The organism is Egicoccus sp. AB-alg2, from assembly GCF_041821065.1.
GTDB lineage: Bacteria > Actinomycetota > Nitriliruptoria > Nitriliruptorales > Nitriliruptoraceae > Egicoccus.
Window position 1 is genome coordinate 460,002 of the sequence record NZ_JBGUAX010000001.1, and the last position, 56,207, is coordinate 516,208.

Below are 56,207 nucleotides of genomic sequence, written 5' to 3' on the forward strand. Positions count from 1 at the left end.
TCGTCGCGGTCAGGGCGACGCCGCTCCCCCGCCGCTGGCTGGCGCTTCGGCCGACCGATGAACGCGGTCGAGAGCAGCTGCGGTTCCTCGTGCTCGAGTTCCTCGGCGCGCAAGGAAGTGACGATGGCGACGCCGAGGATCGCGGCGATGACCCCGAGGCTGACGTAGATCGGCACGTGGTAGACCTCCACGAGCAGCATCTTGACGCCGACGAACGTGAGGATCGCCGCGAGGCCGCGGTCGAGGTAGCGGAACCGCCCATGCATCCCGGCGAGCGCGAAGTAGAGCGCGCGAAGTCCCAGGATGGCGAAGGCGTTGGCCGAGAACACGATGAACGGCTCCCGGCTGACGGCCAGGATCGCCGGAACGGAATCGACCGCGAAGACGACGTCGGTGAACTCGATCAGCACCAGGACGGCGAAGAGTGGTGTCGCCATCAGAACGCCGTCGCGGCGTGTGAAGAGCTTCTGGCCGTCGAGTTCCTTCGAGACGGGCAGGAAGCGACGGACGGCACGAAGCGCCGGGTTGCGATCCGGATCGACCTCCTTGCCGGCGGCCCGCAGCATCCGGTAGGCGGTGTAGATCAGGAGCGCGCCGAAGACGTACAGCAGCCAGTCGAACCGGTCGAGCAGTGCGACGCCGGCGAAGATGAACACCGCCCGCAGCACCAGCGCCCCGAACACACCCCAGAACAGCACCCGGAACTGGTAGCGGTTGGGGACGGCGAAGAACGAGAAGATCACCGCCCACACGAAGACGTTGTCGATCGAGAGGCTCTTCTCGATCAGGTAGCCGCCGAAGTACTCGCCGGCGGCCTGCCAGCCGACCGCCCGGGCGACGACGAGCCCGAACACGAGGCCGATCGCGATCCACACCCCGCTCTCCACGAACGCCTCGCGCAGCGGGATCTCGTGCGGGACGCGGTGGACGAGCAGCAGATCGGCCAACAGCAGCGCGACGATGACGGCGACCAGCGCCAGCCAGGCCCAGACCGGCACGTCGATCGACACGAAGCGGCCGGGTCCGGCGGTCTCGGCCGCCGTCGAGACCAGCGCGTGCAGCGCCATGATCGGTCCACCGGTGGGGCCAGCCCCCGACGGGCCGGCGCAATCGGCAGCGTGACGCTCGCGGCCGGCCCCGAGGTCACGCCCGCCGTCGCCGAACGGTCATGCTCCTCACCCGGCCGGCCAGGACCGGCCCGACACCACGAAACCCCGCCGAGCTGCGTCGTCGCAGGTCAGGCGGGGGTTCGTCGGGGTGGGCACGAGAGGTATCGAACCTCTGACCTCTGCCGTGTGAAGGCAGCGCTCTCCCACTGAGCTACGTGCCCCTGGGCGGCGCGCACCGTACCGCCGCCGGGCCGCTCAGGCCAACCCGGCCGGCCCGGCGCGCACGGTCACCTCGAAGGCGCCGTCGCGCCACACCACGTCCCCGCCGTGGGCCCGGGCGACCCCACGGGCGATCGCGAGCCCGAGGCCGGAACCACCACGGTCGTCCAGCGACACGAAGCGGTCGAACACGGCCTCTTCGGTTCCGGGGGCCAGGCCCGGCCCGTCGTCGCGGATGCGGATCCGTGCGCCGTCGTCCAGTGCGGCGAGGTCCACCTCGATGGCCTCGTCGGCGTGCCGCCTGCCGTTGTCCAGCAGGTTGGCCACCGCCTCGCGCAGGCCGTCACCGTCGACGTCCACGACCAGGCGCGCCGGCGCCTGCAGCGTCATGCGCAGCGACGGGGCAAGGGCCTGCTGCCGCTCGATCTCCTCGCCGAGCAGCGGCACCAGGTCGGTCGGGTGCCGCGTCGGCTCGTCGCCGCGGTCGAGTTGCGCGACCCGCAGCAGCGAGTCCAGCAGCCGTCCCGTGCGCACCGACTCGCGGGCGAGGTTGCCGACCAGGCGATCCTGCTGCGCCGGGTCGGGGCTGCGCAGCAGCGCCTCGCTGGCCGCCCGCAGGCCGGCCACGGGCGTTCGCAGTTGATGGGCGGCGTCGGCGAGGAACCGTCTCGATCGCCGCTCGGCCTCGCGGGCGGCCTGCAGTGCCTGCTCCTGTGCGTCGAGCATCTCGTCGAACGCGGTCGCCAACCGCCCGATCTCCGTGCGGGTGTCGGCCGGTCCCAGCCGCGCGCCGGTGGAGCCCCGGGCGATGGCGCGCGCCGTCTCCACCATGTCGTCCAGCGGCCGCAGCACCCGGTGCGAGAAACTGCCCAGCAGGACGACGGCCACGAGGACGGCCACGAGCGAACCGGCCACGATGGCGACCCGGACCCGCTGCATCACCGCGTCGCCGCCGGTGCCACTCACCAGCACGAGCACGCGGGAGCCGTCGTCGCGCACGACCTCCTGTGCCAGCGAGCGGTCCGGGTCCACGTCGGCGCGGCTCACCAGTTCGTCGCCGTCCGGCGTGATCACGATCGCCGGGACGTCGCGGCGTTCCAGCACCTCGTACAGCGCCTCGGGCGGCAGGTCGCCGAGCTCCTCGACCAGCGCCACGCGGGCGGCCAGGGACCGTTCCCGCTGGCCTTCGATCTCCTCGCGCAGCGTCCACGTCGCGGCGAGGTCGCTGGCCAGCACGACCATCGCGACGACCGCGAGCGTGAACAGGACCAGGCGGTACCGCAGCGAGCGGAACAGCATCAGCCGCGCAGGACGTAGCCGACGCCGCGGACGGTGTGGATGAGGCGGTCGCCCTGCGCCTCGAGCTTGCGTCGCAGGGCACTGATGTGGACCTCGACCAGGTTCTCGTCGTAGCTCTCGAAGCCCCACACCAGCGCCAGCAGCCGGCTCTTCGACACCACGGTGCCGATGTTGCGCCCGAGGGTGATCAGCAGGTCGAACTCCGTGCGGGTGAGCTCGAGCGGCGTGCCGCCGCGGACGGCCGTCCGGGCGGCCTCGTCCACGACCAGGTCGTCGACCTGCCAGGCCTGCGACTCCAGCCGCCCGGCGCGGCGCAGCAGGGCCTGTACGCGCGCCAGCAGCTCGACCGTGGAGAAGGGTTTGGTCACGTAGTCGTCGCCACCCGCCTCGAAGCCCGCCAGGCGGTCGTCGAGGTCGCCGAGGGCGGTGACGAAGATGATCGGGACGTCGCCGCGCGCCCGGATGGTGCGGGCCAGGTCGAACCCGTCGGGTCCGTCGGGCAGGCGCACGTCCAGGATCGCCAGGTCCGGGCGGAAGGCATCGACCTGGTCGGTGCCGTCCGTGCCGTCGGCCGAGGTGACGACTTCGTAGCCCTCGCCACGGAGGGCCACCGCGACCGATTCGCGCAGGGTGGTGTCGTCTTCGACCAGGAGGATGCGGGGTGCTGAGCTCATGGTGCCGCATCGTAGGTGCCCGAGCCGCGTCCATCGCCTTTTCGGCGCGGATGCCGGCGGATCCTCGGGGTCGACCGGCCGGCGGCACCTACTTGACGGGTATGGCACAGTGGTGCCACCAGAGAAGGGAGGTGGTCCGTATTGGATAGCAGTCATCACGGGACCCTGGAGGTGCACGGCCGCTAGGCCGTCGCTGGTATGCCCGGCGGAATCCAACCGATGCACCGCCACTGCGCGCCGGTCGGGAATTCGTCCCGCCTGACGTTCCGGGGGTGGTCCGCCACCTGCGGAGCGGTGCCAGAGGTTCCACCAGCAGTCACAACGCGAGGGGCGCGGCCACCGGCCGCGCCCCTCGTCGTCGTCCTCCCCCGTCGACCGGTCGTCCACCGTCGCGTCACGGGACGTTCAACCCTCGCTAGGCTCCGCGCGCCCCCACGTCTTCGCGAGCGCGAGGCCCACCCGTCGTGGTCGAGTCGTCTGCCCGCGCCGCCGCCCGTCGCGAACTGCCGACGCCGCTGCGTGCGCTCCTCGTCCTGGTCCTGCTGTACGCCTTCCTCGTGGGCGTCGGGTTGCTGGAGACCGGGATCGCGGCCCTGGGCGAGGGGTTCGAGGAAGGACTGCTGACCAACGTCGCCAACCCGATCTCCGGGTTGTTCGCCGGCATCCTGTTCACCGTGCTGGTGCAGTCGTCGTCGGTGTCGACGTCGGCCATCGTGGGGCTGGTCGGGGCCGGCACGCTGTCGGTGCCGCTGGCCGTGCCGATGATCATGGGCGCCAACATCGGCACGACGGTCACCAACACGCTCGCCTCCCTGGGCAACATCCGTCGCTCCGACGAGTTCCGTCGCGGCTTCGCCGGCGCGACGATGCACGACTTCTTCAACGTGCTCGCGGTGGCCGTCCTGCTGCCGATCGAGTTGATGACCGGCTTCCTCGCCAACATCGCCGAGGCGCTGACCGAGCGCCTGCGCGGGGCCGAGGTCTCCGAGGTCGGCACCAGCCCGATCCGCACGGCGGTGAAGGCGCCGATCGGGTTGGTCGAAGCCTTCTTCGACGGTGATCCGTTCGGCGGCCGGTTCGCCGGCGTGGTCTTCCTCGCACTCGGCCTGGGGCTGATCTTCCTGGCGCTGGGGCTCATCACGCGCAACATGCGCGAGCTGGTGGCCGGCGGCGTGGAGCGCGCCATGAACAAGCTCGTCGGGCGCGGGGGTGGCGCCATGGGCATCCTGGTCGGCATCGCCGTGACGGTGTCCGTCCAGTCCTCGACCATCACCACCTCGATCCTGGTGCCGCTGGTGGCGGCGGGCATCCTGACGTTGCCCAACGCCTACCCCATCACCCTGGGCGCCAACGTCGGCACCACCATCACGGCACTGCTCGCGTCGCTGGCCGTTCTGCGGCCCGAGGGGCTGACCATCGCCCTCGTCCACACGCTGTTCAACGTGATCGCACTGGCGGTGCTCTATCCCGTGCCGCGCCTGCGGCTGCTGCCCGTCCGCCTCGCCGAGGGGTTGGCCGGACTCGCCGTGCGGCGGAGATCCGTCGTGTTCGGCTACGTCCTGGGACTCTTCCTGGTCGTACCGCTCCTGGGCGTCTTCCTCATCCCGTGACCAAAGGGGTCAACCATGCCGTTCGGGTTCCTGCGTGACGACGGCAGCGATCGGCTCGACCGGATCGAGGCGACGCTGCAGCGGATGTTCGCCGACGACCGCCACGCGTTCGATCTGGCGATGTCGACGCTGCTCGGCGGCGCCGCCCCCCACAGCGTCGGCGCCGAGCTGCGGGCCACGGACCACCGGGTCAACGAGGCCGAGCGCGAGATCCGCCGCGAGCTGGTGGTCCACGCCAGCGTGCACGGCGGCATCGACACCCCGGCGATCCTCATCTACATGTCGATCGTGAAGGACGTGGAGCGGATCGGCGACTACTCGAAGAACCTCTACGACCTCGCTGCCGACGGCGCCCGACTGGACGCGTCACCGGACGTCGAGCAGCTCAACGAGATCCGATTCGAGGTGTCGGGGCTGATCTCGGACGCCGGCGACGTGTTCGGCGCCCGCGACCCGGAGCGGGCGCGCGACGTGCTGATGCGTGGTGACCAGCTGCTCGACGACTTCGACGGGCGGGTGTCGGCGCTGGTGCGCGGCGACGACCAGAGTCCCAACGCCGTGGCCCGCGCGCTGCTGTTCCGCTACCTCAAGCGGATCGTCGCCCACCTCATGAACGTGCTGTCCGCCGTGGTCGTGCCGATCGACCGGCTCGACTACTTCGACGAGGACCCCGAGGACCGCAACTGACCTCAGGCGGGCGCGCCCAACTCAACCCGTACCAGTTCGGTGCCGCCCGGCTCGGGATTCAGCGGGCCACGCTCGCGGGTGATCACCAACAGGTCGGCGTCACGGTCGTCGACGTGCCCTGCCAGGGCACCGTCGGCGACCGACGCCGCCGCGACCGGGGGTCCCGCCCGGATGGCCCGCTCCTCGTCGAGGAGCCACACCTCCAGACGCTCGCCGGCAGCCAGCTCCGGCAGACCGCTGACCGTGAAGGCGACCTCGTCGCCGTCGATGACGACGAACGCGCTGACGCCCTCCGCAGCCTCGGCCACGACCGGGAGACCGCTGGACAGCTGCCGCAGCGTCTCGCCCCGGTAGCCGGCCGCCTGTGAGTAGCTCGCGGCGGCCGTGCGCAGGTGCAGGTTCCAGAACGCCATCGCGCTGGCCAGCAGGATCACGACGATGGACGCGATCGTCACGTGCCGTACGCCGATGCGGCCACCCGTCGGCGGTGGCTCGTGTGTGTCGTGGCGACGCGCCACCTCGGTCTGCACCTGGGAACGCGCGCGCTCGTCGCGCTCCGCGGCGGCGAGGTCCGCGGCCAGGTCGCGCAGTTCGGCGACACGGAGCCGACAGTCGCGGCAGCCGAGCAGGTGCGTGCGGAAGTCGGCGGCCTCGCCCGCGTCCAGACCGCCGAGGACGTGCCCGACGGCCAGCTGCTCGTATCGCTCGTGCTCACCCCGCATGAGCCGGAGCGTACGCCCTGCCGACGTCACGGGACAGCCGGATGGTCCCGGCCGCACGCATCGGGTTCAGCAGGGGCTGCCGGACAGGTACTGCCGGGGGTTGACGGCCGAGCCGTTGACGCGGGTCTCGAAGTGCAGGTGGGGTCCGGTGGAGTTGCCGGTGTTGCCGACGTAGCCGATGGTCTGGCCCTGCGAGACGGACTGGCCGCTGCCGACCGACATGGAGCTCTGGTGCGCGTAGGCGGTCACCACACCGTCGTGGTGGTCGATCAGGACGAGGTTGCCGTAGCCGCCCTGCCAGCCGGCGAAGATCACCGTGCCGGCCTTGCTGGCGCCGATGGGGGTGCCCGTCGGCGCCCCCTGGTCGATACCGCGGTGCATGCGTCCCCAGCGGGGGCCGTACTCGGAGGTGACCGGCGCGCACAGGGGCCAGGCGAAACCGGACGACGATGGCGCCGACACGTTGGCGCTGCCGCCACCGCCACCACCGCCGCCACCGCCGCCGCCGGAGCTGGCAGCGCGCTGCTGTTCGGCCTCGCGGGCGGCGGCCCGCTCCGCCGCCCGGCGGGCGGCCTGCTTCTCGCGGATGAGGTCCTCGAGCTGGGACGACTCGGCTTCCAGGTCGTCCTGCTCGGACTCCAGACGTTCGAGGTCGTCGCGGGCGGCCGCGGCGGCCAGGGCGCGCGTCTGGCGCAATTCCTCGACCTCGGCGAGCAGTTCCTCCTGCTCGGCGAGCATGGCCTCGAGCCGGTCCTGCTCGGCCCGGAGCCGTTCGCGCTCGGCCTCGACCGCCACCTCGGCGGCCTCCAGACTCTCGATCGTGACCCGGTCGGCCTGCGTGATCACCCGCAGGTACGACGTGCGCGTCATCGCGTCCTCGGCCCCGTCCGAGTCCAGGAGCAGCTGGAACGGGACGCTGGGGCCCTCCTTGAACATGCGGGCCGCGCGATCGGCGAAGGCCTCCGCCACCGCGGCCGCCTCGGCCTCGACCTCGGCGAGGCGCTGCTCGGCCTCACGCACGGCGCCGCGCTGGCGCTCGACCGCGGCAGCGACCTCGTTGACGACCGCCTCGACCTCGGCGAGCCGCTCGTCGGCGTCGGCGAGGGCCTCGTCGGCGTCTTCCGCGCGGGCCTCGGCCTGGCGGATCTCGCGCCCCAGCGCGTCCAGGCGCGACTGCGCCTCGGCGAGCTGGCGCTGCTCGGCCTGCTGGGCGCCCGCGACGGTCGGCAGCAGTCCTGCCGTCAGCACGATCGCCGCGGCCAGGGCCACGACGCGCACGATCCGAGAACGCAACATTTCCTCCGGAGCCGGCAACAGGCCGTCCATCGGGCCCGCGGTTGCGGGTGGTGCCGGCAACGGGGAGGACGGGAGCGATGACCCCGTCCGACCGGGCAGCGGCAAACGGCGCGAAAAGGTAGCCGACGAATCCGGGATGTGCACCTTCGAACACGTACCCCGGTGGACGACTGCCTCTATCGCCCGGTGTCCGAGCCGGTCCGGAACCGGCCGGTACGCTCCCCGACCGGTTGCCCGGGGCCGCGTCGGGAACCTCGTCCGACGTTGGGGGACGCGAAGTCGCGATGGGTGCACGCAAGCTTGCCATCTCCCTCGGCGCCGTCGTCGCCGTGGCCCTGGCCGTCGTCCTGCTGCTGGCCGCGCTGCTCTGGTTCGTCCAGCGCGGCGAGATCCTGCCCAACACCGTCGTCGCCGGTGTCGAGGTGGGTGGGCTCACGCCGCCCGAGGCCGCCGACGCCCTCCGCGGCGTCGCCGACGCCCGCCGCGAGGACGCCGTGATCTTCTCGTTCGAGGACGAGGAGTACGTCATCGCCCCCGAGGACGTCGGGTTCGAGGTGGCCCTGGACGAGACGGTGGCGACCGCGGCCGCCCGAGGCCGCGAGGGCCTGCCGGGGGACGTCGCCGAGCGGGTGCGCAGCCTCTGGACCGCACGCGAGTACGCGCTGCAGGAACGACACGACGACGCGCTGCTCGCCGCACGGGTCGACGAGATCGCCGGCGAGGTCGACCGTGAGCCCTTCGCCGGGACCGTCGAGGCCGACCCCGACTCGCTGGAGGTCCGTGTCGAGCGGCCGCGCGGCGGCGCGAGCGTCCAGCGCGACGAGCTCACCGAGGTGCTGACGCGCGCGATGCTCGATCCGGGGCCGGACGAGGTGGACCTGCCGGTGGAGACCACGCCGCAGCCGGTGTCCGACGAGGACGTCGACCGTGTGGCCGACCAGGTCGAGGGCGCGGTGGCCGCCCCGCTGACGCTGCAGGCCGCGGACACCAGCCTCACCCTCGAGCCCGCGACGATCGCCCGGCTCATCGACGTCGTCGAATCCGGCGACGGGGAGGACGCCACGCTGGCCATCGAGGTCACGCCCGAGCGGATCGAGGAGGTCCTCGGCGACGCGGTGCGCCGCTTCGACGTCGAGCCGGAGAACGCCCGCTTCGTCGTCGACCGCTCGCCACCGTCGCGCTTCGACGACGCCGGCTCGACGACGTTCACGCCGATCGAGGCACCGGCGACGGTCGAGGGTGGCAGCGACGGCACGCGCTTCGAGCCCGAGGCGGCGGCCGAGCAGCTGACGACGCTGTTCGCGGAGAACGTCCGTGAGGCCGACCTCGAGGTCGAGGTCGTGGAGCCAGAGCTGCCGGCGGAGCGCGCCGAGGACCTGCGCCCGACGCACGTGATCGGCACCTTCACGACCTATTACACCGCCGGTCAGCCGCGCACCCAGAACATCCAGCGACTGGCCGACGTCATCGACGACACGGTCGTGCTGCCCGGCGAGCAGTTCTCCATCAACGAGATCTCCGGGGAGCGCCGCTGCGACAAGGGGTACGTCGAGGCCGGCACGATCGTGCAGGGCGAGCTGGTCGACACCTGCGGTGGCGGGGTGTCGCAGTTCGGGACCACGACCTTCAACGCGGCCTTCTTCGCCGGCGTGCAGCTCGACCAGTGGAAGGCCCACTCCTGGTACATCTCCCGGTACCCGATGGGACGGGAGGCGACCCTCTCCTACCCGGTGCTGGACGTGGTCTTCACCAACACGACCGACGCCGCGATCGTCGTCCGGGCCTCGTACACGTCCGAGTCGGTGACGGTGACCCTCTACGGGCAGCCGATCGCCGACGCCGTGCGCGCCGAGCACGGCCAGCCCACGAACCGGACGACCCCGCAGACCCAGACCCGCACCACCAGCGAGCTGTCCTGCGGCCAGGAGCGCGAGGTCCAGGGGCAGACCGAGGGGTTCACCGTCGAGGTCGTGCGCACGGTCGAGCGCACCGGCGGCGACCGCGACCAGCAGACGATCCGAACGGTCTACTCGCCGCAGAACCGCATCGTCGAACGCGGGGCCTGCTGAGGGCCTGTCCCGCTCAGCGCACCGGTCGGACGCGAACGCCCGGCGGGCGGCCCCACAGACCCGGGCCGTCACCGCGGGGCGGCCGGACACGGGCAGGCGGCGCCGGTGCGGGCGCCAATGGCGGAGGCAGGTCCGCCGTGCCGGGGCGCAGCAGCACCACGGGGCGACGCCACCGGCCCTGTGGCTCCGCGATCCACCCGTCGATGCGGGCCTCGACCTGCATCCCCGCATCGAGCCGCGGTGCCAACCGGGCGGCCACCTGTCGGTCGAGGTAGCCGATGCGCCAGCTCGTCGCCGTGTCCGTCGCCCCGTCCGCCATCGCCCCGGACGGGGCCGTCGCTCCCCCGGTCGGGTCCGCCGCTAGCCCGGCCGGGTCCGACGTTCCCCCGGCCGCCGCCGTCCCCCCGGCCGGCACCGTCCACACGGCGACCGCGTACGGGTCGGCCGGGTTGGCCGGTTCCCGGCGCAGTTGCAACGGCTGGCCCGGATGCGGGGCCGGCGCACCGGCGGGACGGGCGGCGAACGCGTGGCCCCGCACCGGCGTCCGGAACGCGCGGAGCGCGGCACCGATGGGCGGGGCCGAGGGCGAGTGGTGGCGGAGGTCGGTCACGGCCCGAGCATCCCGGACGGCTGTGACAGGGCCTGTTGCCGGCGGGCCTCGGCCGCCGTCTCGCAGGTGTCCTCGCGGGCGCAGTAGTGGCACCAGGCGCCGCCGCGCAGGCGCAGGTCCTCCTCGGGCGCGTCGGCGAGACGCACGAGCTGCGCGACCCCGTCGAGCACTCGTCGCACGGTGACGAGCAGCGTCTCCGCACGCAGGGACTCCACCTCCGCCCGGCCCTCGGTGACGTAGAAGGTCGCCCAGCGAAACGGCAGACGACCGGCCGCCAGCGCGACCAGCAGCGCGTAGAACCGCAGCTCGTGGCGGTCGTGCTGGGCGCGCGGCCGACCCGTCTTGAGATCGACGACGAGCGTGCGGGCGCGATCGTCGCGGCGGGGGCTGACCAGCACCAGGTCCGGCACGCCCCGCAGCACCACGCGCCCGCCCGCCAGCCGCACTTCCACGGGACGTTCGACGTGGGCCTGCACGCTGCCCGGCGGCAGCGGTGGCCACACCTCGCGGAAGCCGACGAGGAGTCCGGTCACCTCGTCGCGCAGGCACTGCGCGTCCGCAGCGGGCAGGTCGTTGAGCCAGCGGGACAACGACGCCGGGTCGCCCGGCCGGCGCGACGCCTCGGCCTGCCAGACGCGCCCGACGACGGCCGCGGGCGTGTCGGCGCGGGCCTCGTGCCAGTCCTGCTCGACGGCGAGGTGGGTGAGCGTGCCCCGTGCGTTGGCCCAGGAGTGCGCATAGGGCTTCGGGTCGCGTTGCCAGCCGTCACAGGCCAGGCGCTCCAGCGCGCTCTTCGTCACGAGCAGCCGACCGCCGCGCGCCGCCGACGCGGCCTCGCTCAGCGCACCGTCCACCTCCGCGAGGCCCGCCTCCAGGCGCGCCCGCAGGTCACCTACCAGCGCCGGGTCGTCGGCCGGCCGCGGCAGGCCCCAGCCCAGCAGGTCCTCGGCCAGACGCCGGCGGGCCGGCAGGTCGAGGGCCAGTGCCCCCGTCGCCAGTGCCGCCGTCGCCACCGTGTCCTTCGACACCCCCGGCTCCTCCACGTTCCCCTTGCCCGCCTCGCGACCGGTTGCAGGCTAGGACCCCGGTGTGACGCCGCCGTGGAGGCGTCCACAGCGGCCCCCGTGACGGTGCCCGCCCACCGCGGACCCCGCCGCACCCGAGGCGACGACCGGCTCACAGCCGGGCGAGCGCCCGGAGGTCGTCGTCGGACAGCTCCGGCGACACCAGCGTGCCCCCGGCCACCTCCAGCACGGGCACCCCGCCGATCCCCCGGCCGCGCAACATCAGCATGCGCTGACGCAACTGCAGACGGGCGTCGCGGTCGTCGAGCGCCGCCCGTGCGGCGTCGAGGTCGAGACCGGCCCGGCCCGCCAGCGTCAGCAGCACCTCGGGGTCGCCGAGGTCGGCGTCGTCGTGCCAGTAGGCGCGCAGGCAGGTGGCCCGCCACGAGGCGCCCAGCCCGGCACGGCCCGCGACGCCGCCGATCACGTGGGCGCCCAGCGTCGGCGGTCGGCGGGTCGGGCGCCGCAGGTCGAGCCCCAGCTCCGCCGCGCGTGCCGCATGCCGCTCGAGCTCCTCGTACTGGTCGAGGGTGACGGGCAGCGCCGTGTCGAGCCCGAGCGGGTCGAAGCCCTCGAACGCCACCGCCACGCCGGCGTCGGCGAGCCGCTGCAGGCGCAGCAGTGCCACGACGCTGGCGGCGGAGGGGTAGTCGAAGTAGAGCGTGAGCATGCGTGGCCGTCGGGCGCGCGCGTCGGCGGAGCGCGGCCGCGGCGGCAGCCTACGCTCGCGCCCCATGGACGTCCGGACCCTGCTCGCCACCGTGCCGCGGCCCGGTCGCCTGGCCTGGATCGGTCTGCGCACCCGGCGCCGCGGACCGATGACCACGCCGGCGCTGGCCGAGGCCGTACCCGGCCTGGGCCTGCTCGGGGACCGCCGGGCCGAACGCGCACGCCCGGACCCGGCGGGCCGCCGTCAGGTCACCCTCGTGCAGGCCGAGCACCTGCCGGTCCTGGCGACGCTGCTCGCGCGCGACGAGCCCGTGGACCCGGTCGCCCTCCGTCGCAACCTCGTCGTCGGCGGCGTGAACCTGCACGCCCTGGGCAAGCGCCGGTTCACCATCGGCGACGTGACCTTCGAGGCCACCGGCCCCTGCCACCCCTGCTCGCGGATGGAGGAGGAGCTCGGTCCCGGTGGCTACCAGGCGATGCGCGGCCACGGCGGCATCACCGCCCGCGTCCTGACGCACGGCACGATCCACCTCGGCGACCCGGTCGCCCTGTGTCCGCCCGGTGACGGACCGCTGGGCACCGCCACGTGAGTCGGCTCAGCCGGGCGCGTCGCCCATGGCGGCCGGGCGGTCCGGGTCGGCCGCCCATCCCGACCAGGACCCGACGTAGAGCCGGCCCGGGCGGCCGAGCCGCTCCAGCACCAGCAGGTCGAGCGTGGCGCTGACGCCGGAGCCGCAGTAGGCGACCACGTCGTCGGCGTCGAACACGCCGGCCGCCTCCCACCGCGCCCGCAGTTCCTCGTCGCCACGCAGCCGCCCGTCGTCGCCGAGGTTCTCGCCGACCGGCACGTTGACGGCGCCGGGCACGTGTCCGGGTCGCGGGTCGACCGGTTCGAACTCCCCCCGGTAGCGGGCTGCGGCGCGGGCATCGACGACCACGCTCGCCGGGTCCTTCGCCAGGCGGGCCACGGCGACCGCGTCGGCGAAGCGCTCCACGGGCCACGGCACGACGCGGCGGGTCACGGGCGTGCGCCGGACCGGGCCGGTCTCCAGCGGCCCGTCCCAGGCCGCCAGCCCCCCGTCGAGCAGGGCCGCCGGCTGCCCGATCACCCGCAGCAGCCACACCAGCCGGGCGGCGCTCGCCCCGCCACCCTGGTCGTAGGCGACGACCAGGACGTCGTCGGCGATGCCGAGCGCGCCGAGACCGGCGGCGAACGCCTCGGCGCTCGGCAACGGGTGCCGCCCGTCGGTCGGCTCGCCCGGGCCCGACAGCACGCCGCCGAGGTCGACGTACACCGCCCCGGGCAGGTGTCCGCGCAGATAGGTGTCCTCGCCCTCGCTGCCGTCCAGCGCCCAGCGGACGTCCGCCAGCACCACCTCACGCTGGGCCTGCAGCCGTACCAGCGCCCGGGCAGCGATCACCGGCGGCACCTGCTCGCTCATGGCGTGTCCTCCCTACGACGCACGACGGTGGTCGACGCCGACCGCCGGAGCGACGCTAGTCGTCCGATCAGTAGCCTCACGTCGAACCTGTCCCCCGTCCCGTTCGGAGACCCATGGACCGCGAGGCCACCAGCGCGCAGGTACGGCTGCTGGGCGACCTGCTCGGCCGGACCATCGCGCACATCGAAGGCGACGACCGACTCGACCTCGTCGAGCAGGTCCGTGCCCTGTCGGTCGCGGGCCGGCGCGGCGACGACGCGGCCGGCCCGGAGCTGACGAAGCTGCTCACCAACATCAGCGTCGACGACGCGTTCGTCGTGGTCAGCGCCTTCGCCGCCTGGTTCCGGCTCATCAACCTCACCGAGGACCAGGCCATGGTCCGCCAACTGACGGCCGACCGGATCCGCGCCGGTGAGGCGGGCCGGCCGCACACCGAGACGCTGCTGGCCGCCGTACACACGCTGGCCGACTGGGGCCTGTCGGCGCAGCAGGCGGCCACCGCGATCGGCGAGGTGCAGGTCCGGCCCGTGCTGACCGCCCATCCGACGGAGTCGAAGCGCCGCACGACGCTGACGAAGCTGGCGCGGATCGCGGGCGCGTTGCGCGACCTGGACTCGCCGCTCGTGACCCCCGAGCACCGGGCCCACCTCGAGCGCTACCTCGCCGAGGAGATCGCCTCGCTGTGGCTGACCGACGAGACCCGGATCCGGCCGCCGTCGGTCATCGAGGAGGTCCGAAACGGGCTGTACTGGATCGAGTCGGTGCTGTTCGACCTCGTCCCCAAGCTGCATCGCGACCTGCGTGACGCGTTCGCGGCCGTCTACCCGGACGAGCCGGTGGACGTGGGCGGCTTCCTGCGGATCGGCTCGTGGATCGGCGGCGACCGCGACGGCAACCCCAACGTCACCCCCGACGTCACCGAGCAGACCCTGCGCGAGCACCAGTTGCTCTCGCTCCGCCTGCTGCGCCGCAGCATCGACCGCCTGCACGCCCACCTGTCGGTCAGCGAGCGACGCGGCACCAGCACCGCGCTGGCCAACCGCGTCGCCGAACTGCGCGAGTTGCTGCCCGAGGAGGCGGCCGAGGTCGAGCGCAAGTACCCCTCGCAGCCGCACCGGCAGTTCCTCGCGCTGGTCTACCAGGTGCTGCTGGCCACCGAACGGCTCGCGCGCCGCCCCTGGCGCCACCGCGAGAGCGATCCCCGGGCCTACGCGCACGCCACCGAGCTGATCGCCGACCTCGAGGTGCTGCGCGACAGCCTGCGCTCGGTGGGTGCGGGCCTCATCGCCGACGGCCGGCTGCGTTCGCTGCAGATCCAGGCCGAGGTGTTCGGGTTCCACCTCGTCACACTCGACGTCCGCCAGCACGCACGCCGCCACACGGCGGCACTGAAGACCGTGTTCGCCCGCTACGGCGAGTCGGATGCGTACGACGAACTGGCCGAGGACGACCGGGTCGCGCTGCTGACCCGCGAGCTTCGCTCGCCGCGGCCGCTGGCGCCGGCGGTACTCGACTTCGACGAGCAGACCAACGAGACCCTCGAGGTGTTCCGGGTCATCCGCCGTGCCCACCAACGGCTGGGCGACAACGCGATCGACACCTACATCATCTCCATGACCGAGCAGGTCTCGGACGTGCTGGGCGTGCTGGTCATGGCCCGGGACGCCCGCTGCGACCACGGCCTGGACGTCGTGCCGCTGTTCGAGACGGTCGACGACCTCGTCCGCGCACCCAAGGTGCTGGAGGCGCTGCTGACCTGCGAGCCCTACCGGCAGCACCTGCGCGACCGCGGCGACCACCAGCAGGTCATGATCGGCTACAGCGACTCCAACAAGGACGCGGGCTACCTCGCCGCGACCTGGCAGCTGCACCGGGCCCAGCGGGCGCTGGTCCGGGTCGCCGACGCGCACGGCGTGAAGCTGACCGTCTTCCACGGCCGCGGCGGCAGCATCGGCCGCGGCGGCGGGCCGGCAAACGCCGCGATCCGGGCCCAGCCGCCGGAGGCCGTCCGCGGACGGCTGAAGCTGACCGAGCAGGGCGAGGTCATCGCCGCCCGCTACCGCGACCCCGTCCTCGCGCACCGCCACCTCGAGCAGATCCTGCACGCCGTGCTGCTGACCGCCGCGCCGGACCGCCCGCCGACCACGACGCAACGTGCCGACGAGGTGCTCGACGAGATGGCCGCGCTGGCCCGGAAGGCCTACCGCGACCTGGTCCACGACACCCCGCAACTGGTCGACTACCTGCACGAGGCCACGCCGCTGGACGCGATCGGGGAACTCAACATCGCCTCCCGGCCGGCCCGCCGTCAGGCCGGCCGCGGCATCGAGGACCTGCGCGCGATCCCGTGGGTGTTCGCCTGGACGCAGTGCCGGGTGCACCTGCCGGCCTGGTACGGACTCGGCTCCGCGATCCAGCAGTGGGCGGGCGACGACGACGCGCGCTGGCAGGAACTGCGCGAACTGGTCGAGGCCAGTCCCCTGCTGCAGACGATCCTCGACAACGTGGAGATGGCCCTGGCCAAGGCGGACCTGCGCATCGCCAACGCGTACGCCGGCCTCGCGCGGGCGGAGGTCCGCGATGCCGTGTTCCCCCGCCTCCAGGAGGAGCACGAGCGCACCGTGGCCGCGCTGTTGCGCATGCGCGGCCACGACCGGCTGATCGAGGACCAGCCGGACCTCGTCGACGTGCTGCGGCTGCGCGACCCGTACCTCGATCCGTTGCACGGCGTCCAGGTGGCGCTGCTGCACCGGCTGCGCAACGAGGAGGATCCCGATCGTGTGCAGGCGCTGCGCGAGGCGGTGCTCGTGGCCACCAACGGCATCGCCTCGGGACAACGCAACACGGGCTGAGCCGGGCACCCGGCCGGGGTGGTGACCCGGCCGGAGGTCCCACATCTGAGGACCTTCCGCCCTGCTCCGCGTCGAGGAACCACTCGTACCGTGGGGCCCACGAGGAGGTGGTGCCCCGTGGAACGCACCGTTCGGGTCTTCCTGCCCATCCAGGGCGAGGCACGGTCACTGTTGGCCGTGTTCGTCGACGCGCCCGTCCGCTGGCTGCCCGAGGGGCACTACGGCGAGGGCAGCGGCATCGAGGCGACCGTGCGCGCCGGCGCGCTGTCGCGGACGGTGGTGGCCCGCGTGGGCGCCCCGTGGGTGGTGGGCTCGACGCACTGGCGCTCGCTGCAGTGGGACCCGCTGCACGACGACGGGCCGGCGCGGACCGACCGGTTCCTGCCCGCCTTCGACGGCGAGCTCGGGATGCACGTCGCCGGTGACGGGCGGATGACGCTGATCCTCGACGGTCGCTACGTGCCACCGGGCGGTGCCGTCGGTGCCGCCCTGGACGGTGTGGCGCTCGGACGGCTGGCCCAGCGCAGCCTCGAGCGCTTCCTCGAGGACGTCGCCGAGCGGCTGCAGGACGCCGCGCTGTCCGACGCCGCCCGCAGCGTCGCGACCTGAGCCCTCCGGAGGTCGGCGCGTCCTCGTGCGTGCCCGTCTACGGGCGGGGCACGAACGGCACGCGCCAGCGAAGGCGCGTGCCGGTGCCGTCGGCACGCGGCGCCCAGGAGACGTCGCCCCCCAGGCGGGCGGCGCGCTCGGCGAGGTTGCGGCGCCCGAAGCCGCTGCCCGGCGTCTTCGACACCCCGACGCCGTCATCGGTGACGATCAGCGCCAGGCCCGACGCGTCGACGCCCAACTCCACCTCCACGTCGGTGGCCCGTGCGTGCTTGGCGACGTTCGTGAGCGCCTCCCGCAGGACCGGCAACAGCTGCTCGGCGATGGCCGGCGGCACGGCGGTGTCGACGGGGCCGTCGAACCGTATCCGCGGCGCACGGGGCAGCAGCGGCGTGAGCTCGTCGACCAGCCGCAGGACGTCGTGGCGCAGGCCACCGTCGCCGCCGGCGCTGGACTGCAGGGCGAAGATCGTGGCGCGGATCTCCTTGACGGTGAGGTCGATCTCGTCGACCGCACGCTCGAGGCGGTCGACGACGTCCGGGCGGCCCTCGGCACGCTTGAGGGTCCCCTGCAGGGACAGGCCCGTGGCGAACAGGCGTTGGATGACCGTGTCGTGCAGGTCCCGGCCGATGCGTTCCCGTTCCTCGACGAGCGAGACGCGCTGCAGGTCGGCCCGGACCTGTTCGGTCGTCAGCACCAGACTCGCCTGGGCCGCGAACCCGGTCAGCAGAGCCTCGTCGCGGTCACCCAGGCCGCTGCCTCGTGCCACGCCCAGCGCTGCGACCAGGTCCTCGCCGGCGCGCAGGGGCACCCACAGCGACGGGCGGTCGCCGAAGACGGGTCCCGACGGGCTGCGCACCACGGCACCGTCGAGGAGCGTGCCCCACGCGGGCCCTTCCGGTGCCGGCAGGAAGCCGGGCAGCGGGGCGTCCTCACCGGCGGCGGCCAGCACCCACAGGCCCTCCTCGTGCGGGCCCACCACGCAGGCCGCGTCCGCGTCGATCAACACGGCCGCGAACGACGCGATCCGGTCCCGGACCTCCGCCAGCGGCGCGCCGGTCAGCGCCGAGGTCGTCACCTCCAGTACGGCGTCACGCCACCGTTCGCGCTGGCTGAGCTCGTCGTACAGGCGCGCGTGCTCGATGGCGGTGCCGGCCACCGCGGCGAGCCCGACGACCAGATCCTCGTCCTCCTGGGTGAACGGCCCGCCGCCGCGCTTCTCCGCGAGGTAGAGGTTGCCGAACGCTCGGCCCCGTACCCGCACGGGAGCGCCGAGGAAGCTGTGCATCGGCGGGTGGTTGGCCGGGAAGCCGTACGACATCGGATGGTCCGTGATGTCGTCGAGGCGGACGGGCTCGGGCTGTTCGATCAGCAGCCCGAGCACGCCGCGGCCCTCCGGCAGGTGCCCGATGGCCTGCGCCGTCGCCTCGTCGACCCCGCGGTGCACGAACGCGGACAACCCGTCGCCGTCGGCGGAGATCACGCCGAGCGCGCCGTAGCGCGCGCCGACCAGCTCGCACGCCGCCTCGACCACGCGGCCGAGCACGGCTTCGAGGTCGAGGTCGGCCGTGACCGCCAGGACCGCGTCGAGCAGCTGCCCGACCCGCCGGTCCAGCGACCGGGAGCATTCCTGGTGCGTCGAGGCGCCCACCCGTGTTCCCTCCGCTGCCGCTCGCGACGTGGCACCCTAGTGTTCCCTACGCCTGCCGATCCGAAAGTGCACGCCGTGGCCGACGCCGTCCGTGTCTTCCTCGTCGACGACCACGAGGTCGTCCGCCGAGGGCTCCGGGACATGATCGATGCCGAGGACGACCTCGAGGTCGTGGGTGACGCGGCCACGGCCGGCATGGCGCTGGCCGGCATCGCGCAGACCAAGCCCGACGTCGCGGTGCTCGACGTGCGCCTGCCCGACGGCAACGGCGTCGAGGTCTGCCGCGAGGTCCGCGCCCGCGACCCCCGCATCGCGTGCCTGATGCTGACCTCGTTCGGCGACGACGAGGCCCTGTTCGACGCCATCATGGCGGGCGCCGCCGGCTACCTGCTCAAGGACGTGCGCGGCAACGACCTGCTCGACGCCATCCGGCGGGTGGCGGCGGGCGACTCCCTGCTCGACCCGGCCGTGACCGGCAAGGTGCTCGAGCGCCTCCGCCGCGGCGACGAGGAGGACCCGCGGCTGACCTCGCTGTCGGAACAGGAGCGCCGCATCCTCGCGCTGATCGCCGAGGGGCTCACCAACCGGCAGATCGCCGAGCGGATGCACCTCGCCGAGAAGACGGTGAAGAACTACGTCTCCAACCTCCTGGCGAAGCTCGGCATGCAGCGCCGCACCGAGGCGGCCGTGTTCTACACGCAGGTCGAACGCGGCGAGGCCTGACGGCCACCCATCCACGCCCCACCCGCGGGCACGGGCGGACGCCGCCGGCGTCGGCGACGCATCGGGCGAGGGTCGACCGTCCCCGGTCGAGAGGGTCGGCGGTCCCTTGCCCCGGGCCGGCCGCCAGGGCACGTTGACCGTGGTGCCGACCCCCACCGCACCCGTCGGCACCGAGGGGGCCGCCATGGACACCGCGACCGACCGTCACGACCTCGAGGTCCTGTCACTGCAGGAGTGTCTCAGCCTGCTGGGCAGCCGGCCCCTCGGCCGGCTCGCGTACGTCGATCGGGGTTCGCCCAGCATCGTGCCCGTCAACCACATCGTCGACGGGCGCACGATCGTCTTCCGTGCCCTGCACGGCGCGAAGACCGACGCCCTGATCATGGGCCGGCCGGTCGCCTTCGAAGTCGACGACCACGACCCGGCCCGCGCGGTCGGCTGGAGCGTGCTCGTGCGTGGCCGCGCCGAACCGGTCGACGACGAGGAGGCCCGCCGCTTCGCCGCGGAGCTCGACAGTTGGGCCGCCACGACGGCGATGCGCCACGTCATCGTGCGCATCCATCCCGAGGAGATCACGGGTCGGCGCCTGCGCCGGTCCTGACGTCCCGGCCCGCGGGGGACCAAGGTCCCGCCGCACCGGTGACGCTCCGCCCTGCCACCTCGATCCTCGAACCGACACGCTCTCGACCGAGCGAGGACCGGCGGACGTACCGCCGGCCTTCCACGGGGTCGGGCTCGCACGCGTGGCCCCTACGTCGAGGAGAGTCGAGATGTCCGAGGAACGAACGGTCGGCGCCATCGCCGTCGCGGTGATCGCCCTGATCGCCCTGGTGCTCAGCGCCGGGGCCCTGATCACGTCCGCGTCACGTGGTGGTGACGCCCCCGCGGTCGCGGTCGCCGCCGCGAGCAGTGGCAGCGAGGCGCCGGCGGAGGTCGCCGTCGAGCTCAGTGAGTTCGCGATCAGCCCGAGCAGCATCGAGGTGGCTGCCGGTGGCGTGCTCGAGGTGAGCAACGTCGGCGTCGCCGACCACGACCTCGCGGTGATCGACACCGACCTGGCGACGCCGATGCTGAAGGGCGGCGAATCGGCCACGCTCGACCTCGCTGGGCTCGAGCCGGGCACCTACGAGATCCACTGCTCGGTTCCCGGCCACGAGTCGGGTGGCATGAAGGGCACGCTGACGATCGTCGGTGCGGATGACGCGGCTGCCGAGCCCGCCGCGGCCGCCGGCGAGGGCGGCGACGGTCACGGTGCCCACGGGGCCCACGGTGCCCACGGCGCCGACGCCGACTGGGCCGTGCTCGACGCCGCCATGCACGACACGATCCTCGAGTTCCCCGCGGAGACGCAGGGCCTCGGCAACCAGCCGCTGGAGCCGACCGTCCTCGAGGACGGCACCAAGCGCTTCGAGCTGACCGCCGAGATCATCGAGTGGGAGGTCGAGCCGGGCAAGGTCGTGGAAGGCTGGGCCTACAACGGTCAGATTCCCGGTCCGATGATCCACACGGAGATCGGTGACCGGGTGGAGATCGCCGTCACGAACGACCTGCCGATGGGCACGGACGTCCACTGGCACGGGATCATCCTGCCCAACGACCAGGACGGCGTCGCACCGCTCACCCAGGACCTGATCGAACCGGGCGAGACGTTCACGTACCGCTTCACCACCGAGGAAGCGGCCGTCAACATGTACCACCCCCACCACCACGGGCAGATGAAGGTGCCGAACGGCATGTGGGGCGTGTTCCTGGTCGGCGACCTCCCGCTGCCGGAGGGTGGCACCACGATCGGCGGCAAGACCCTGCCCGACGACATGACGGTCGACCAGATCGTCCCGATGGTCGTCAACGACGCCGGCAACATCGGCATGAGCATCAACGGCAAGTCGTTCCCTGCCACCTCGCCGATCGTCGCGAAGCAGGGCGACAACATCCTGATCCACTACTACAACGAGGGCCTGCAGATCCACCCGATGCACCTGCACGGCATGCCGCAGTTGGTGGTCGCGAAGGACGGCTACCCGCTCGACCAGCCCTACTGGGCCGACACCGTCAACGTGGCGCCGGGCGAGCGCTACTCGGTGCTGGTCCCGGCCGAGCACGCCGGCGTGTGGGCCTTCCACTGCCACATCCTGACCCACGCCGAGCGCGACGAGGGCATGTACGGGATGGTGACGGCGCTGATCGTCGAGGAGTGACCGGCCGGCCTTCGTGCCAGCACGGCGGGATCCTGCCCCAACGGGCAGGGTCCCGTTTGGTCACGCGACCTACGATCCGACGAAAACGGCGAGAACGGGGGGCGTCATGCTGGTCAGTGGCGCGGAGACACTGCAGGGCGTGGACGGCGAGCGGCACGTGGCCAGCTGGTCGGGCCCCGACGTCGATCGCGTCGTGCTGGTGTGCCACAGCCTGCGGGAGCACGTCGGGCTCTACGAGGAACTCGCCGAGGCCCTGGTCCGCAGCGGCGCCCACGTCTACGGCCTCGACCAGGCCGGCCACGGCCGCTCCGAGGGCAGCCCGGCCCTGCTGAGCGACCTGGAGAACGCCGTCGCGGAACAGCGACTGTTGCTGCAGTTGGCGCGTGCTCGCCACCCCGGGCTGCCGATCGTCCTGCTCGGGCACGGCACGGGCGCCACGCTGGCCGTCCGGCTGGGCCAGCAGCTCGGCGAGCTGGTCGCCGCGCTCGTGCTCGCGGCGCCCCTGCTCGGGGCCCGGCCCGGCAACCACCTCGAGGATCCGCGGCTGAGCGTCGAGCCGTACGCAGCCCGGGACCTGTCGCGCGACCCGGCGGTCGGCGGCCGGTTCGCCGCGGATCCCCTGGTCTGGCGGGGTCAGCTGCCGCTGGCCACGGCCGCGGCGCTGCACCGGGGCCTGCGGCTCGTCGACCGGGGACCGCGCCTGCGTCAGCCGGTGCTGTGGCTGCACGGCACCGCCGACCGCATCGTCCCGGTCGAGCCCACCCGTGATGCGCTGCGCCGGCTGGTGCCCGCCGACCGGCTCACGGAGCACCTCGTCGAAGGTGCCCGCCATCAGCTGTTCACCCCGGTGGACCGCGACGACACGGTCGCCGCCGTCACCGGCTTCCTCGCCGGCGCCCTGCGCCAGCCGCAGGCCGCCGGGGCCGCCGCCCCGCGCGCCGGATCGGTGGCCGCGGCCTCGCGTCAGCCGGCGTGAGCCGTCAGTAGACGGGGATGCTGGGGTCGACCTGGCGCGCGTAGGCGTTGATGCCACCGCGCATCGAGCGGGCCTTGAACCCGGCGCCGCGCAGCAGCTGGGTCGACTCCATCGACCGCACGCCCGACTTGCAGTGGACGACGTACTCCTTGGTCTCGTCCAGCTCGGCGAGCTTGCCGGGCAGCGAGTCCTTGGGAATCAGGACGGCGTCCGGGATGCGGTTGATCTCGTACTCGTGGGGTTCGCGCACGTCGAGCAGGACGACGTCGGGCTTCTCCGCGATCTCGGCGTACTCGGTCGGGAGGATCTCCAGCTCGGCGAGGGTCTCGAACTCCTCGACGCGGTCGTGTGCGGGGACGCCGCAGAACTCCTCGTAGTCGATGAGTTCGGTGACCGTCGGGTGCTCACCGCAGACGGGGCAGTCGGGGTCCTTGTTGACCTTGACGTACATCCAGTTCTGGTCGAGCGCGTCGTACAGGCCGAGCCGCCCGATCATCGGGTCGCCGATGCCGGTCAGCAGCTTGATGCCCTCGATGGCCTGCGACGAGCCGATGATGCCCGGGATGACGCCCAGCACGCCACCCTCGGCACAGTTGGGGACCATGCCCGGGGGCGGCGGCTCGGGGAACATGCAGCGGTAGCACGGGCCTTCCTCGGCCCAGAACACGCTGAGTTGGCCCTCGAACCGGAAGATCGAGCCGTAGACGTTCGGCTTGCCCAGCAGCACGCACGCGTCGTTGACGAGGTAGCGCGTCGGGAAGTTGTCGGTCCCGTCGATGACCAGGTCGTAGGGCGCGATGACGTCCAGCGCGTTCTCGCTGGTCAGGAACGTCTCGTGCACCTCGACGGTGACGTTGGGATTGATCTCCAGGATCGCGTGCTTGGCCGACTCGGTCTTCGGTCGGCCGATCATGGAGGTGGTGTGGATGATCTGACGCTGCAGGTTGGAGGCGTCGACGACGTCGTTGTCCACGATCCCGATGGTGCCGACGCCGGCTGCGGCGAGGTACAGCGCGAGCGGCGATCCGAGGCCCCCCGTACCGACGAGCAGGACCTTCGACGCCTTGAGCCGCTCCTGACCCTCGATCCCCACGTCGGGGATGATCAGGTGGCGGCTGTAGCGCGCGATCTCGTCATTGGTGAGGGGCTCACGCCGGTCGACGACAGGGCGGACCACGAACGGATCCTTCCGAAACGGGTGGCAGGGCGGTCTGGGAGTGTCAACGCGCCGCAGGCGGGCACGCTTCCCCGACGAGGAAAACCGTGCGAACCACCCACCGGCATGGACCCCCGGCCAGACATGGCAGGTGACGCAGGGTGGCCGTTCGGCCGCTGACGCTGATCACACCGCACCCGCTCCCCCGGCAGGCGCATCGCGCCGCCCGCGGCCGCCGGGCGCTACTTGGCTCGTGCGCACCCCGGGAGAGGGGTGCACGGCGCGGTGCCGGGCCCGACTGTGCGGGAGATCCCCGCGGCCGGCACCGCCGGGCCGTGCCGAACGGGAGCAGGGAACATGGAAGTCGCATCGGTCGACGCGCGGCGCACGCCGCGCCTGGCCGTGCTGGTGGCGGCGGTGGTCGCACTGGTGGCGGGGATGGCGCCACTGGCGACGCCACCCGCCGAGGCATGGCCTTTCGATTCGTTCTGCAGCAACCAACAGGGCGGACCGCCCTACGACGGGTTCCTCAGCCACGAGCAGGTGATCCAGCGGTTGCACCAGATCGCACGGAGCAGCCAGGGCACGGTCGCGGTCGAGGCGGCCGGTACCACGACGGGCGGCCGCGAGATCCACGTGGCCCGCGTCGGCCACGGGGACACCGTGATGCTGGTCCAGAGCGAGATCCACGGCAACGAGAAGCACGGCACGACGGCGCTGCTCAACCTGTTGGCCACTCTCGGGAACAACTCGAAGGCGTCGCGCGAGATCCGCGAGGCGATCACCTTCGTCGCGATTCCGATGCTCAACGCCGACGGCGGGGCGGTCCCGCGCCGACAGAACGTGATGTCGTGGGCGCAGATCCAGGCCCGGCATCCGCAGTTGGCCGGGGTGCCTGCCAACCCGGGCGCCTGGTACCACAACAACAACCTGGGCGGGATGGACCTCAACCGCGACTTCAACCCGGATCTGGACTACGAGCCGGTCGCCGCCGATCTGCCCGGCAACAGCGCCGGCGTCGGCTTCTACCTGAGTCCCGAGTCGCGCACGGTGCGCGACGTCTACCGGTCGCTGGAGCAGGAGTTCGGTCGCGTCGACATCTTCGTCGACCTGCACAACCAGGCCGCCTGCTACGGCAACGGGCTGCCGGACCTGGTGGAGATCGACGCGCCGTCGCCCGCGGCCGGCACCTACGACGCGGCCGGTGCGAACTTCGGTCCGGAGGCCGACGCGGTCGGTATCCGCGGTGACATCGTGCTGGTCGACGGCGGCGGCCCGAACCCCACGGAGGGTTGTGGGGCGCTGTCGGACTTCCCGGCGGGCGCGATCGCGTTGATCGACCGGGGCACGTGCCCGTTCACGCAGAAGGTCGCCAACGCCCAGGCCGCCGGTGCGGTCGCCGTGGTCATCGCCAACAACACGGCGGCCACGCCGACCACGATGGGCGGGACGGACGCGAGCATCACCATCCCGGCCGTGCAGATCACGCAGGCGGCGGGTCAGACGATCCGGGCCGGGTTGCCGGCGACGGGTCGCGTGGCGGACAACCCGGACAGCGACTTCTACACGCCGCTGTCGATCTCCGCCCGCTTCATCGACGATCCGGCCGCGCACGGTGACTGGCCGAACTTCGACTACGACGCGTCTCGACGCGTCAACGTGGCGGTGTTCGACGCCCTGCAGCGCGGCAACTCGCCGTTCGGCAAGGTGACGCTGTATCCGCAGAACACGAACCTGCCGGGCACCGCGCTGGGCTCGTTCGCGCTCCGTGGCAGCGCGGTGATCCTGTTCGAGACGAGCGGACAGACCCAGCAGCTTGGGCAGAAGCGGATGGGCATGCTGGTCAAGCAGGTCGAGGTCGGTGTCCGCGGCATCGTCGACGCGGCCGCCGACGGGTCGTTGCACGAGATCGATCCGGGTCGCTACGACCAGATCCCGTTGCGTGTGAGCGCGCCGATCGGCTGAGGGGAGGTCGACCGCGAGCCGTGGCCCCCGCCCGGTGCGGGGCCACGGCGTGTTCGGGACCGCGGTCCGGCCGATCTCGGCGGTCAGGCCGAGGCCCGGTCCTCACCGATCCGCGGGAAGGGCTCGAGGGAGAACACCACCTCGACGGGGACCTCGAAGAACGCGGCGATCTTGAGGGCGAGGTGCAGGCTCGGGCTGTACTCGCCGCGCTCGAGGTAGCCGACGGTCTGGTAGTGGACCCCCAACGCCTCGGCGAACTCGCGTCGTGAGACACGCCGCTCGGTGCGCAACATTGCGATCCGGTTGTGCACGGTCTCGGTGGGTCGCTCGGCCATGTCGTGTCTCCCCTCGCTACCGGTGTGGTGTCCGTCGTTCCCGCTCCGGCGGCGCGGTCGTGGCGCGTGTCAGTACGTGCGCTGCAGAGCCCGTTCCCGCCGCTCGGCGATCGCCGAGCCGGACTCGCGCGCCGCCATGCGCTTGAGGATCGGCACGGCGACGAGCACGCCGGCCACGGCCCAGGCGACGAGCACGGCGACGGTCCAGCCGGGCCGCCAGGACCCACCGATCTCCAGGGCGGCCGCCTCGTCGGGCAGCAGGACGGCCCGGGTACCGAGACCGAGCCAGTAGACCGGGAAGAGCTGGCCGACGACCCGCGCCCACTGCGGCAGCGCGATCGTGGGCACGAAGATGCCGGAGGCCCAGATGAGTGCGAACAGGGGGAGGGAACCCCAGGTGTTGACCTGCCGGACGGAGCGGACGACGGCCCCGATGACCACGCCGATCGGCAGCGTGGCCAGCAGACCGAGGACCAGGATCGCCGGCAGCCACACCAGCCCGCCGACGCCGTCCACCAGGATCCCGTCGATGAACAGCATCGCCGGCACGAGCGCCAGCGTCAGACCGGCGATGGTCTCCAGCGTGGTGCGCAGTACCTGTCCGACCACGTAGCCGGTCATGCCGTGCGGCAGCGACTTCGCCCGCAGCAGCGTGCCGTCCTCTCGCTCCATCGCCAGCGCGTAGGCCACGCCCAGAACGGACAGGAAGGCGATCAGCCCGCCGACGAAGCTCGGCAACGCATAGGTGGCCGAGGGGAGCTCGTAGCCGGGGACCTGCACGACCGTGTCACGGTTGAACCACAGGATCGCGAACACGACCACCGACATCACGACGTAGAACCCGAGGTCGGTGGCGTTCGTGAACCCCCGGCGGAACTCGATCCAGGCCCGTTCCGTTCCGGCGGTGACGGCGGTTCCCAGCGGTGTCATCGCTCTTCCTCCGCGTCGGGCACGCGCACCAGCGGCGGTCGGGCCTCGCTGCGGCGCACCATCTCCACGTAGGTGTCCTCCAGCGTGGCGCGACGGATGTCGAGGTCACCGATCCGCTCGCCGCCACGTGCGAACAACTCGCGCACGAACGCGGTCACGTCGGCCGTGGCGTGCACCTGCAGCGTGCCGTCCTCGCGCCAGCGGACCTCGGAGTTGCGTTCGACCTGGCGCGCCAACGCCTCGGCACTGCCGTCGGCGACGATCCGCCCCTGATTGAGGATGACGATGCGGTCGGCGAGCTTCTCCGCCTCCGCGAGGTCGTGGGTCGTCAGCAGCACGGTCGTGCCTTCGAGGTCGGTCAACTCGTGCACGAGGTCGTGGAACTCGCGCCGGGACTGCGGGTCGAAGCCGGCGGTGGGCTCGTCGAGGAACAGCACCTCGGGACGGCCGACGATCCCGATGGCGACGTCGAGGCGGCGGCGCTGCCCACCCGACAGCGACGAGAGCCGCTGATGGGCGTGGGCGGCGAGACCGACCCGCCCGAGCAGGTCGTCCACCGGAATCGGGCGCGGCCGTTGCGGGGTCGTGTACGGCGCGTAGTAACGGCCGAGGTGAGCCAACAGCTCGCGCACCCGCCACTTGCCGTGGTCGCGCCAGGACTGCAGCACGATGCCGACCCGGGCGCGCCACTCGTCGCCGGCGTTCCGGGGATCCTTTCCGAGCACGCGCACGTGACCGGCCGAGGGCCGACGGAATCCCTCCAGGATCTCGATCGTGGTGGTCTTGCCGGCCCCGTTGGGTCCGAGCAGGGCGACGACCTCCCCGACCGCGGCGGTGAAACCGACACCGTCGAGGACGTCCACGTCCCCGTAGCGCATGCGCAGGTCGCGGACCTCGATGGCCGCCGGTACGGCGGCGCCGGCACCGTCTGACACCGGGGCGCCGGCCGGGGTCGTGTGCATGCTGCCTCCATGGTCGGTCACGCGCCGGGGATCGCATGTAGTACTTCTACTACATCCAGAGCACGAGTACTACATAGTCTGCTGCCGCGTGCGCCGGAGGGCTTGGCGCGTGCGCTCGCGTGCGTTCCGGCTGTCGCCATGACGCCGTCCCGCGCCGGCTCGGCCCTTGATCGCCCCCTCGATCGGACGGTGCTGCGGCCGACCCGCCACAGCACGAACCAGCATGGTGGTCGCTCGCGATCCATGGGGGCGACGACCGCATGCGAACGGTGTTCGGACGGGTGTCCGCCGGTGCCGTGGCCACGATGCTGGGGCTCACGGCCTGCGACGGCGGGACGGAGGTGGAACGGCCGGACGTGGAGCAGCCCGCGCCGCCCGACGACGAGGCCGCGGAATCGGAGCCGTCGCCCGAGCCCGGTGAGGACCCGCCCGGTGAGGACCCGACCGGCGAGGACCCGGCCGGCGAGGGCGCGACCGACGAGCCCGTCGAGCAGCCGGCGGACGACGCCGAGGCCGGTCCGGAGCCGATGCCCGGGGAACCGGGTACCGAACTCGTGGAGGACGAGGGTGCACCGGGTGACGTCCTGGCCGTCACGGACGTGCGGGTCGGCGCCCACGACGGGTTCGACCGGGTCGTGATCGAACTCGACGGCGACGGCCAGGCCGGCTGGTTCGTGCAGTACGACGAGCCACGGTCGCAGGGCTCGGGCGAACCGGTGGCCGTGGCCGGCGGGGCCTCCCTCAGCGTCGCCCTGAGCCACCTGACGCTGCCGCCCGAGTTGCCCGACGACATGGACCACTGGTTCCAGCAGTCGGTCGACGGCCCTGCGGGCGGCGTCGTCCTGGAGGTCCGTGACGACACCATCTTCGAGGGCATGCACTTGTTCTTCGTCGGTGTGGACGAGGAGCGGCCCTTCGTCGTCGCCCGGCTGGACGAACCGCAACGCGTGGTCGTCGACCTGTTCCACGAGGGATGACCGCCGCGCCCGGCCGCCCGGCAGGATCGCGTGCGGTCGGTGCGCAGCGGCTCGTCGGCGCGTTGCACCTGACGTTACGTCAGGTCGTAGCGTCGGACGCGTCGCCAGAGCGGCGACCAACCACAGGACCCCCGAGAGGTGAGCTACTCGATCGGCGAGGTGGCCCGGTACGCCGGTGTGACCGTCCGGACCCTGCACCACTACGACGCGATCGGGTTGCTGCAGCCCAGCCACCGCTCGACGTCGGGCCGGCGCAGCTACGTGACGGCCGACCTCGAACGCCTGCAGCGCATCCTGTTCTATCGCGAGCTCGAGCTGCCGCTCGACGCGATCGGCCGGCTGCTCGACGGCGGGGACGACCCGCTCGTGCAGTTGGCACGACAGCGGGAACAGTTGCAGGCACGGATCGACCGGCTCACTCGACTGGTGGACGTCCTGGAGCGCACGATGGAGGCACGCAGGATGGGCATCGATCTGGACCCGGACGAGCTGTTCGAGGTCTTCGGCGAGGACGACCCGACCCAGTACGCCGAGGAGGCCGAGCAGCGCTGGGGCGACACGGACGCCTGGCGCGAGTCGCAGCGGCGCACCGCCCGCTACACCAAGGACGACTGGCTGCGCTTCAAGGCCGAGACCGAACGACTCAACGCGGACATGGTCGCGGCGATGGACGAAGGGATGGCGCCGACCGACGAGCCGGCCATGGACCTCGCCGAGCGCGCCCGCCGCCAGATCGACGAGTGGTTCTACGCCTGTCCCCACGAGATGCACCTGTACCTCGGGCAGATGTACGTCGACGATCCCCGGTTCATGGCGACCTACGAGCGACAGCGCGAAGGCCTGGCCCGTTGGCTCCGGGACGCGATCGTCGCGAACGCGCGGCGCCACGGCGTCGAGGTCGCGACCTGACCGCCGGACCGGACGTCGGGACCTGACGTCGGGACCTGACGTCAGGGCCTGCCGCGTGGCCGTCAGTCGGCCGGGCCGTCGAGGTGGAGCACCACGTCGGCCCGGTCGAGCACCGCCGGTCGGTGCGAGACGACCAGCATCGTGCGGTCCCGGTCAGCCAGCAGCCGGTCGAGCAGCGCCGCCTCCGTCCCCGCGTCCAGCGCGGCCGACAGGTCGTCGGCGATGATCAGCGCCGAGCCGGCGACCAGCGCTCGGGCCGCCGCAACGCGGTGCGCCTGCCCGCCGGACAACCGGATCCCTCGCGGCCCGAGGCGGGTGTCCAGGCCGTCTTCGAGCGTCGTCACGATCTCGCGTGCCGCGGCCGCCTCCAGCGCGTACTCGAGGTCGGCGTCGGCCACGTCCCAGCCCAGCCGCAGGTTGTCGTCCAGCGCCTCGCTGAACAGCGTGGGGACCTGCGCGACGTACGCGGCCCGTGGCGGCGTCATCCAGTGAGCCGGGTCGACGGCCCGTCCGTCCCACCGGATCTCGCCCGTCACCAGCGGCGCGAGCCCCAGGACCGCGCGGACCAACGTCGTCTTGCCGACGCCGACGCGACCGGTGACGACGGCGAACCCACCGGCCGGGATCGTCAGATCGACGGGACCGATGCGGCGGCCGTCCGGGGTCCGCGCGACGACACCGACGAGCTCCAGCCGTGGTGCGGGCGGCGCGGCCGGAAGCGGGTGGCGGCCGACCGGCGGTGGCGAGAACGGCACCGGGCCGACGGGCTCGATCAGCCGGGACACGTCGCCGTCGGCGACCGCGGCGCGCAGGCGTTCCACGGCGACGTCGGCGTGGCGTCGGATCGCCAGCCACGCGGCCCAGTTGCGTGGGACACCGGCCAGCAGTTGCGCGTAGTACGCCAGCAGCGCGACCTGCCCCGTGGTCAGGTCGTCCGCGACGAGCAGCGCGGCGGCCAACAACCCGCCGGCCAGGGCGAGGTCACCGGTCGTGGCACCCACCGCCGGCAGCAGCTGGGTCGCCACCCGGCTGCGCACCGCCGTCACCCGACGGCGGTCGCACAGGCGCGCGAGGTGGCGCACCAGCGCCGGCGCGGCACCGGCGGTCGTGACGGTCGTGACGGTGTTGAACACCTCGCCCATGAACCCGGTGACCTCGCCCGTCACCGCGCGGTCGGCCGCGCGCCGGTCCCGGACCATCGGGGCCAGCAGGTGACCGGCGGCGGAGGCCAGCAGCAGCGGCACGGCGACGGCGACGGCGACCAGCGGATCGATCCGGGCGATCACCGCGAGCGCGCCCAGTGCGATGGCACCGATGGCCACCAGCGTCAGCCACATGTCGGTGGCGCGTGCGAGATGCTCCGGGTCGTCGCGGAACAGCGGCATGGCGGCCGCGGCGTCGGTGATGGCCGGCCCGCGTCGCGCCGGATCGGGGTGCAACTGGGCGCGCAGGACGTTGGTGCGCAGCACCGTCTCCGCGTGGCCCCAGAACGGCTCGAACACCCAACCCACGAGTGGCAGCCCCAACGCTCGGCCGACCTCGATGCCGGCGATCACGGCCAGCAGCGCCAACGCCGGCCCGCCGTCGCGGAGTGCGTCGAAGAGCCGTTCCAGGAGCAGCCCGACGCCCAGAGGCGCGAGCATGAACAGCCACCACATGGCGCCGCCGCCCCAGTAGGCCGGCTTGCGCACGCCCATCAGGTGACGGACCACCCGCCAGGAGGCACGCCGGTCGGTCAGGTCCCGCCCCCGGCCGGTCACCTCGCCGCTCCCAGCTCAGCGGCGACCAGCCGCGCGAAGCGCGTGTCCCCGGCGGCGAGGTCCTCACGGGGTCCCTGCTCGACGACGCGTCCGTCGCGGATCACGGCGATGCGGTCCACACGCTCCAGCGTCGCGAGCCGGTGCGCCACCACGACGGCGGTCCGTCCCTGCAGGAGCGTCTCCAGCGCTCGGGTGACGGCCAGTGCACTGGCGGTGTCGAGGCGGGCGGTGGGCTCGTCGAGGATCACGAGGCCGGGGTCGCGCAGCAACACGCGGGCCAGTGCGAGCAGCTGCGCCTCTCCTGCCGAGGTGCCGGCGTCCTCCCCCAGCTGTGCGTCCAGCCCCTGCTCGAGGCGCTCGAACCACGGTCCGAGCCCGACGGCGTGCAACGCCGCGACCAGCTGTCCGTCGTCGGCGGCGACGCTGCCCAGGAGCGTGAGGTTGTCACGGATGGAGGCGGACAGCAGCTGCACCTCCTGCGTGACCACGGCGACGCGGCGGCGCAGCGACGTCTCGGCGACCTCCCGCAGGTCGACGCCGCCGAGCCGGACGTGCCCCGCACCCGGATCGAGGGCGCGGTGCAGTAGCCGCGTGAGCGTGGTTTTCCCGCCGCCGCTCGGCCCGACGACGCCCAGGTGATCCCCCGGCGCGAGCTGCAGGTTCACACCGGCCAGCGCGTCCGTGTCGCTGGCCGGGTAGGCGGCCCGGACCTCGGCGACGTCGACGCTGAGCGGTCCGTCGGGCAGCGGCCGGTCGCCGGTGAAGCGGATGAGCGGCCGCTCGGCGAGCAGGGTGGCGAGCCGCACCGCGCCGGCACCGGCCTGCTGGATCTGCTGGATGTTCTCCGCCAGCTGTTCGAGCGGTCGGCGGGTCAGCTGGGTCGCGGTGAAGGCGGCCAGGACCTGCCCGATCGTGAGCACGCCGGCACGCTGCAGCAGGATGCCGCCGAGCAACGCCACCGCACCTCCGCCGACCACGACCAGCATCGATGCCGACCAGATCGCCGTGGCGTAGGTCTCCTGGGTTCGCCACGGAGCGAGCGTGAGCGCCGAGCGGCGGTGGAGGTCCGCCACCGCGTAGCGCCCGCCACCGAGCGCCCGCAATTCCTCGGCGCCGCGCAGCCGTTCCTCGGCGGCCCCGAACACCTCGCCGGAGCGCTGCCGGGCGATCACGCCGGAGGGCACGGCCAGATCGCGCAGACGGACCAGCACCCAGCCACCACCGACCAGCAGCAGCGCCAGCGCGAGACCGAGGCGCCAGTCCTGGACGGCGAGCAGCGCCACGACCCCGGCGAGCGTGACGACGGCGGCGGCGAGTCGGACCACGACCTCGGCCAGCAACTCCCCCACCCGGGTGGCGTCGCCGTCGACGCGGTCGACGATCTCGCCCGGCGTGGTGCGCGCGTGCCAGGTGGGGCCGAGCGACAGCGCATGACGGGCCGCCTCGACCCGGAGTTCGTTGGCCGCGAGCCACGCCAACCGGGCACCCAGCCACGTCACGAGCACGTCCGCGCCATTGGCCAGCAGGCCCACCAACCCGAACGCGGCCGCCAACAGCGCGAGCCGCGTCGCGCCGGTGTCCGCGACGGCCCCGTCGGCGATCGCGCCCAGCAGCACCGGTCCGGCCAACGGCAACGTGCCGGCCACCAGCACCAGGGCGCTGAAGCCGAGCAGCGCGCGGCGGTGCGGCGCCAGGAACGACCCGATCAGGCGCCAGTGCGCGCCGTCGGCGGTCGCGTCTCGGGCCGCCGTGGCGGCGGTAGGCACGACGGTGGACACGGCGGGACCCCCACACCCGCCATCGTCGAGGCCACTGGCGAGCCGGCCATCAAAGCCCCCGCGGCCGGCCAGGTCAACCCCCGGTCAAGCGACCGGCGCACCGCACGCGGTCAGCGGCGCAGACGCTCCAGCCGCAGCTCGAGCGCGCGCCGCGAGCGGCCGTGCTCGCGGGCCAGCTCGTCGAGGCTGCGGCCCTCCTCGACCTCGCGGAGCAGCCGCTGCTCTTCCTCCCGGGTCCAGGCGGCGAAGGCGTTGCCCTGACCGCGCTGACGTGCGCGCGCGATGGCGGCCTCGCGGTCGTCGCCGTCGGCACCACCCGGCGGAGGCGGCGTCGGCTGCTCGCGCCCGCGGCCGCCGGCGGGCCCGGCGCCCACGGCCGGCGGTGCGGGCGCGGCGCCACCGCTCTCCTCGCGGCGGGCGTCCAGGACCCGTCCGCCGTCGTCCACGCCCAGCGCGCGGCGCATGCCGTCGAGGAAGCCGCGCAGCTCCTCGCGGTCGGCGATCGTCAGCGCGCAGACCTCGCTGCGCTCCTCGCCGCGTTCCTCGTGGATGACCAGACGCCCGTCGTCGGGCTCGGCGACGAAGACGAACGTCGCCTCGTCACCGCGCACGCGCACCTCGCGCCGCTCGCTGATCTCGACCAAACGACGAACCCTCCTCACCGCCGGTGCGATGAGGAGGGTTGCGGACTTCGCCGTCCGGCGCGCGCCGGACGGATGGTCACACGTTCATGCCCATGGCGCGCAGTTCCTCGCGGACGTAGTCGGCCATGGCGTGCGGACCCCACGGCGGCGTGAAGGTGAACTCCACCTCGACCCGCTCGACGCCCGGCATCGCGCCGAGGATCACCGAGCACTGCTGGTGGATCACCTCGGTGAGCGGGCAGCCCATCGTGGTGAGCGTCATCAGGACGTGGGCGTAGCCGGGCTCGGGCTTCGTGACGTCGTAGACCAGGCCGAGGTCGACGATGTTGTAGCCGATCTCCGGGTCGACGACGGCGCGCAGACCGTTGGTGAGATCCTGCGTGGACGGCATGCCGTCCGCTTCCAGCGGCAGGTCCTCGAACGGGTGCCTGGGCTTGTCTCGAGCCGGGTCCCCCGTCTCTTGGCTGGAGGCCGGGTCCCCCGTCTCGCTCGCTGCGCTCGCTCGTCGCCCCCCGGCCCCACTCGCGGGTTCGGGCTCGGCGAAGCCGCTGGGCGTGTCGGCCTCCGGGATGAAGTCGTCGTCGTCCGCAGTCGGGATGGCGGTGTTGACGTCGTGTTGCGTCATGGGTCCCCCGTTACTCATCGTGGGTGACGGTGTGGGCGGTGGCGCCGCGCTGGTAGGTCTCGATCGCGTCGCGGACGGCCATCCATCCCAGCAGGGCGCACTTCACCCGAACCGGGAACTTCGCCACGCCTTGGAAGGCGATGCCGTCGAGCAGGTCGTCGGCGCGCGCGGGCTCGTCGCCGTGCATCATGCGCCGGAAGTCCTCGGTCAGGTCGAGGGCGTCCTTGAGGTCGCGTCCCAGCACGGCCTGGGTCATGGCCGACGCGGACGCCTGGCTGATCGAGCAGCCCTCGCCGTCGAAGACCAGCCCGTCGACACGGTCGTCGGCCACGCGCAACCGCAGGTCCATCTCGTCGCCGCACAGCGGGTTGGAGTGGTGGACGTGCACGTCCTCGTTCTCCAGCGACGCGTTGCGGTTCTTCGGGCTGCGGTAGTGGTCCAGGATGATCTCCTGGTACAGGTCGTCCATGCTCACGGCGCGCCTCCTTGCAGGTGTCGCATCGAAGATGCGCTCATCGGCGGAAGAACGAGCGGGCCGCCTCGATGCCCTCGACGAGCGGATCGAGGTCGTCCACGTCGTTGTAGAGGTACAGGCTCGCACGCGCGGTCGCCACGACCCCCAGCTGCTTCATCAGCGGCTTGGCGCAGTGGTGGCCGACGCGGACGCACACGCCCTTGGAGTCGAGCATCGCCCCGACGTCGTGCGGGTGCACGCCCTCGATGGCGAAGGAGATCGCGCCGCCGCGCAGCGTCGCGTCGGCAGGCCCGTGCACGGTCACACCGTCGAGCTGCCGGAGGCGGTCGATGAACGCCTGTGCGACCACGGCCTCGTGGGCCCGGATGCGTTCCATCCCGATGCCGCTGAGGTAGTCGACGGCCGCGCCGAGGCCCGCCGCCTCGGCGATCATCGGGGTGCCGGCCTCGAACTTGGCGGGCACGTCGTTCCAGGTGACCGCCTCGATGGAGACGTCGCGGATCATCTCGCCACCCGTGAGGAACGGGTCCATCGCCTCCAGCCGCTCGGGCTTGGCGAGCAGCGCGCCGATGCCGGTCGGGCCGCACATCTTGTGACCCGTCAGCGCGTAGAAGTCGACGTCGAGGTCGCGGAAGCTGACCGGCATCTGCGGCACGGCCTGCGTGCCGTCGACGAGTACGACGCAGTCCTCGTTGGCGTCACGCACCAGCGCCGTCATCGCCGCGACGTCGTTGCGCGTCCCCAGAACGTTGGACACGTGCACCATCGCCAGGAAGCGCACCCGGCCGTCGGCGACCAGTTCGCGGGCGGCGTCGAGGTCGAGGCGGCCGTCCTCGGTCAGCGGCACGTGGCGCACCTCGAAGCCGACGTCCTTGGCCGCGTACAGCAGCGGGACGTGGTTGGCGTGGTGCTCCATCATGGTGGTCAGGACGACGTCGCCCGGGCCGAGGTTGCGCCGCACCCAGGAGTAGGCCACGAGGTTCATGGCCTCGGTGGCGTTCTTCGTGAACACCACGCCGCGCGGGTCGGCGTCCACGAACGTGGCGAGCTTGGTCCGCGCGCCCTCGTAGAGGTCGGTGGCCTCCTCGGCGAGGCGGTAGACCCCGCGGTGGACGTTGGAGCGCGACCAGCGGTAGTAGCGGTCCATCGCCTCGAGCACGGGCGTGGGCGTCTGCGAGGACGCGGCCGAGTCGAGGTACACCAGCCGCCGGGTCTCCTCCTCACCCCCGAGCAGATGACGACCGTGAACCTCCCGGGACAGGACCGGGAAGTCCTTGCGGAGGGTCTGGACGTCGAGGGTCATGGTCGTCCTCGCTGGTTCGTGGAGTGGACCGACAGGGTGCCGCGGTCCCAGTCTGGACACCCGGGCCGACCGTGACAACGGTGGCTCGCGTGTCCGGGCATCACGTGGTGGGGGCGCCCGGCCGGAGCCGGGCCCGGGCGAGGGCTCAGGCGCTGGCCTTGAGGTGGTCGTACCCGCGCTCCTCGAGCTCGTCGGCGAGCTCGGGGCCGCCGCTGGCGACGATGCGGCCCTCGAACATCACGTGGACCTCGTCGGGGCGGATGTAGCGCAGGATGCGGGTGTAGTGGGTGATGATCAGCACGCCGAGGTCGGGTCCGGTGAGGCGGTTGACGCCTTCGGACACGATCTTGAGCGCGTCGACGTCCAAGCCGGAGTCGGTCTCGTCGAGCACCGCCAGCTGCGGGCGCAGCAGGGCCATCTGCAGGATCTCGAAGCGCTTCTTCTCGCCGCCGGAGAAGCCCTCGTTGACCGAGCGCTGCAGGAACGACTCGTCGATCGCCAGCTCGGCCATCTCGGTGCGCAGCCGCTGCATGAACTCGCGGACCGGGACGTCCTCCTCGTTCACGGCGTTGAGGGCCGTGCGCAGGAAGTTGGTCAGCGAGACGCCGGGCACCTCGACCGGGTACTGCATGGCGAGGAAGACGCCCAGGCGGGCGCGCTCGTCGGGCGTGAGCTCGACGAGGTCGGTGCCCTGCCAGCGGATCGAGCCGCCCGTGATGTCGTAGGCCGGGTGGCCGGCGATCGCGTAGGCGAGGGTCGACTTGCCGGAGCCGTTGGGACCCATCAGCGCGAGGGTCTTGCCCTTCTCGAGGTCGAGGTTGACACCGCGGAGGATGTCGGAACCGTCCACCTCGACCGTCAGGTCGCGGATCTCGAGGTCAGCCATCGTGAAGGAGCTTTCGGTTCGGGGCCGGCCGCGGCGGGGAGCCTTCCGGGCCGGACGGGTGCGTCTAGTGGTCGGGGAACGGAGCGTCGTTCGTGGGGTTCGCCACGTCGAGCAGGACGGCGTCGCCATCCAACTCGACCGCGAAGGTCGGGATCGGCTTGATCGCCGGCAGCGAGGACGGCCGGCCGTCGTCGAGGTCGAACGAACTGCCGTGCAGGCTGCACTCCACCTCGTTGTCGTAGATGGTCCCGCCGTCGGCGAGCGACCACTCCTGGTGCGAGCAGGTGTCGTGGACGGCCTTGACGGTGTCCCCGAACCGCACGAGGCAGACGGGCACGCCGTCGACCTCGACGCGGTACGGGACCGCGTCCTGGAGCTCGTCCAGGGCGGCGACCTGCTTGGAAACCATCAGTCGTCGCCCTTGAGCTCGTCGCGCAGGGCGGCGTCGTTGATGCCGAGGTGGTCGAGGTCGGTGGCCTCGAGCTCGGCCTCGATGTGGGCCAGGGCCCGCGCCTCGATGCCGGGCAGGTCGACCTCGGTCAGGATCTCGCGGAAGAAGCCGTGGACCAGCATCCGCAGCGCCTGCGGGCGCGGGATGCCGCGCGACTCCAGGTAGAACAGGTGCCGGGCGTCGAGCTGGCCGGTCGCCGAGCCGTGGCCGGCGGTGATGTCGGCGCACTCGATCTCCAGGAACGGCGTCGCGTCGGCGCGGGCGCCCTCCGTGAGGATCAGGCTGCGGTTGTTCTCGTCCGTGGAGGTGCCGACCGCGTCCTTGTGCACGAAGACGTTGCCGCGGAACACGGTCCGGGACCGGCCCTGCAGCGCGCCCTTGTAGAACACGTCCGAGGTCGCCCGCGGCGCGAGGTGCCGGATGTAGGGCTGCAGGTCGAACCACTGGCGCTCGTCGGCGTAGTAGACGCCCAGCGGCCGTACGTCGGCACCGGGGCCGAGCAGGTCGCACTCGGGACGCAGGCGCACGGTGGCGCCGCCGACCACGACGGCGACGTGACGCACCTGCGCGTCGCGGTGGGCGCCGACCTTCTGGAGGGCCAGGTGGCTGACGCCGCTGCCCCACTCGTGGAGGCTGACCAGGTCGACCTGCGAGGCGTCCTGCGCCACCACCTCGACGACCTCGTCGACCAGGGCCGTGGCGCCCTCGTCGGAGGTGTGCTCGAGGTAGATCGTGGCCTTGGCGTGGTGGCCGAGGACGGCCAGGACCCGGGGCAGGTGTGCGCCGTCGCGTGTCACGTGGACGTGGACGCCGATCGGCGCGTCGACCTCGACCTCCGCCGGGACGTGGACGAACACGCCGGCGGTCCAGGCCGCGTCGTTGACGCTGACCGTGCGGTCCTCGTCGGCGCCGGAGCCGTCACCCGAGGTGGTCAGCGCGCCGAGGTGCGTGCGCACCAGGTCCGGGTGCTCGTGCGCCGCGGTGCGCAGGTCGGTGACGACCACGCCCTGCTCGGCGAGCTCGGCCGGGACCACGGCCTCGACGACCTCGCCGTCGACGACGCGGGCCTGGGCGGTCGGCGTCTGGAGGGAGCCCACCAGCGAGTCGGGCGTGCCGGCCTCGACCGGGGCCTCCGCGACCACGGGGTGGCTGACGTCGAACCGCTTCGCGAACGGCGTCGAGCGCCAGAACTCGTCCTTGCGGCTGTCCGGCCAGGCCTGGTCGAGGTAGCGCTTGGTGGCCGCCAGCCGGCGATCGACGAGCCAGTCGGGCTCGCCGGCCGCCAGGCTGCGCACGGCGTCCTCGGTCAACGCGTCGAGGGGGGTCGCCCCAGACGTGGGGCGCTGCTGATCTGCGACGCGGTCCACGGCAGAGACGGTCGCCTCGTGCTCGGGGCGCGTGGTGGAAGGACTCGTCATCCGATGGCGCCTTCCATCTCCAGCGCGATGAGGCGGTTGAGTTCGACGGCGTACTCCATCGGCAGCTCCCGGGCGATCGGCTCGATGAAGCCGCGCACGATCATGGCCGTGGCCTCGTCCTCGTCGATCCCGCGCGACTGCATGTAGAACAGCTGGTCGTCGGAGACCTTCGAGACCGTGGCCTCGTGCTCGATCGTGGCGTCCTCCTGCTCGATCTCCATGTACGGGTAGGTGTCCGTACGCGAGGTGTCGTCGAGCATCAGCGCGTCGCACTTCACCGCGCTGCGGGCGTGGTGGGCGCCCTCCTCGATGCGGACCAGGCCGCGGTAGGAGGTACGGCCGTTGCCCTTCGAGATCGACTTCGACAGGATGTTGGACGTCGTGTACGGCGCGGCGTGGACCATCTTGGCGCCGGCGTCCTGGTGCTGGCCGTCGTTGGCGTACGCGACCGACAGGACCTCGCCCTTGGCACCCTCGCCCGTCAGCCACACGGCCGGGTACTTCATCGTGACCTTGGAGCCGATGTTGCCGTCGATCCACTCCATGGTGGCGTTCTTCTGGGCGACGGCCCGCTTGGTGACCAGGTTGTAGACGTTGGTCGACCAGTTCTGGATCGTCGTGTAGCGGACGCGGGCACGCTCCTTGACGATGATCTCCACGACCGCGGAGTGCAGCGAGTCGGAGCTGTAGATCGGTGCCGTGCAGCCCTCGACGTAGTGCACGTAGCTGCCGGGCTCGGCGATGATCAGCGTCCGCTCGAACTGGCCCATGTTCTGCTTGTTGATGCGGAAGTAGGCCTGCAGCGGGATGTCGACCTCGACACCCTCGGGGATCCAGATGAACGACCCACCCGACCACACGGCGGTGTTGAGCGCGGCGAACTTGTTGTCGTTGGCCGGGATCACCGTCGCGAAGTGCTCGCGGAAGATGTCCTCGTGCTCGTGCAGGGCCGTGTCGGTGTCGAGGAAGATCACGCCCTGCGCCTCGAGGTCCTCGCGGACCTTGTGGTACAGCACGGTCGACTCGTACTGGGCGGCGACGCCGGCGATGAGCCGCTCGCGCTCGGCCTGCGGGATGCCGAGCTTCTCGTAGGTCTCCAGGATCTCCGGCGGCAGCTCGTCCCACGAGTTGGCCTGCTTCTCGCTGGCCTCGACGTAGTAGAAGATGTCGTCGAACTTGATCCCGGACAGGTCCGAGCCCCAGTTGGGCATCGGACGACGCTGGAAGGCGTCGAAGGCGCGCAGGCGCAGGTCGCGCATCCACGAGGGCTCGTTCTTGCGCTCGCTGATGGCGGCGACGGTCTCGCGCGTCAGGCCGGTGCCCGACGTGAAGGCGTAGCCCTCGTCGCTGTCGGACCAGCCGAACTTGTAGTCCGACAGGTCCTGGGCGACGCGGGCCTGCTCTGCGCGGGCCTCGCTGACCGGGAGCTGGATCTCGGTCTGGCTCACAGCTCGTCTCCTCGTCCGGACGGCCCGGACGGCTGGGTTCCTCGGGCTCGGGAGCCCGAGGCGGGGGTGGTCGTGGCGGACGCCGTACGTGGCTGCACGCAGCAGACGCAGGCGCTGCCACCCTCCGCGAGCGTCTCGCGGCGGGAGATCTTCACGTCGCTGCCGAGCACCCGGGCGAAGCCGGCGGCCTCGTAGGCGCACAGCTCCGGGTGTTCCTCGGCGGCGTCCTGGATGGCGCAGTGGTGCTGCTTCAGCGTGAATCCGTCACCGTCGGGGGTGACGGATGCCGCGTAGCCGGCCTCGGAGAGGCGGCTGGCGAGTTGTTGCAGGCGCTCGTGCAGGTCCTCGGCGGTGACGGCGTCGCGCAGGCCCTCGACCTGACGCTGCAGCCGCCAGCGCAGGAACTGGCGCAGCCCGTCGCCGTCCGCCTGGTCGGCCAGGAAGTCGAGCAGTTCGCCGGCGAGCTGGTCGTGGCCCTGCGGGAACAGCCGGCGCGCGTCGGCGGTCAGCGAGTAGCGCGCCGCGGGGCGGCCACGTCCCTGCTTGACCGTCTGGGCGGCGACCAGGCCGTCCTCCTCGAGGACGGTCAGGTGCCGGCGTGTGGCGACCTCAGAGATGTCCAGCGCCCTGGCCAGCTCGGACACCGACGCGTCGCCGTCGCGGCGCAGCACCTGGACGATCGTGGCGCGCTGCTCGCCCAGCAACGACACCAGCGAACGCCCCGCGAGCGGGGTCGTCGTCGTGGCGTCGGTGGACATGGTGGCAGGTCCTCGTCGAGGCGCGGGAGGCGGCAAGGACGTCGCGCGCGGTCTCCCGGCCCGAGCGTCCCGGTGGGAGCGGAGTCATTTACGCAACATCCGTGTTGTGAATAGTAGGGACGAGGTCCGGTCCACGCAAGGTGGCGGGGCGTCCAGCGGCCTCGGCGACCACCGCCCCGCCCGACACGTGAGATGCGTGCATCCCGACCCGCGCTCCGTGCGCGTCGGGATGCACGCATCGAGGCCGCCGGACGCCGCCGTGACCCGCGACGACCGGCGGCCGGGGACGTCAGAAGGCGGGCAGGACGGCGCCCTCGTAGGTCTGGTCGATGAAGTCACGGACCTCCTCGCTGTGGAGGAGGCGCTCGAGTTCCTCGACCCGCGGGTCGGCCTGGTCCCCGTCGCGCACGACGACGAGGTTGGCGTTGGGGTTGCCCTCGGCCGCCTCCAGCGCCAGCGCGTCGTCGGCGGGCACCAGCCCCGCCTCGATCGCGTAGTTGCCGTTGACGACTGCCGCGTCGACGTCCTGCAGCGTGCGGGGCAGCTGGGCGGCCTCGATCTCCGTGATGTCGAGCTCGCGGGGGTTGTCCTGGATGTCCAGCACGGTCGGTGCGGCCTCGCCGGTGTCGGCGAGGTCGATCAGCCCGTTGGCCTCCAGCAGGCGCAGGCCGCGGGCGGCGTTGGCGGGGTCGTTGGCGATGGCGACGGTCGCGCCCGCGGGCAGCTCGTCCAGGCTGGCGTGGCGGTCGGAGTAGATGCCGAGCGGCTCGAGGTGGACGGGCTCGAGCGCGACGAACTCGTAGCCGGCCGTCGCGACCTGTTCCTCGAGGTAGGGCACGGTCTGGAAGTAGTTGGCGTCCAGTTCGCCCTCGGCGAGGGCGACGTTGGGCTGGACGTAGTCGGTGAACTCGACGATCTCCACGTCGAGGCCGGCGTCGGCCGCGAGTTCGTCGGCGACGAATCCGAGGATCTCGGCGTGCGGCACGGGCGAGACGCCGACGCGCAGCGGCGCGTCGGGGTCACCGGCCGCCGACCCGGTCTGGCCGGCGCCGCCGCAGGCGGTCAGTGCGACGGCCGCGGCCAGCGCGGCCGTGAGGGTGCGGAGCGGGGTACGCAAGAGTCGTTCCTTCCGGGGGCGGGAGGGGTCGTGACCGAAGCGGGGTCGGTCAGGAAGAGAGGGTCAGTGGCGCCGCAGGCGGCGCACGAGCAGGTCGCCGACGACCTGCAGGAGTTGGACGACGACGACCAGGAGCACGATCGTGGCGAGCATCACGTCGCCGCGGAAACGCTGGTAGCCGAAGCGGATGGCCACGTCGCCGAGGCCACCGCCGCCGACGACGCCGGCCATGGCCGAGTACCCGACCAGGGCGATGAGCGTCACGGTGAGGCCGGCGACCAGCGACGGCAGTGCCTCGGGCAGCAGGACCTTGGCGATCACCTGGCGGTCCGAGGCGCCCATGGCCAGCGCGGCCTCGAGCTTGCCGGGATGCACCTCGGCCAGCGCGGTCTCGACCAGCCGGGCGTAGAACGGGATGGCGCCGACCGCCAACGGCACGATGGCGGCGGTGGAGCCCAGGGAGGTGCCGACGACCAGCCGCGTGAACGGGATCAGCGCGATCAGCAGGATGATGAAGGGCAGCGACCGCCCGATGTTGACGAACGTGCCGAGCACGCGGTTCGCCAGCGGCTGCGGTCGCAGCCCGCCCGGGCCCGAGGCGACCAGCGCCACCCCCAGCGGCACGCCGAGCAGCAGGCTCACCACCCCGGCCACGCCGACCATGTAGAGCGTCTCGACCGTGGCATCCAGCAGCAGCGGTACGAGCTGACTCATCCCACGACCTCCACCTCGGCGCCGCGGTCGCGCAGGTGGGCGATCGCGGCGGTGGGGTCACCCTCGGGCAGCTGGAGGTGCAGACGCCCGATGCGCAGGCCGGCGATGACGTCGACGCCGCCTCCGACGACGGAGACGTCCAGGTCGAAGCGCCGCACGAGGTCGGCGATGACCGGCTCGCCGACCAGGTCACCGACGAAGCGGACGTCGAGCAGCGTGCCGGGGACCGCATCGACCACCCCGGGGTCGGGTGCGGGCAGCTTCGGCCCCAGGCCGGCGGCCAGCAGCGAGCGCGGCTGGGCCAGCAGGTCGGCGACCCGGCCGGACTCGACCACGCGGCCGCCGGCGAGGAGCACGGCCCGGTCGCAGATGCGCTCCACGACGTGCATCTCGTGGGTGATCAGCAGGACGGTCAGGTCCAGACGGCGGTTGAGGTCGCGCAGCAGGTCCAGGACCTGGTCGGTGGTGTCGGGGTCCAGGGCGGAAGTCGCCTCGTCGCACAACAGCACGTCGGGTTCGGTCGCCAACGCCCGGGCGATCCCGACGCGCTGCTGCTGCCCGCCCGACAGCTGCGACGGGTAGGCGTCGGCACGGTCGGCCAGACCGACGAGGTCGAGCAGTTCGTGCACCCGCTCGCGACGGCGGGCGCGCGGCACACCGGCGACCTCCAGCGGCAGCGCCACGTTGTCGGCGGCGGTTCGCGACGCGAGCAGCGCGAACTGCTGGAAGACGGTGCCGACACGGCGCCGGGCCGCGCGCAGGTCCGCATGCGGCAGGGCGGTCAGGTCGACGCCGCCGATCTCCACCGTTCCCGAAGTGGGGCGCTCGAGCAGGTTGACGCAGCGCAGCAGGGTCGACTTGCCGGCGCCGCTCTGTCCGATGACCCCGCAGACCTCGCCGCGCGCCACCTCGAGGTCGACGTCGGCGAGCGCGACGACGTCCCCGCCCCGAGCGGGGAAGGTCTTGGACACGCGCGAGAGTCGGATCATGCGGTGAACACCTCGAAGGAGGAGCGCGAAGGACGCCGGAGCGACGTCGTTCTGAGGGCGCCGCCGTCGGGCCGGCAGACGTGCGCGACCGGCAGCGTCCGAAGTGACGCGGATCGCCGGTCGCGCGGGGTCGGCAGCGTGTCGCGCCCGGCTGCTTGCCGCCAGCACCTTGGTGCAAACCGTGAGAAGCGGACGGTGGACGTCCGATCGGAGACGTCCACCCTGCGTGCGCACCGCCTCGCCGGCCGCGCCGGCCATCGACGCCCTGTCACCCGCCCGTTAGGGTCGGATCGTCCGCGAATTGGTCGGGAGTCGCCCCCCCGCCGCGCGCCGATGGGCGTCGAGGATGGACCAGGGCGACGACACCGGTCAGCAGCCCACCCATTCCGGGTGGCCCGCGGACGAGGCAGTCATCGGTAGTGAGCGCGAACGGCTCCGCTCCCCAGGAGAGCGTCGAGCCGACCGATGACCGCCGAGGGTCCCGAGAAGACGCGAGGATCGGCCCGGGCGGCCCGGGTCGGCACCACGACCACGACTCGACGCGTCGCTCGGGGCCCTCCTTCGTCGTCTTACGAACGGCCGCCGGTTCCTCGACGACCTGGGCCCCGGGGCTCGTACGGCCGGCGCGGCCAAACCGTCACCTGCAGCCGCCCCGGGCATCGACATCTCGGCAGGCGCCGGAGCGAGGCAGTCTCCGTAGGCTGCTATGGAGGGCGGGCGGGTGAGGCAGCCGGAGGAGACTGGCTCGCGGAGGCGCCGGTCGCGCTGGGGGGACGCCGGGGGACGCCGGGGGCCGCCGACCGTTGGCGGGCTACCGCACGCCCTGGGCGCGGCGGGCGAGCTGCTCCTCGAAGACGTACTGACGCAGTCGCTCGACGACGGTCTTTTCCAGGTCCTCGAACGCGACACCCAGCTCGAGGCCGTCGGGCACCATCGGCACCGCGCGCACGACCCGGCCTGCCGCATCCACCTCGCCGTCGGGCAGTTCCAGGCACAGCGACACTCGCGCGCCGGCTTCCAGGTCCGGGCGCCCCGACACCTCGCAGGCCAGCCCACCCTCGGAGAGGTTGCGCGTCGTGGCCGACAGTTCGTCGGGCCGCTCGACACCGAGGTGCAGCGACAGGCGGGTCTCCAGCCGGAAGGCCGACCGCCGCTGCGAGAGGGCACTGCGCCGCACCGTCAGGTCCCAGGTCGCGATGTCCTGGTCGGTGGTGGCGGTCAACTCCGCCTGGGCCTCGAGGTAGCCGAGCTCGGTCGGCCAGCCGAGGGTCACCCCGCGACCGGGGTCGGGCAGGATCGGCGGACCCATCGGGCGCGTGGGTGCGACGACCACGAGGTCCGGACCGTTCTGGGCCTCCACCCGGCTGCGCCACGCCCGGTCGACGCCGTCGAGCTCGAGGGCGACGACGGTGCCGGCCGTCGGGACGCGCAACGTGCCGTCCGCCGGTGCCGGGGCGGTCGGCGCCGGCCGCGTCGGGCGTCTGCGCAGCATCGGTGTCCCTCCCCATGCCGTTCCCGAGCCGTTCGCGCGACGACTCGAACGCGGGTACTGCGCCGTGTCGGCCGCGGCGTGACGGGCTGAAGCACCCGCTTCCGCGAAACCGCAGCCGCAGCGGCGCGGCATCCGCCCGACCGGGGCGTCACCGCCTCGACACCGGGGGTATCGACGGCGGTCGCTCGGCGAGGCAGAGGGCATCGCACGGTGACGAGCGCCGCTCGCGCGTTTCGTCGCGAGCGCTGGGGATCCCGCCCCGTCCCGCCGACCGGTCCACGACCGAGCGACCGCCGAACTTTCGGGACCTCTTGCCCGGCCGCGCACGCGGATGGCGCTACCGTTTTCCCTAGGCCTGAGAGTGGTTCCCGGCGCTCACGGAACCGCGCTGATGAGGGGCGAAGCACTGATGGGTGTATCGCGAGTCCGGCTAGATGCCGACGTGTTCACGTCGGATGGACAATTGGCCCGCTCCGACGAGCAGGACCTCAGCGAGGCCCTGCAGCACCTCGACGGGCTGCTGCGCGCCGCGAACGCGTTGCTGGCCGCCAGCGGGCACGCGCCCGGCGTCGTCGACTGCCGTGCGGCGGGCTGCCTGCTGGCCGGGGTCGCCGACGGGCCGGCCCTCTGCCGCCTCGCGCACCGGCTGATCGGCGATCGACCGGACCCCGCCACCACCTCCCCCGTCCTGGGTGCCGCCGTGGCGCACTTCCGTGCCGCGTTGCCGCTGGCGATGGACGCGGTGCGCGCGTGCCGGCAGACCGCCCACCCGAACGGCGCGTGCTGGTTCTCGCCGAACCACCGTGCCGACGCTTGTGGCGCCGTCCTCCGGTTGGCTCACGAGCTCTGCTGAGCCACGAGCTCCCTCGAGGTCCCGAGCGGAGCAGCGAGCGCGGCGCCCATGGGCGGTGGGCGGACGAAGCGGACCGAACGGACGGGGCGTGACCGTCCCGGACCGGGCAGGCTGTGACGATGCCGGCGCGACCGGCCGAATGGGGCGTCAAGGTGAGGGGCATGCGGGAGTCGTTCGAGGGGCAGCAACGACGGGTACGGCAGCGGCCGGACGAGCGACGAGCCGTCGAGGCCCACCGTGAGCACGTGGTCTCCCGTCTGCTGCAGCACGGGCTGTCGCCCCGCGCCCTGCGTCTGCTGCTGCCCGAGTGGCACCCGCTGATCGAACGCGTGGCGTCCCAGCGACCCGCGGCACTCGTCGCCGCGGACGCGGCCCGCTGACCTGCCGGAGCGCCCGGGGCGACCCCGGGCCGACGGCGGCGGCGTGCCATCCTGCGCGGGTGGGCCTTCGTGGCTCGCACGTACCCCGCGACGGACGAGGCAGGCATGCGCGACACGCCCTTGCAGGGCCGCACGGTCCTGATCACCGGTGGCTCCCGTGGCCTGGGCGCCGCCACCGCCCGGCGGGTGGCCGCCCTGGGGGCGCGTGTCGTGATCACCTACCGCGAGCGGGCGCAGGACGCCGCCGCCGTGGTCGCTGCCTGCGAGGCCCGGACCCGCGGTGCCCGGGCCGAGCAGCTCGACCTGCGCGAGGAGGACAGCGTCCGGGACCTGTTCTCGCGGCTGGAGGCGCGCGGCGACGATCTGGACGTGGTGATCGCCAACGCGGCCGCGACCGCGTTCAAACCGCTGCTGGAGGTCAAGCCCCACCAGCTCGACAAGACCTTCGCCATCTCCGTGCGCCACTTCCTGCTCACGGTGCAGCTGGCGTTCCCCTTCCTGCAGCGTCGCGGCGGACGCGTCGTGGCCGTCTCGGGCGCCGACACCGTCGGCTACCTCCCCGGGCACGGGCTGCTCGCCGCCGCGAAGGCCAGCATGGAGACGATGGTGCGCTACCTCGGCTGCGAACTCGGCCCCCACGGCGTGACGGCCGTCGGCGTCCTGCCCGGCTACGTCGACACGGCCTCGATCCGCATGATGGCCGGGCCGTACCACGACAAGCTCGTCGCCGCCGAGGAACGGACGCATCCGCTGCGCACGGCTGCCAGCCCGGACGACGCCGCCGAGGTGATCGCGATGCTGTGCCGCGACGAGGCCCGCTGGCTCAACGGCCAGATCGTGCAGAACGACGGGGGCGGCCTGTTCGCGGCGCTCGGCCGGTTCGGACAGGCCTGGGCGATGGTGCCGGACGACGCCGCGCCCCCGGATGCCAGCGACGCGCCGATGCTGCGGGAGTGAGCGCCCTCAGCCCCGCACGGCCTGCTCCAGACGCCACGCGAGGCCCGTCCGGCGGTCGCTGGGCCGGTCGTGCCGCGCCGCCACGCGCAGCGCCTCCGCCTGCCCGACCACGATGAGCGCCCGCTGGGCCCGGGTGATGGCGGTGTAGACGAGGTTGCGCCACAGCATCGTGCGGTGCGAGCCGTCACAGACCAGCACCACGACCGGCCACTCCCCGCCCTGCGACTTGTGCACGGTCACGGCCCAGGCCGCCACCAGGTCGCGTGCCTGGTCGCTGTCGTAGGTGACCTCGCCTCGAGGGAACGCGACGCGCAGTGTCTTGCCCCGCCGGCTGAGGTCCACGACCCGACCGACGTCCCCGTTCGCGACATCGAGTTCGGGATCGTTCCGGGTCTGCATCACGCGGTCGCCGACGTGGAACCCGGCGACGCTCGGCCGGCCCTCGGCAGGATTCAGCCGCTCCTTCAGCGCCGCGTTGAGCGCGTCGACGCCGGCCGGGCCGCGGTACATGGGCGCGAGCACCTGCACGTCGTCGACCTCGACGTCGAAGTACGACGGGACGCGCTCGGCGACCGCCTGCACGACCCGGGGAACGATCGCCTGGCGGCGCGGTTCCTCCGCGAGGAAGACGTCGCCGTCCACGCCGCGCAGTACGCCGACCTCACCTGCGAGCACCTCGCGCGCCAGCCCGACGATGCGGCTGCCCGCGGCCTGCCGGTGGATCTCGGTGAGCTCGGTCGACGGCACGACGCTGCTGCGCAGCACGTCGCGCAACACGTCGCCGGGTCCCACCGACGGCAGCTGGTCCGGATCGCCGACCAGCAGCAGGTGCGACCCCTCGTCGACGGCGCGGACCAGTCGACCGGCGAGCCAGGTGTCGCACATCGACACCTCGTCGACCACGAGCAGGTCCTGGGGCAGCCGCTCGTGCTCGCCGTAGCGGAACGCGAAGCCGCCCCCGTTGACGGGGCGCGCCTCCAGGAGGCGGTGCACGGTCGTGGCGGAGCGCCCGACCAGCTCCTCCAGACGCTTGGCCGCCCGCCCGGTCGGGGCGCACAGCGCCACCTCGAGGTCCGCGGCCTCCGCCGCGCGCACCACCTCCTGCACCGTCCGGGTCTTGCCGGTCCCGGGCCCGCCGGTCAGCACCGACACGGGGCTCGCGAACACGGCCCGCACGGCCGCCGCCTGTCCGGCGGTGAGCTCGTCGGAGGGCTCGACCGCGTCCAGGTGCCCGCGCAGCCGCGAGCGGGCGGTCGTGAGCAGCCGCGTGAGCCCTTCGGCCAGGTCGCGTTCGGCCTCGAAGCCCGCCGGCGTGGACACCACCGGTGTGCCCGCGACCTCCTCGACCTCGAGGGTGCCGTCGGCCACGGCGGCGTCGATGCCCGAGCCGGCCAGGATGGCGTCGACACGCAGCAACTGCATCGCCGCCCGGACGCAGTCCTCACGGGGCAGGTGCTGGTGCCCGTCGCTGCGGCGTGCGGCGGCGACCGCGGCCCTGGCACCCGCCGCCAGGCGCCGCGGGTCGCTGGGCGCGATGCCACGTGCGCGGCCGAGCGCGTCGGCATGAGCGAAGCGGACCCGCTCGGCGTCCAGCAGCCGGTAGGGATCCTCGCGGGCGAGCCGGGCGCTGTCGGACCCGAAGCGCGCGTGGGCGGAGCGCACCGCGTCCATCGGCCAGCCGGCGGGCTCGACGAGCCGCACCAGCTCACCGAGGACCTGGCCGGTCATCCAGGCGTCGTGCAACGCCGCGGCGTCGTCGGGGTCGAGGCCGGCCTCGCCGACGAGGCGGGCGACCTCGTGCTCGATGACCCGGCCCGCGCCCGCACCGAAGGTGGTCAGCACCCGCATCCGGGCCTTCTCCGGCACGTGCTCGAACCGGTCGGAGGCGAGGAAGCTGCGCAGCCCGGCCACCGAGGACGGCGCGACCTGCTCGTAGTAGACGCTCTCGAACGTGCGTCCGTACCGGGGATGGTCGCGCCACCGGCCGACGAGGGTCAGGGTCTGCCCCTCGACGACGTCCGACAGCGGCCCGGTGCAGCGTGCCCCGCCCTCGCCCTCCAGGGCGAACTCGACCACGCCGAACCCCGTGTCGGCATCGGCGTAGACGACGCCGAGCACCTCGCCGGTGATGCGTTCGTCGGCCAGCAGGTTCCCGCTAGCGGCCATCGGGTCGCTCCGGCTCGGTGCTGGCAGCGGCGTCCGACTCGGTCGTGGCCGGGCGGGCCACGGACCACCGCAGGCGCCCCCGGGCACTCAACTGGTCCAACAAGGTCGCCGGCACCTCGATGCGTGCCGGTGGCGTCGCCCCGGCGTCGGCGTGGCCGGCCAGGATCGCCTCGGACAGGGCGACCACGGCGTCCACGCCCAGCCCGACGACGTCGCGTCCGTAGGCCCAGGCCCGCGCCACCTCGCCGGCCGTCCCGCGGCTCTCCACCACGCATGCCCAGCGGGGTGCGGCCGCCCCCTCGACGGGCTCGTCCCCGCGCTCCCACCGGCGCTGGACGACCGCGCGCAGCCATGGGGCCCGCACGGCGTTGGCGGTGCCCTGCAACAGTTCGGCCCGCCACGCGCTGACGGCGAGATAGGTCCGAGCCACGCGCAGGCCGGGCGCGTAGCGCTGGACGGCGAGCGGGTCCGGCCCCGGCACGGCGGCGGCGTGCGCCGGTCCGATGGGCCGGGGGAACCACGCCAACCGCCTGGCCTCGCCGGCAAGCTCCTCGGTGTGTCGACCGTCGAGCAGCACCGGCATCGGCCGCGCCAGCACACCCGCGGCCCGGCCACGCAACCCCGGCGCGACGGCCTTCCGCCATCCGCCGCGGTCGGGGAACGCCCACGTGACGTGCACCTCGACCGGGCCGCGGACGGCCGCGAGCGCCGTCGCCGCGAGGAGGTCGCCCACGGCGCTGCCAGCGGCCGGCACCACGACCACCCCGGCCTGCCGCGCCAGCCCGTCGAGTCCGTCGTAGGCCACCTCCGCGACCACCGCGTCGGTGCCGGCGTCGACCGCGTGCAGGCCGCGGCGGGCGGCTTCGCCCAGGAGCTCGGCCCGCCGGTCGGGATCGCGCACGGCCACGACGGCGAGGTCGGCGTCGGCCGCCGCCGCGAGGTCCGCGGCTCCGGTCACGAGGTGGCCACGCTCCCCCAACGCACGCACCAGCCGGCGGCCGGTGAGCCCACCGGCGCCCAGCACGGTGATCGTGCCCACCCTGACACTCCTGCCCGCTCCGACACGGCGCGCCGCCCGGCGCACCACCCGTCGCACGACGGTCGGGCGAGGAGGCTACGGCGGGACGGCGGCGCGCGCCGCACCGGGGTGCCACGTGTCGTGGATGCGTGACTCGGACGACCCCGGGTGCGAGGATGCACGTCCGCGCTTGCCACCCTCCAAGAGGCCGACGGTGCTGCCACCGACCCCTGTTCCCGTGCCGACCGACGGGTCGGTGCTGGTGCGTGTGACGGCCCACGACCATTCCTGGGCCCGTCGCCTGCCGCCGGTTCCGGACGGGCGCGTCCTGACCGTCACGGTGGGGCACCCCGACCTGCTGCCCGTCGCCGTGGACGACCTCGTCAGCGGCGGCTACCGCATCGCCGGCGTGGCCGCGGCCCACCGACCGGTCGGGCGCAACGTGGACGTGCTCGTCCCGGGTGAGCTGCGGCGGGCGCACCTGGGCTGGTGGGAGCAGCTGCTGGTTGGCGCCGAACGCGTCTTCGACCTGCGGCTCGGACCGGTCGCCCGGGTGCTGGCGGCCGAGCTGGACCTCCACCTGCGGGCCATGGCCGCCGGCTGATCCGGACGGTGGCCGCGTGGCAGCGCGTGGCCACGTGCACGCCTCGTACCGTGCGGGCAGACGTTCACCGGCAGGAGGGCGACACATGGCACGCGGGTCGAGACGCCAACTCGACGACTGGCGCAACCGCGCCGCTCGCGCGCTGGCGACCGACGCGTCGCCCGTCGCGGTGACCTGGCCGCGGCGGCTGGCCTGGGTCGGCGTCGGCGTGGGCGTGGGTGCGGCCGCGTCGAAGACGCGGCTGCTGCGGCGCCTGCCGCTGCGCACGATCGGCCGGGTCGCGACCACGCCGGTGACCACGACGGTGCGCGAGGTCGGCCGGGCCGCCGCCTCCCCGCGGCAGGAGTCCGACGAACTGGTCGACCGGGCCGGCGCCGCCGTCGACGCGGTGACCGGGCTCGTCGACGCCTTCCGCGACCGCCGTCGCGACCAGCACTGATCTCGGCCGCGCCACCGGCCGGAGACGGCGGCGTCCCGGCGCCCTGAACCGACGCCGCTTCGGGGCCGGCACTGGCAGGCCCGACCCTGCTGCGCGCGCGATCGAGCAGAGTGCTTGCACTTGTTAGCGATGATGCGTACGCTTGCAAGCAAGCAGGCAACCGCCGCGAACGCTCGAACGAGGAAGTCCCGCCATGGCCACGACCGCCAAGAAGACGGCGAAGAAGACCGCCCGCAAGAAGACCGCTGCCAAGCGTACGACCGCCGCGGCCACGCAGCCCGTGCAGCCCGCCGAGCGCGAGCCCAAGGCGCTGCTCGAGGACGCCGGCTACGCCGCTGCCGGCCTGGCCCACGACGTCGTCGAACTCGCACGCGCCCTGCCGACGCGCCTGGAGGCCGTCCGCGCCGAGGACCTGCGCGGGCGCGTCGCCAAGGACGTCGAGGCACGTCTCGCGCAACTCACCACGCTGATCGACAAGAAGGCCGCCGAGGGCCGCAAGGTCACCGCCGACGTCCGCAGGGACGCCCGCGTCGCCCGCCTCCTCGAGCAGACCGGCACCACCCGCTCGCAGGTCAAGGCCGCCGTCACCTCCGTGCGCAAGACCGCGGACGTGACCGTCGCCGCCGGACGCAACGCCGGACGCCGTCAGGCCGAGCTCGCCGCCAGCCAGCTCAAGGCCGCCGCGACCTCGCTGCGCCGCTCGGGCGAGACGGTCGTCGACGCCGCCGCCGAGACCACCCAAGACTGACACCACGCCCACCTGGCATCCGACCTCGCGGCGAGTGGCATCTCCCCCCGCACGCCGTCGCCGCGGGACAACGCGCCGGCCCTCCCCTGCTCCCGGGGAGGGCCGGCGGCGTTCGTGCACACGGGAACCCCCGCCGCGGCGGTAGTAGCCTCGCCCCTCCCCGTTCCCCGACGTGCCCGGAGCCCGGCGTGAGCCTCCACGACTCGATCGAGACCGACCTGCGCACGGCCATGAAGGCGCGCGACAAGGAACGCACCTCCGCCCTGCGCATGGCGGTCGCGGCGCTGAAGAACCGTGCCGTCGCCGATGGGCACGGCCCGCAGGGCCGGCTCGACGACGAGGTCGTGCAGCAGGTGCTGGCCTCGGAGGTCAAGCGCCGCCGCGAGGCCGCGACCGCCTTCCGCGACGCCGGTCGCACGGAGTCGGCGAGCAAGGAGGAGGCCGAGGCCGCCGTCTACGAGGCGTACCTGCCCCAGCAGCTCGGCGACGACGAACTCGCGGCCGTCGTGGACCAGACCATCGCCGAGCTGGGCGCGCAGGGTCCGCAGCAGATGGGACAGGTCATGAAGGCCGTCATGCCGAAGGTGCAGGGCCGCGCCGACGGCGCCCGCGTCTCCGCACTGGTCAAGCAGCGGCTGGCATAGGGCGAGCGTTTAGGCTGCGCGACATGGACATCCTGCGCAGCACCCTGGACCCCCATTCGGACCGCTTCCGGGCCAACCGTGAGCATCACCTGGCGCTGGTCGAGGACCTGCGCCGACGGCTGGACGCGGCCGCGGCCGGCGGCCCCCCGCACGCCCGCGAACGGCACGTCGCCCGCGGCAAGCTGCTGCCGCGCGACCGGGTCGAGGCGCTGCTCGACCCCGCGACCCCGTTCCTCGAGCTCTCGCCGCTGGCCGCCCACGGCATGTACGACGACGAGGCGCCGGGGGCGGGGGTCATCACGGGCATCGGCACGATCGCCGGCACGGAGTGCGTGATCGTCGCCAACGACGCGACCGTCAAGGGCGGCACCTACTACCCCATCACGGTGAAGAAGCACCTGCGGGCGCAGGAGGTCGCGCAGCACAACCGGTTGCCGTGCGTCTACCTCGTCGACTCCGGCGGCGCGTTCCTGCCGCGCCAGGACGAGGTGTTCCCCGACCGCGAGCACTTCGGCCGGATCTTCTACAACCAGGCCACGTTGTCGGGCGCCGGCCTGCCGCAGATCGCGGTGGTGATGGGTTCGTGCACGGCCGGCGGGGCCTACGTGCCGGCGATGAGCGACGAGACCATCATCGTCAAGGACCAGGGCACGATCTTCCTCGGCGGCCCGCCGCTGGTGAAGGCGGCGACCGGCGAGGTGGTCAGCGCCGAGGAGCTCGGCGGTGGTGACCTGCATGCCAGGACCTCGGGCGTGGTCGACCACCTCGCCGTCGACGACCGTCACGCGCTGCAGCTGGCCCGCGACGCCGTCGCGCACCTCAACCGGGTGAAGCAGGTCCCGGTCACCGTGGCGGCGCCCGAACCACCGAAGTACGACCCGTCGGAGCTGTACGGGCTGCTGCCGACCGACCTGCGCCAGCCCTACGACGTGCGCGAGGTCATCGCCCGCGTCGTCGACGGCTCCCGGTTCCACGAGTTCAAGCCCCTGTACGGCGACACGCTGGTGACCGGCTTCGCGCGCATCCACGGCTACCCGGTCGGGATCGTCGCCAACAACGGCATCCTCTTCCGCGAGTCGGCCCTCAAGGGCGCGCACTTCGTCGAGCTGTGCAACCAGCGCGGGGTACCGCTGGTGTTCCTGCAGAACATCACCGGTTTCATGGTCGGCCGCGAGTACGAGGCCGGCGGCATCGCGAAGGACGGCGCGAAGATGGTCACCGCCGTGGCCTGCTCGACCGTCCCGAAGCTCACCGTCGTCATCGGCGGGTCGTTCGGCGCCGGCAACTACGCGATGTGCGGGCGGGCCTACTCGCCCCGGTTCCTGTGGATGTGGCCGAACGCGCGGATCTCGGTGATGGGCGGCGACCAGGCCGCCAACGTGCTGGCCACGGTGCGCCGCGACGGTCTGGAGGCGCGCGGCGAGGCGTGGTCCGGGGCCGACGAGGACGCCTTCAAGGCCCCGATCCGTGACCAGTACGAGACGCAGGGCCACCCGTACTACGCCACGGCCCGGCTCTGGGACGACGGCGTCATCGACCCGGCGCAGACCCGCGACGTGCTGGGGCTCGGGCTCTCGGCGGCGCTCAACGCGCCGATCGAGCGGCCCAGCTACGGCGTGTTCCGGATGTGACACCAGGTGCCCGCCGGCGAACGGTCGGCGGGCACGGGTGCGCGTGGACGCGCGTCAGCGGTGGATCGGGATGACCTGCACGCTGCGGGCCGACCCGTCGGCGGCGTCCTCCCAGTACACCTCGAGGGAGCCGCGCTGGAAGCCCTCCGGCAGCGCGACGGTCTCCCGGAACTCGCCGACGCAGCCGCTGCCGCAGGTCGCGGTCACGAAGCCGGGTTCGCCGACCTCGGGGCCGTTCTCCGCCCGGAACCGGTACAGCACGGTCGCCTCGTACACGTTGGCACAGCCGACGAGGTCGACGGCGTCACCGACGTCCTGGGCCGGCACCGGCGAGACGACCTCGACGAACGCCTCGCCGGTGCGATCCTGGTGGCCGGCGCACGGGTCGGCGAGGGCGGCCGGGTCCGGCGTCCACACCGGGTCGCCCGCCGCGTCGCGCTCGCCCTCTTCCTCGACGACCACCGGGGGCGAGACCTCCTCGCGCCGCGGTTCGCGCTCGACCTCGTCGTCGGTGCCGCCTGACGGGCTTCGTTCCGGGCTCGGCGTGTCGTCGTCGGCGGTGTCGCGCGAAGGCGCATTGGGGCCCGCGGCCGTGTCCGGGTCGTCGGTGGGCGCCGGGGCAGGATCGGTCGTCGGCGCAGGTTCGGGGGACAGCGGCTGGACATCGACCCCGGTGACGCCGGTGAGCAGGTTCGTCACGCCGAGGCCGCCGACCACCAGCACCAGGGCCGCGGTGCCGCCCGCGACGGCGTGACGGGCGCGGCGACGACGCCGGCCGCGCCGCCACAGGCCGTCGACGTCGATCGGTGCGTTCGGCTCCCCCGCCGTGTCGCCCAACAGGCGGTCCAGGTCAACGGACATCGGTGTGCTCCTCCTGTGGGTCGGCCATCTCCAGGTGACGGCGCATCGCGTCCCGGGCGCGGTGCAGTTGCTGCCGGATCGCCTCCGCGGAGGCCCCTTCGTGGTCGCCGATCTCCGCGGCGCTCCACCCCAGCACGTGGCGGAGCACCAGCACGCGGCGCTGCCGTGCCGACAGGGCGGCCAGCGCCTCGCGCACCAGCAGCGACGTGGCGGTGTCCGGCTCGTGGTGGACGTCGTCGCGCGCGACCCGCGACCTCGCGCGGCGCTCGAGGCGCCGCCGCCGAAGCTGTGAGCTGGCGAGGTTGATGGCGACCCGGTGGGCCCAGCCGCCGGGCGAG

54 protein-coding genes and 1 tRNA gene (2 of these 55 cut by a window edge) are annotated in these 56,207 nt (G+C 73.0%); 21 read left to right on the forward strand and 34 right to left on the reverse strand.

The features are described from left to right. The 4 genes from ACERM0_RS02160 to ACERM0_RS02175 all read right to left on the reverse strand — a co-directional run. Positions 1–1,067 carry the 5' portion of a TerC family protein gene (locus ACERM0_RS02160; RefSeq protein ID WP_373676851.1) on the reverse strand. The gene continues 19 nt to the left of window position 1, outside the view, so the window shows 1,067 of its 1,086 coding nt (coding positions 1–1,067); the start codon lies at positions 1,065–1,067; its stop codon lies beyond the left edge, outside the window. 191 nt (positions 1,068–1,258) lie between these two features. Then, positions 1,259–1,330 (reverse strand) — tRNA-Val (locus ACERM0_RS02165). A 34-nt stretch (positions 1,331–1,364) separates the two neighbouring features. After that, positions 1,365–2,627, reverse strand: a complete 1,263-nt coding sequence (locus tag ACERM0_RS02170; protein ID WP_373676852.1) for an ATP-binding protein — start codon at positions 2,625–2,627, stop codon at positions 1,365–1,367. Then, the gene (locus tag ACERM0_RS02175; RefSeq protein WP_373676853.1) at positions 2,627–3,301 is read right to left on the reverse strand and encodes a response regulator transcription factor; all 675 of its coding nucleotides are present in this window, start codon (positions 3,299–3,301) and stop codon (positions 2,627–2,629) included. Before ACERM0_RS02175 ends, ACERM0_RS02170 begins: the two co-directional genes overlap by 1 nt. Positions 3,302–3,765: 464 nt before the next feature. On the opposite strand from ACERM0_RS02175, the gene ACERM0_RS02180 reads away from it, so the two are divergent. Continuing rightward, entirely contained in the window at positions 3,766–4,911 is a 1,146-nt protein-coding gene (locus ACERM0_RS02180) for a Na/Pi symporter (protein WP_373676854.1), read from the forward strand. 15 nt (positions 4,912–4,926) lie between these two features. Further along, on the forward strand, positions 4,927–5,598 hold the full coding sequence (locus ACERM0_RS02185; protein ID WP_373676855.1) for a PhoU domain-containing protein: 672 nt from the start codon (positions 4,927–4,929) through the stop codon (positions 5,596–5,598). 2 nt (positions 5,599–5,600) lie between these two features. Here ACERM0_RS02185 and ACERM0_RS02190 read toward each other — a convergent pair whose 3' ends face one another. Further along, positions 5,601–6,320, reverse strand: a complete 720-nt coding sequence (locus ACERM0_RS02190) for an anti-sigma factor domain-containing protein (protein WP_373676856.1) — start codon at positions 6,318–6,320, stop codon at positions 5,601–5,603. A 66-nt stretch (positions 6,321–6,386) separates the two neighbouring features. Beyond that, positions 6,387–7,613 (reverse strand): M23 family metallopeptidase, encoded by a 1,227-nt coding sequence (locus ACERM0_RS02195; protein WP_373676857.1) that lies wholly within the window; start codon positions 7,611–7,613, stop codon positions 6,387–6,389. A 287-nt stretch (positions 7,614–7,900) separates the two neighbouring features. Between ACERM0_RS02195 and ACERM0_RS02200 the strand changes: the two genes are divergently transcribed. Further along, complete coding sequence (locus ACERM0_RS02200; RefSeq protein ID WP_373676858.1) at positions 7,901–9,685, forward strand: VanW family protein; 1,785 nt, start codon at positions 7,901–7,903, stop codon at positions 9,683–9,685. 13 nt (positions 9,686–9,698) lie between these two features. On the opposite strand, the gene ACERM0_RS02205 is transcribed toward ACERM0_RS02200, so the two are convergent. The 3 genes from ACERM0_RS02205 to ACERM0_RS02215 form a co-directional block, all read right to left on the reverse strand. Then, entirely contained in the window at positions 9,699–10,295 is a 597-nt protein-coding gene (locus ACERM0_RS02205) for a hypothetical protein (RefSeq protein ID WP_373676859.1), read from the reverse strand. After that, complete coding sequence (locus ACERM0_RS02210; protein WP_373676860.1) at positions 10,292–11,323, reverse strand: PD-(D/E)XK nuclease family protein; 1,032 nt, start codon at positions 11,321–11,323, stop codon at positions 10,292–10,294. The genes ACERM0_RS02205 and ACERM0_RS02210 overlap by 4 nt, the downstream gene beginning before the upstream one ends. Before the next feature lie 148 nt (positions 11,324–11,471). Beyond that, positions 11,472–12,029: a DsbA family protein gene (locus ACERM0_RS02215; protein ID WP_373676861.1), complete on the reverse strand. Its 558-nt coding sequence runs from the start codon at positions 12,027–12,029 to the stop codon at positions 11,472–11,474. A 64-nt stretch (positions 12,030–12,093) separates the two neighbouring features. Here ACERM0_RS02215 and ACERM0_RS02220 point away from each other — a divergent pair, with 64 nt between their 5' ends. Beyond that, on the forward strand, positions 12,094–12,618 hold the full coding sequence (locus ACERM0_RS02220) for an MOSC domain-containing protein (protein ID WP_373676862.1): 525 nt from the start codon (positions 12,094–12,096) through the stop codon (positions 12,616–12,618). Between the two features lie 6 nt (positions 12,619–12,624). Here the strand turns inward: ACERM0_RS02220 and ACERM0_RS02225 are convergent, their stop codons facing one another. Next, positions 12,625–13,470 (reverse strand): sulfurtransferase, encoded by an 846-nt coding sequence (locus ACERM0_RS02225; RefSeq protein WP_373676863.1) that lies wholly within the window; start codon positions 13,468–13,470, stop codon positions 12,625–12,627. 113 nt (positions 13,471–13,583) lie between these two features. On the opposite strand from ACERM0_RS02225, the gene ppc reads away from it, so the two are divergent. Then, the gene (ppc, locus tag ACERM0_RS02230; protein ID WP_373676864.1) at positions 13,584–16,322 is read left to right on the forward strand and encodes a phosphoenolpyruvate carboxylase; all 2,739 of its coding nucleotides are present in this window, start codon (positions 13,584–13,586) and stop codon (positions 16,320–16,322) included. Between the two features lie 117 nt (positions 16,323–16,439). Continuing rightward, the gene (locus ACERM0_RS02235) at positions 16,440–16,931 is read left to right on the forward strand and encodes a hypothetical protein (protein WP_373676865.1); all 492 of its coding nucleotides are present in this window, start codon (positions 16,440–16,442) and stop codon (positions 16,929–16,931) included. A 37-nt stretch (positions 16,932–16,968) separates the two neighbouring features. Here the strand turns inward: ACERM0_RS02235 and ACERM0_RS02240 are convergent, their stop codons facing one another. Continuing rightward, positions 16,969–18,579, reverse strand: coding sequence for a GAF domain-containing protein (locus tag ACERM0_RS02240; RefSeq protein ID WP_373676866.1), 1,611 nt, complete (start codon positions 18,577–18,579; stop codon positions 16,969–16,971). Positions 18,580–18,654: 75 nt separating this feature from the next. Between ACERM0_RS02240 and ACERM0_RS02245 the strand changes: the two genes are divergently transcribed. From ACERM0_RS02245 to ACERM0_RS02260, 4 genes are all read left to right on the forward strand, one after another. Continuing rightward, positions 18,655–19,302: a response regulator gene (locus ACERM0_RS02245; RefSeq protein ID WP_373676867.1), complete on the forward strand. Its 648-nt coding sequence runs from the start codon at positions 18,655–18,657 to the stop codon at positions 19,300–19,302. A 184-nt stretch (positions 19,303–19,486) separates the two neighbouring features. Beyond that, entirely contained in the window at positions 19,487–19,903 is a 417-nt protein-coding gene (locus tag ACERM0_RS02250; protein ID WP_373676868.1) for a pyridoxamine 5'-phosphate oxidase family protein, read from the forward strand. Positions 19,904–20,072: 169 nt separating this feature from the next. Then, the gene (locus tag ACERM0_RS02255; protein WP_373676869.1) at positions 20,073–21,500 is read left to right on the forward strand and encodes a multicopper oxidase domain-containing protein; all 1,428 of its coding nucleotides are present in this window, start codon (positions 20,073–20,075) and stop codon (positions 21,498–21,500) included. Between the two features lie 106 nt (positions 21,501–21,606). Further along, entirely contained in the window at positions 21,607–22,476 is an 870-nt protein-coding gene (locus tag ACERM0_RS02260; RefSeq protein WP_373676870.1) for an alpha/beta fold hydrolase, read from the forward strand. 4 nt (positions 22,477–22,480) lie between these two features. Here ACERM0_RS02260 and moeB read toward each other — a convergent pair whose 3' ends face one another. Beyond that, positions 22,481–23,653 carry a molybdopterin-synthase adenylyltransferase MoeB gene (gene moeB / locus ACERM0_RS02265; protein WP_373676871.1) on the reverse strand — a complete coding sequence of 391 codons (1,173 nt, stop codon included), beginning with the start codon at positions 23,651–23,653 and terminating at the stop codon, positions 22,481–22,483. Positions 23,654–23,989: 336 nt separating this feature from the next. Here moeB and ACERM0_RS02270 point away from each other — a divergent pair, with 336 nt between their 5' ends. Next, positions 23,990–25,597 (forward strand): PA domain-containing protein, encoded by a 1,608-nt coding sequence (locus ACERM0_RS02270; RefSeq protein WP_373676872.1) that lies wholly within the window; start codon positions 23,990–23,992, stop codon positions 25,595–25,597. An 83-nt stretch (positions 25,598–25,680) separates the two neighbouring features. Here ACERM0_RS02270 and ACERM0_RS02275 read toward each other — a convergent pair whose 3' ends face one another. From ACERM0_RS02275 to ACERM0_RS02285, 3 genes are all read right to left on the reverse strand, one after another. Further along, the gene (locus ACERM0_RS02275) at positions 25,681–25,932 is read right to left on the reverse strand and encodes a helix-turn-helix transcriptional regulator (RefSeq protein ID WP_373676873.1); all 252 of its coding nucleotides are present in this window, start codon (positions 25,930–25,932) and stop codon (positions 25,681–25,683) included. Between the two features lie 69 nt (positions 25,933–26,001). Further along, positions 26,002–26,862, reverse strand: coding sequence for an ABC transporter permease (locus ACERM0_RS02280; protein WP_373676874.1), 861 nt, complete (start codon positions 26,860–26,862; stop codon positions 26,002–26,004). After that, the gene (locus ACERM0_RS02285) at positions 26,859–27,824 is read right to left on the reverse strand and encodes an ABC transporter ATP-binding protein (protein WP_373676875.1); all 966 of its coding nucleotides are present in this window, start codon (positions 27,822–27,824) and stop codon (positions 26,859–26,861) included. Before ACERM0_RS02285 ends, ACERM0_RS02280 begins: the two co-directional genes overlap by 4 nt. Before the next feature lie 260 nt (positions 27,825–28,084). Here ACERM0_RS02285 and ACERM0_RS02290 point away from each other — a divergent pair, with 260 nt between their 5' ends. Together ACERM0_RS02290 and ACERM0_RS02295 are read left to right on the forward strand one after the other, a co-directional pair. After that, on the forward strand, positions 28,085–28,801 hold the full coding sequence (locus ACERM0_RS02290; RefSeq protein WP_373676876.1) for a hypothetical protein: 717 nt from the start codon (positions 28,085–28,087) through the stop codon (positions 28,799–28,801). 138 nt (positions 28,802–28,939) lie between these two features. Next, positions 28,940–29,710, forward strand: coding sequence for a MerR family transcriptional regulator (locus ACERM0_RS02295; RefSeq protein WP_373676877.1), 771 nt, complete (start codon positions 28,940–28,942; stop codon positions 29,708–29,710). Between the two features lie 62 nt (positions 29,711–29,772). On the opposite strand, the gene ACERM0_RS02300 is transcribed toward ACERM0_RS02295, so the two are convergent. The 15 genes from ACERM0_RS02300 to ACERM0_RS02370 all read right to left on the reverse strand — a co-directional run bounded on the left by ACERM0_RS02300 (position 29,773) and on the right by ACERM0_RS02370 (position 45,568). After that, the gene (locus tag ACERM0_RS02300; RefSeq protein ID WP_373676878.1) at positions 29,773–31,470 is read right to left on the reverse strand and encodes an ATP-binding cassette domain-containing protein; all 1,698 of its coding nucleotides are present in this window, start codon (positions 31,468–31,470) and stop codon (positions 29,773–29,775) included. After that, entirely contained in the window at positions 31,467–33,248 is a 1,782-nt protein-coding gene (locus tag ACERM0_RS02305) for an ABC transporter ATP-binding protein (RefSeq protein ID WP_373676879.1), read from the reverse strand. The genes ACERM0_RS02300 and ACERM0_RS02305 overlap by 4 nt, the downstream gene beginning before the upstream one ends. Before the next feature lie 110 nt (positions 33,249–33,358). After that, entirely contained in the window at positions 33,359–33,892 is a 534-nt protein-coding gene (locus ACERM0_RS02310) for a hypothetical protein (protein WP_373676880.1), read from the reverse strand. A 76-nt stretch (positions 33,893–33,968) separates the two neighbouring features. Further along, on the reverse strand, positions 33,969–34,517 hold the full coding sequence (locus tag ACERM0_RS02315) for an iron-sulfur cluster assembly protein (protein ID WP_373676881.1): 549 nt from the start codon (positions 34,515–34,517) through the stop codon (positions 33,969–33,971). Positions 34,518–34,527: 10 nt separating this feature from the next. Beyond that, positions 34,528–34,986, reverse strand: coding sequence for a Fe-S cluster assembly sulfur transfer protein SufU (sufU, locus tag ACERM0_RS02320; RefSeq protein ID WP_373676957.1), 459 nt, complete (start codon positions 34,984–34,986; stop codon positions 34,528–34,530). 43 nt (positions 34,987–35,029) lie between these two features. Next, positions 35,030–36,295 carry an aminotransferase class V-fold PLP-dependent enzyme gene (locus tag ACERM0_RS02325; RefSeq protein ID WP_373676882.1) on the reverse strand — a complete coding sequence of 422 codons (1,266 nt, stop codon included), beginning with the start codon at positions 36,293–36,295 and terminating at the stop codon, positions 35,030–35,032. A 145-nt stretch (positions 36,296–36,440) separates the two neighbouring features. Further along, a complete protein-coding gene (gene sufC, locus ACERM0_RS02330; RefSeq protein WP_373676883.1) occupies positions 36,441–37,181 on the reverse strand; it encodes a Fe-S cluster assembly ATPase SufC in 741 nt (246 codons plus the stop codon). A gap of 64 nt (positions 37,182–37,245) precedes the next feature. After that, positions 37,246–37,590: a Rieske (2Fe-2S) protein gene (locus tag ACERM0_RS02335; protein WP_373676884.1), complete on the reverse strand. Its 345-nt coding sequence runs from the start codon at positions 37,588–37,590 to the stop codon at positions 37,246–37,248. After that, positions 37,590–38,999: a Fe-S cluster assembly protein SufD gene (sufD, locus tag ACERM0_RS02340; RefSeq protein WP_373676885.1), complete on the reverse strand. Its 1,410-nt coding sequence runs from the start codon at positions 38,997–38,999 to the stop codon at positions 37,590–37,592. The genes ACERM0_RS02335 and sufD overlap by 1 nt, the downstream gene beginning before the upstream one ends. Before the next feature lie 47 nt (positions 39,000–39,046). After that, on the reverse strand, positions 39,047–40,429 hold the full coding sequence (sufB, locus tag ACERM0_RS02345) for a Fe-S cluster assembly protein SufB (RefSeq protein ID WP_373676958.1): 1,383 nt from the start codon (positions 40,427–40,429) through the stop codon (positions 39,047–39,049). Between the two features lie 65 nt (positions 40,430–40,494). Then, the gene (locus ACERM0_RS02350) at positions 40,495–41,256 is read right to left on the reverse strand and encodes a helix-turn-helix transcriptional regulator (RefSeq protein WP_373676886.1); all 762 of its coding nucleotides are present in this window, start codon (positions 41,254–41,256) and stop codon (positions 40,495–40,497) included. Between the two features lie 289 nt (positions 41,257–41,545). Further along, positions 41,546–42,373, reverse strand: a complete 828-nt coding sequence (locus tag ACERM0_RS02355) for a MetQ/NlpA family ABC transporter substrate-binding protein (RefSeq protein WP_373676887.1) — start codon at positions 42,371–42,373, stop codon at positions 41,546–41,548. A gap of 63 nt (positions 42,374–42,436) precedes the next feature. Beyond that, positions 42,437–43,087, reverse strand: coding sequence for a methionine ABC transporter permease (locus tag ACERM0_RS02360; RefSeq protein ID WP_373676888.1), 651 nt, complete (start codon positions 43,085–43,087; stop codon positions 42,437–42,439). Continuing rightward, positions 43,084–44,076, reverse strand: a complete 993-nt coding sequence (locus ACERM0_RS02365; RefSeq protein ID WP_373676889.1) for a methionine ABC transporter ATP-binding protein — start codon at positions 44,074–44,076, stop codon at positions 43,084–43,086. Before ACERM0_RS02365 ends, ACERM0_RS02360 begins: the two co-directional genes overlap by 4 nt. Before the next feature lie 811 nt (positions 44,077–44,887). Further along, positions 44,888–45,568, reverse strand: a complete 681-nt coding sequence (locus ACERM0_RS02370) for a flagellar brake protein (RefSeq protein WP_373676890.1) — start codon at positions 45,566–45,568, stop codon at positions 44,888–44,890. 409 nt (positions 45,569–45,977) lie between these two features. Between ACERM0_RS02370 and ACERM0_RS02375 the strand changes: the two genes are divergently transcribed. The 3 genes from ACERM0_RS02375 (at position 45,978) to ACERM0_RS02385 (ending at position 47,758) form a co-directional block, all read left to right on the forward strand. Continuing rightward, a complete protein-coding gene (locus tag ACERM0_RS02375) occupies positions 45,978–46,421 on the forward strand; it encodes a hypothetical protein (protein ID WP_373676891.1) in 444 nt (147 codons plus the stop codon). A gap of 161 nt (positions 46,422–46,582) precedes the next feature. Next, a complete protein-coding gene (locus tag ACERM0_RS02380) occupies positions 46,583–46,801 on the forward strand; it encodes a hypothetical protein (protein ID WP_373676892.1) in 219 nt (72 codons plus the stop codon). A 105-nt stretch (positions 46,802–46,906) separates the two neighbouring features. Further along, positions 46,907–47,758 carry an SDR family NAD(P)-dependent oxidoreductase gene (locus tag ACERM0_RS02385; RefSeq protein WP_373676893.1) on the forward strand — a complete coding sequence of 284 codons (852 nt, stop codon included), beginning with the start codon at positions 46,907–46,909 and terminating at the stop codon, positions 47,756–47,758. Between the two features lie 6 nt (positions 47,759–47,764). Here the strand turns inward: ACERM0_RS02385 and ACERM0_RS02390 are convergent, their stop codons facing one another. Together ACERM0_RS02390 and ACERM0_RS02395 are read right to left on the reverse strand one after the other, a co-directional pair. Then, positions 47,765–49,924, reverse strand: a complete 2,160-nt coding sequence (locus ACERM0_RS02390) for an AAA family ATPase (RefSeq protein WP_373676894.1) — start codon at positions 49,922–49,924, stop codon at positions 47,765–47,767. After that, positions 49,914–50,963, reverse strand: a complete 1,050-nt coding sequence (locus ACERM0_RS02395) for a hypothetical protein (RefSeq protein ID WP_373676895.1) — start codon at positions 50,961–50,963, stop codon at positions 49,914–49,916. The genes ACERM0_RS02390 and ACERM0_RS02395 overlap by 11 nt, the downstream gene beginning before the upstream one ends. Positions 50,964–51,180: 217 nt before the next feature. On the opposite strand from ACERM0_RS02395, the gene ACERM0_RS02400 reads away from it, so the two are divergent. The 5 genes from ACERM0_RS02400 to ACERM0_RS02420 all read left to right on the forward strand — a co-directional run bounded on the left by ACERM0_RS02400 (position 51,181) and on the right by ACERM0_RS02420 (position 55,008). Beyond that, positions 51,181–51,546: a hypothetical protein gene (locus ACERM0_RS02400; RefSeq protein WP_373676896.1), complete on the forward strand. Its 366-nt coding sequence runs from the start codon at positions 51,181–51,183 to the stop codon at positions 51,544–51,546. A gap of 85 nt (positions 51,547–51,631) precedes the next feature. After that, on the forward strand, positions 51,632–51,985 hold the full coding sequence (locus ACERM0_RS02405) for a hypothetical protein (protein ID WP_373676897.1): 354 nt from the start codon (positions 51,632–51,634) through the stop codon (positions 51,983–51,985). 193 nt (positions 51,986–52,178) lie between these two features. Then, the gene (locus ACERM0_RS02410; protein ID WP_373676898.1) at positions 52,179–52,733 is read left to right on the forward strand and encodes a hypothetical protein; all 555 of its coding nucleotides are present in this window, start codon (positions 52,179–52,181) and stop codon (positions 52,731–52,733) included. 188 nt (positions 52,734–52,921) lie between these two features. Next, positions 52,922–53,377, forward strand: a complete 456-nt coding sequence (locus ACERM0_RS02415) for a GatB/YqeY domain-containing protein (protein ID WP_373676899.1) — start codon at positions 52,922–52,924, stop codon at positions 53,375–53,377. Positions 53,378–53,400: 23 nt separating this feature from the next. Next, positions 53,401–55,008 carry a carboxyl transferase domain-containing protein gene (locus tag ACERM0_RS02420; RefSeq protein ID WP_373676900.1) on the forward strand — a complete coding sequence of 536 codons (1,608 nt, stop codon included), beginning with the start codon at positions 53,401–53,403 and terminating at the stop codon, positions 55,006–55,008. Between the two features lie 54 nt (positions 55,009–55,062). On the opposite strand, the gene ACERM0_RS02425 is transcribed toward ACERM0_RS02420, so the two are convergent. Together ACERM0_RS02425 and ACERM0_RS02430 are read right to left on the reverse strand one after the other, a co-directional pair. Beyond that, positions 55,063–55,869 (reverse strand): Gmad2 immunoglobulin-like domain-containing protein, encoded by an 807-nt coding sequence (locus ACERM0_RS02425; protein WP_373676901.1) that lies wholly within the window; start codon positions 55,867–55,869, stop codon positions 55,063–55,065. Next, a protein-coding gene (locus tag ACERM0_RS02430) for an RNA polymerase sigma factor (RefSeq protein ID WP_373676902.1) crosses the window boundary here: on the reverse strand, positions 55,859–56,207 show its 3' portion. The gene runs 161 nt beyond the window's last position; 349 of the gene's 510 nt are visible here — the last part of the coding sequence; the start codon falls outside the window, past its right edge; its stop codon occupies positions 55,859–55,861. Before ACERM0_RS02430 ends, ACERM0_RS02425 begins: the two co-directional genes overlap by 11 nt.

Excerpts from the sequence above, each read along its gene's own strand:
- ACERM0_RS02170 (WP_373676852.1), bottom strand. The coding sequence starts at position 2,627 with ATGCTGTTCCGCTCGCTGCGGTACCGCCTGGTCCTGTTCACGCTCGCG.
- ACERM0_RS02175 (WP_373676853.1), bottom strand. The coding sequence starts at position 3,301 with ATGAGCTCAGCACCCCGCATCCTCCTGGTCGAAGACGACACCACCCTG.
- ACERM0_RS02185 (WP_373676855.1), top strand. The coding sequence starts at position 4,927 with ATGCCGTTCGGGTTCCTGCGTGACGACGGCAGCGATCGGCTCGACCGG.
- ACERM0_RS02190 (WP_373676856.1), bottom strand. The coding sequence starts at position 6,320 with ATGCGGGGTGAGCACGAGCGATACGAGCAGCTGGCCGTCGGGCACGTC.
- ACERM0_RS02200 (WP_373676858.1), top strand. The coding sequence starts at position 7,901 with ATGGGTGCACGCAAGCTTGCCATCTCCCTCGGCGCCGTCGTCGCCGTG.
- ACERM0_RS02215 (WP_373676861.1), bottom strand. The coding sequence starts at position 12,029 with ATGCTCACGCTCTACTTCGACTACCCCTCCGCCGCCAGCGTCGTGGCA.
- ACERM0_RS02220 (WP_373676862.1), top strand. The coding sequence starts at position 12,094 with ATGGACGTCCGGACCCTGCTCGCCACCGTGCCGCGGCCCGGTCGCCTG.
- ACERM0_RS02225 (WP_373676863.1), bottom strand. The coding sequence starts at position 13,470 with ATGAGCGAGCAGGTGCCGCCGGTGATCGCTGCCCGGGCGCTGGTACGG.
- ppc (WP_373676864.1), top strand. The coding sequence starts at position 13,584 with ATGGACCGCGAGGCCACCAGCGCGCAGGTACGGCTGCTGGGCGACCTG.
- ACERM0_RS02250 (WP_373676868.1), top strand. The coding sequence starts at position 19,487 with ATGGACACCGCGACCGACCGTCACGACCTCGAGGTCCTGTCACTGCAG.
- ACERM0_RS02255 (WP_373676869.1), top strand. The coding sequence starts at position 20,073 with ATGTCCGAGGAACGAACGGTCGGCGCCATCGCCGTCGCGGTGATCGCC.
- ACERM0_RS02260 (WP_373676870.1), top strand. The coding sequence starts at position 21,607 with ATGCTGGTCAGTGGCGCGGAGACACTGCAGGGCGTGGACGGCGAGCGG.
- ACERM0_RS02270 (WP_373676872.1), top strand. The coding sequence starts at position 23,990 with ATGGAAGTCGCATCGGTCGACGCGCGGCGCACGCCGCGCCTGGCCGTG.
- ACERM0_RS02275 (WP_373676873.1), bottom strand. The coding sequence starts at position 25,932 with ATGGCCGAGCGACCCACCGAGACCGTGCACAACCGGATCGCAATGTTG.
- ACERM0_RS02280 (WP_373676874.1), bottom strand. The coding sequence starts at position 26,862 with ATGACACCGCTGGGAACCGCCGTCACCGCCGGAACGGAACGGGCCTGG.
- ACERM0_RS02285 (WP_373676875.1), bottom strand. The coding sequence starts at position 27,824 with ATGCACACGACCCCGGCCGGCGCCCCGGTGTCAGACGGTGCCGGCGCC.
- ACERM0_RS02290 (WP_373676876.1), top strand. The coding sequence starts at position 28,085 with ATGCGAACGGTGTTCGGACGGGTGTCCGCCGGTGCCGTGGCCACGATG.
- ACERM0_RS02315 (WP_373676881.1), bottom strand. The coding sequence starts at position 34,517 with ATGACGCAACACGACGTCAACACCGCCATCCCGACTGCGGACGACGAC.
- sufU (WP_373676957.1), bottom strand. The coding sequence starts at position 34,986 with ATGGACGACCTGTACCAGGAGATCATCCTGGACCACTACCGCAGCCCG.
- ACERM0_RS02325 (WP_373676882.1), bottom strand. The coding sequence starts at position 36,295 with ATGACCCTCGACGTCCAGACCCTCCGCAAGGACTTCCCGGTCCTGTCC.
- sufC (WP_373676883.1), bottom strand. The coding sequence starts at position 37,181 with ATGGCTGACCTCGAGATCCGCGACCTGACGGTCGAGGTGGACGGTTCC.
- ACERM0_RS02335 (WP_373676884.1), bottom strand. The coding sequence starts at position 37,590 with ATGGTTTCCAAGCAGGTCGCCGCCCTGGACGAGCTCCAGGACGCGGTC.
- ACERM0_RS02350 (WP_373676886.1), bottom strand. The coding sequence starts at position 41,256 with ATGTCCACCGACGCCACGACGACGACCCCGCTCGCGGGGCGTTCGCTG.
- ACERM0_RS02360 (WP_373676888.1), bottom strand. The coding sequence starts at position 43,087 with ATGAGTCAGCTCGTACCGCTGCTGCTGGATGCCACGGTCGAGACGCTC.
- ACERM0_RS02365 (WP_373676889.1), bottom strand. The coding sequence starts at position 44,076 with ATGATCCGACTCTCGCGCGTGTCCAAGACCTTCCCCGCTCGGGGCGGG.
- ACERM0_RS02370 (WP_373676890.1), bottom strand. The coding sequence starts at position 45,568 with ATGCTGCGCAGACGCCCGACGCGGCCGGCGCCGACCGCCCCGGCACCG.
- ACERM0_RS02375 (WP_373676891.1), top strand. The coding sequence starts at position 45,978 with ATGGGTGTATCGCGAGTCCGGCTAGATGCCGACGTGTTCACGTCGGAT.
- ACERM0_RS02380 (WP_373676892.1), top strand. The coding sequence starts at position 46,583 with ATGCGGGAGTCGTTCGAGGGGCAGCAACGACGGGTACGGCAGCGGCCG.
- ACERM0_RS02385 (WP_373676893.1), top strand. The coding sequence starts at position 46,907 with ATGCGCGACACGCCCTTGCAGGGCCGCACGGTCCTGATCACCGGTGGC.
- ACERM0_RS02390 (WP_373676894.1), bottom strand. The coding sequence starts at position 49,924 with ATGGCCGCTAGCGGGAACCTGCTGGCCGACGAACGCATCACCGGCGAG.
- ACERM0_RS02405 (WP_373676897.1), top strand. The coding sequence starts at position 51,632 with ATGGCACGCGGGTCGAGACGCCAACTCGACGACTGGCGCAACCGCGCC.
- ACERM0_RS02410 (WP_373676898.1), top strand. The coding sequence starts at position 52,179 with ATGGCCACGACCGCCAAGAAGACGGCGAAGAAGACCGCCCGCAAGAAG.
- ACERM0_RS02420 (WP_373676900.1), top strand. The coding sequence starts at position 53,401 with ATGGACATCCTGCGCAGCACCCTGGACCCCCATTCGGACCGCTTCCGG.
- ACERM0_RS02425 (WP_373676901.1), bottom strand. The coding sequence starts at position 55,869 with ATGTCCGTTGACCTGGACCGCCTGTTGGGCGACACGGCGGGGGAGCCG.